60 protein-coding genes, 1 tRNA gene and 5 pseudogenes (1 of these 66 running past the window's edge) are annotated in these 56984 nt (G+C 48.5%); 19 read left to right on the top strand and 47 right to left on the bottom strand.

Going from position 1 to position 56984, the window contains the following annotated elements; translation table 11 throughout:
* From AC5JO6_RS18780 to moeB, 3 genes and pseudogenes are all read left to right on the top strand, one after another.
* Positions 1–323, top strand: a pseudogene (locus AC5JO6_RS18780) (hypothetical protein); the annotation flags it as partial.
* Between the two features lie 77 nt (positions 324–400).
* A complete protein-coding gene (locus AC5JO6_RS18785) occupies positions 401–871 on the top strand; it encodes a M67 family metallopeptidase (protein ID WP_496082591.1) in 471 nt (156 codons plus the stop codon).
* 143 nt (positions 872–1014) lie between these two features.
* Entirely contained in the window at positions 1015–2190 is a 1176-nt protein-coding gene (moeB, locus tag AC5JO6_RS18790; protein ID WP_496082592.1) for a molybdopterin-synthase adenylyltransferase MoeB, read from the top strand.
* A gap of 190 nt (positions 2191–2380) precedes the next feature.
* Here moeB and AC5JO6_RS18795 read toward each other — a convergent pair whose 3' ends face one another.
* The 4 genes from AC5JO6_RS18795 to AC5JO6_RS18810 all read right to left on the bottom strand — a co-directional run bounded on the left by AC5JO6_RS18795 (position 2381) and on the right by AC5JO6_RS18810 (position 6817).
* Positions 2381–2833 (bottom strand): Spy/CpxP family protein refolding chaperone, encoded by a 453-nt coding sequence (locus tag AC5JO6_RS18795; RefSeq protein ID WP_496082593.1) that lies wholly within the window; start codon positions 2831–2833, stop codon positions 2381–2383.
* A gap of 106 nt (positions 2834–2939) precedes the next feature.
* Positions 2940–4469 carry a SagB/ThcOx family dehydrogenase gene (locus tag AC5JO6_RS18800; RefSeq protein ID WP_496082594.1) on the bottom strand — a complete coding sequence of 510 codons (1530 nt, stop codon included), beginning with the start codon at positions 4467–4469 and terminating at the stop codon, positions 2940–2942.
* Positions 4470–4537: 68 nt separating this feature from the next.
* Entirely contained in the window at positions 4538–5326 is a 789-nt protein-coding gene (locus AC5JO6_RS18805; RefSeq protein WP_496082595.1) for a GDSL-type esterase/lipase family protein, read from the bottom strand.
* 144 nt (positions 5327–5470) lie between these two features.
* The gene (locus AC5JO6_RS18810) at positions 5471–6817 is read right to left on the bottom strand and encodes an ammonium transporter (protein WP_496082807.1); all 1347 of its coding nucleotides are present in this window, start codon (positions 6815–6817) and stop codon (positions 5471–5473) included.
* Between the two features lie 528 nt (positions 6818–7345).
* On the opposite strand from AC5JO6_RS18810, the gene AC5JO6_RS18815 reads away from it, so the two are divergent.
* From AC5JO6_RS18815 to AC5JO6_RS18835, 5 genes are all read left to right on the top strand, one after another.
* Positions 7346–7513 carry a hypothetical protein gene (locus AC5JO6_RS18815; RefSeq protein WP_496082596.1) on the top strand — a complete coding sequence of 56 codons (168 nt, stop codon included), beginning with the start codon at positions 7346–7348 and terminating at the stop codon, positions 7511–7513.
* A 59-nt stretch (positions 7514–7572) separates the two neighbouring features.
* A complete protein-coding gene (gshA, locus tag AC5JO6_RS18820) occupies positions 7573–8724 on the top strand; it encodes a glutamate--cysteine ligase (RefSeq protein WP_496082597.1) in 1152 nt (383 codons plus the stop codon).
* A gap of 349 nt (positions 8725–9073) precedes the next feature.
* A complete protein-coding gene (locus AC5JO6_RS18825) occupies positions 9074–9532 on the top strand; it encodes a tRNA (cytidine(34)-2'-O)-methyltransferase (RefSeq protein WP_496082598.1) in 459 nt (152 codons plus the stop codon).
* Between the two features lie 974 nt (positions 9533–10506).
* The gene (locus tag AC5JO6_RS18830; protein WP_496082599.1) at positions 10507–12498 is read left to right on the top strand and encodes a peptidoglycan DD-metalloendopeptidase family protein; all 1992 of its coding nucleotides are present in this window, start codon (positions 10507–10509) and stop codon (positions 12496–12498) included.
* 302 nt (positions 12499–12800) lie between these two features.
* A tRNA-Met gene (locus AC5JO6_RS18835) sits at positions 12801–12874 on the top strand.
* Between the two features lie 409 nt (positions 12875–13283).
* Here AC5JO6_RS18835 and AC5JO6_RS18840 read toward each other — a convergent pair.
* From AC5JO6_RS18840 to AC5JO6_RS18855, 4 genes are all read right to left on the bottom strand, one after another.
* Complete coding sequence (locus AC5JO6_RS18840; RefSeq protein ID WP_496082600.1) at positions 13284–13946, bottom strand: hypothetical protein; 663 nt, start codon at positions 13944–13946, stop codon at positions 13284–13286.
* A 453-nt stretch (positions 13947–14399) separates the two neighbouring features.
* Positions 14400–14621, bottom strand: coding sequence for a hypothetical protein (locus AC5JO6_RS18845; RefSeq protein ID WP_496082601.1), 222 nt, complete (start codon positions 14619–14621; stop codon positions 14400–14402).
* Between the two features lie 42 nt (positions 14622–14663).
* Positions 14664–14942 (bottom strand): hypothetical protein, encoded by a 279-nt coding sequence (locus AC5JO6_RS18850; protein WP_496082602.1) that lies wholly within the window; start codon positions 14940–14942, stop codon positions 14664–14666.
* Positions 14926–15477, bottom strand: a complete 552-nt coding sequence (locus AC5JO6_RS18855) for an ISAs1 family transposase (RefSeq protein ID WP_496082603.1) — start codon at positions 15475–15477, stop codon at positions 14926–14928. The genes AC5JO6_RS18850 and AC5JO6_RS18855 overlap by 17 nt, the downstream gene beginning before the upstream one ends.
* 164 nt (positions 15478–15641) lie before the next feature.
* On the opposite strand from AC5JO6_RS18855, the gene AC5JO6_RS18860 reads away from it, so the two are divergent.
* Both AC5JO6_RS18860 and AC5JO6_RS18865 read left to right on the top strand, forming a co-directional pair.
* On the top strand, positions 15642–16088 hold the full coding sequence (locus AC5JO6_RS18860) for a hypothetical protein (RefSeq protein ID WP_496082604.1): 447 nt from the start codon (positions 15642–15644) through the stop codon (positions 16086–16088).
* Positions 16089–16112: 24 nt separating this feature from the next.
* Complete coding sequence (locus AC5JO6_RS18865; RefSeq protein WP_496082605.1) at positions 16113–16610, top strand: hypothetical protein; 498 nt, start codon at positions 16113–16115, stop codon at positions 16608–16610.
* Positions 16611–16648: 38 nt separating this feature from the next.
* Here the strand turns inward: AC5JO6_RS18865 and AC5JO6_RS18870 are convergent, their stop codons facing one another.
* Complete coding sequence (locus AC5JO6_RS18870; protein WP_496082808.1) at positions 16649–17170, bottom strand: GNAT family N-acetyltransferase; 522 nt, start codon at positions 17168–17170, stop codon at positions 16649–16651.
* Between the two features lie 247 nt (positions 17171–17417).
* Between AC5JO6_RS18870 and AC5JO6_RS18875 the strand changes: the two genes are divergently transcribed.
* The 4 genes and pseudogenes from AC5JO6_RS18875 (at position 17418) to AC5JO6_RS18890 (ending at position 18756) form a co-directional block, all read left to right on the top strand.
* Complete coding sequence (locus AC5JO6_RS18875) at positions 17418–18059, top strand: glutathione S-transferase family protein (protein ID WP_496082809.1); 642 nt, start codon at positions 17418–17420, stop codon at positions 18057–18059.
* An 84-nt stretch (positions 18060–18143) separates the two neighbouring features.
* Positions 18144–18236: pseudogene (locus AC5JO6_RS18880) on the top strand (CGNR zinc finger domain-containing protein); the annotation flags it as partial.
* 81 nt (positions 18237–18317) lie between these two features.
* Positions 18318–18536: pseudogene (locus AC5JO6_RS18885) on the top strand (GFA family protein); the annotation flags it as partial.
* Positions 18478–18756 carry a hypothetical protein gene (locus AC5JO6_RS18890; protein ID WP_496082606.1) on the top strand — a complete coding sequence of 93 codons (279 nt, stop codon included), beginning with the start codon at positions 18478–18480 and terminating at the stop codon, positions 18754–18756. The pseudogene AC5JO6_RS18885 and the gene AC5JO6_RS18890, both read left to right, overlap by 59 nt.
* On the opposite strand, the gene AC5JO6_RS18895 is transcribed toward AC5JO6_RS18890, so the two are convergent.
* Positions 18742–18894, bottom strand: a complete 153-nt coding sequence (locus AC5JO6_RS18895; RefSeq protein ID WP_496082607.1) for a hypothetical protein — start codon at positions 18892–18894, stop codon at positions 18742–18744. The genes AC5JO6_RS18890 and AC5JO6_RS18895 overlap by 15 nt on opposite strands.
* 6 nt (positions 18895–18900) lie before the next feature.
* Entirely contained in the window at positions 18901–19827 is a 927-nt protein-coding gene (locus tag AC5JO6_RS18900) for an AraC family transcriptional regulator (RefSeq protein ID WP_496082608.1), read from the bottom strand.
* A gap of 109 nt (positions 19828–19936) precedes the next feature.
* Here AC5JO6_RS18900 and AC5JO6_RS18905 point away from each other — a divergent pair, with 109 nt between their 5' ends.
* Positions 19937–20833 (top strand): NmrA family NAD(P)-binding protein, encoded by an 897-nt coding sequence (locus tag AC5JO6_RS18905; RefSeq protein WP_496082609.1) that lies wholly within the window; start codon positions 19937–19939, stop codon positions 20831–20833.
* A gap of 5 nt (positions 20834–20838) precedes the next feature.
* Complete coding sequence (locus AC5JO6_RS18910; RefSeq protein WP_496082610.1) at positions 20839–21090, top strand: hypothetical protein; 252 nt, start codon at positions 20839–20841, stop codon at positions 21088–21090.
* Positions 21091–21449: 359 nt separating this feature from the next.
* On the opposite strand, the gene AC5JO6_RS18915 is transcribed toward AC5JO6_RS18910, so the two are convergent.
* The 32 genes and pseudogenes from AC5JO6_RS18915 to AC5JO6_RS19070 all read right to left on the bottom strand — a co-directional run bounded on the left by AC5JO6_RS18915 (position 21450) and on the right by AC5JO6_RS19070 (position 52369).
* Positions 21450–22019 (bottom strand): ThiF family adenylyltransferase, encoded by a 570-nt coding sequence (locus AC5JO6_RS18915; protein ID WP_496082611.1) that lies wholly within the window; start codon positions 22017–22019, stop codon positions 21450–21452.
* A complete protein-coding gene (locus AC5JO6_RS18920; RefSeq protein ID WP_496082612.1) occupies positions 22016–22426 on the bottom strand; it encodes a four helix bundle protein in 411 nt (136 codons plus the stop codon). The genes AC5JO6_RS18915 and AC5JO6_RS18920 overlap by 4 nt, the downstream gene beginning before the upstream one ends.
* A 532-nt stretch (positions 22427–22958) precedes the next feature.
* Positions 22959–23828: an NmrA family NAD(P)-binding protein gene (locus AC5JO6_RS18925; RefSeq protein WP_496082613.1), complete on the bottom strand. Its 870-nt coding sequence runs from the start codon at positions 23826–23828 to the stop codon at positions 22959–22961.
* A 167-nt stretch (positions 23829–23995) separates the two neighbouring features.
* Positions 23996–24424 (bottom strand): VOC family protein, encoded by a 429-nt coding sequence (locus tag AC5JO6_RS18930; protein ID WP_496082614.1) that lies wholly within the window; start codon positions 24422–24424, stop codon positions 23996–23998.
* Positions 24425–24618: 194 nt separating this feature from the next.
* A complete protein-coding gene (locus AC5JO6_RS18935; protein ID WP_496082615.1) occupies positions 24619–25005 on the bottom strand; it encodes a nuclear transport factor 2 family protein in 387 nt (128 codons plus the stop codon).
* 62 nt (positions 25006–25067) lie between these two features.
* On the bottom strand, positions 25068–26027 hold the full coding sequence (locus AC5JO6_RS18940) for an NAD(P)/FAD-dependent oxidoreductase (RefSeq protein WP_496082616.1): 960 nt from the start codon (positions 26025–26027) through the stop codon (positions 25068–25070).
* 96 nt (positions 26028–26123) lie between these two features.
* The gene (locus tag AC5JO6_RS18945) at positions 26124–26522 is read right to left on the bottom strand and encodes a RidA family protein (protein ID WP_496082617.1); all 399 of its coding nucleotides are present in this window, start codon (positions 26520–26522) and stop codon (positions 26124–26126) included.
* A gap of 37 nt (positions 26523–26559) precedes the next feature.
* A complete protein-coding gene (locus AC5JO6_RS18950; RefSeq protein WP_496082618.1) occupies positions 26560–26949 on the bottom strand; it encodes a cupin domain-containing protein in 390 nt (129 codons plus the stop codon).
* Between the two features lie 499 nt (positions 26950–27448).
* Entirely contained in the window at positions 27449–28222 is a 774-nt protein-coding gene (locus AC5JO6_RS18955; RefSeq protein WP_496082619.1) for a glucose 1-dehydrogenase, read from the bottom strand.
* Positions 28223–28227: 5 nt separating this feature from the next.
* The gene (locus tag AC5JO6_RS18960; protein WP_496082620.1) at positions 28228–28821 is read right to left on the bottom strand and encodes a nuclear transport factor 2 family protein; all 594 of its coding nucleotides are present in this window, start codon (positions 28819–28821) and stop codon (positions 28228–28230) included.
* Between the two features lie 92 nt (positions 28822–28913).
* Positions 28914–29066 (bottom strand): annotated as a pseudogene (locus tag AC5JO6_RS18965) (GMC oxidoreductase); the annotation flags it as partial.
* Between the two features lie 21 nt (positions 29067–29087).
* On the bottom strand, positions 29088–29579 hold the full coding sequence (locus AC5JO6_RS18970) for an SRPBCC domain-containing protein (protein WP_496082621.1): 492 nt from the start codon (positions 29577–29579) through the stop codon (positions 29088–29090).
* Positions 29580–29626: 47 nt separating this feature from the next.
* Complete coding sequence (locus tag AC5JO6_RS18975; RefSeq protein ID WP_496082622.1) at positions 29627–30535, bottom strand: dioxygenase family protein; 909 nt, start codon at positions 30533–30535, stop codon at positions 29627–29629.
* Between the two features lie 41 nt (positions 30536–30576).
* A complete protein-coding gene (locus AC5JO6_RS18980) occupies positions 30577–30768 on the bottom strand; it encodes a hypothetical protein (RefSeq protein WP_496082623.1) in 192 nt (63 codons plus the stop codon).
* Positions 30769–30821: 53 nt separating this feature from the next.
* A complete protein-coding gene (locus tag AC5JO6_RS18985; protein WP_496082624.1) occupies positions 30822–31706 on the bottom strand; it encodes an NmrA family NAD(P)-binding protein in 885 nt (294 codons plus the stop codon).
* A gap of 49 nt (positions 31707–31755) precedes the next feature.
* Positions 31756–32175, bottom strand: coding sequence for a nuclear transport factor 2 family protein (locus tag AC5JO6_RS18990; RefSeq protein ID WP_496082625.1), 420 nt, complete (start codon positions 32173–32175; stop codon positions 31756–31758).
* A gap of 65 nt (positions 32176–32240) precedes the next feature.
* Positions 32241–33635 carry a cytochrome P450 gene (locus AC5JO6_RS18995; protein ID WP_496082626.1) on the bottom strand — a complete coding sequence of 465 codons (1395 nt, stop codon included), beginning with the start codon at positions 33633–33635 and terminating at the stop codon, positions 32241–32243.
* Positions 33636–33664: 29 nt separating this feature from the next.
* Positions 33665–35275: a GAF domain-containing protein gene (locus AC5JO6_RS19000; protein WP_496082627.1), complete on the bottom strand. Its 1611-nt coding sequence runs from the start codon at positions 35273–35275 to the stop codon at positions 33665–33667.
* 119 nt (positions 35276–35394) lie between these two features.
* Complete coding sequence (locus tag AC5JO6_RS19005; RefSeq protein ID WP_496082628.1) at positions 35395–35805, bottom strand: hypothetical protein; 411 nt, start codon at positions 35803–35805, stop codon at positions 35395–35397.
* Between the two features lie 62 nt (positions 35806–35867).
* Positions 35868–36311 carry a cupin domain-containing protein gene (locus tag AC5JO6_RS19010; RefSeq protein ID WP_496082629.1) on the bottom strand — a complete coding sequence of 148 codons (444 nt, stop codon included), beginning with the start codon at positions 36309–36311 and terminating at the stop codon, positions 35868–35870.
* Positions 36312–36408: 97 nt separating this feature from the next.
* A complete protein-coding gene (locus AC5JO6_RS19015; protein WP_496082630.1) occupies positions 36409–37614 on the bottom strand; it encodes a ScyD/ScyE family protein in 1206 nt (401 codons plus the stop codon).
* Between the two features lie 69 nt (positions 37615–37683).
* Positions 37684–38496, bottom strand: coding sequence for an MBL fold metallo-hydrolase (locus AC5JO6_RS19020; protein ID WP_496082631.1), 813 nt, complete (start codon positions 38494–38496; stop codon positions 37684–37686).
* Positions 38497–38671: 175 nt separating this feature from the next.
* Positions 38672–39079: a nuclear transport factor 2 family protein gene (locus tag AC5JO6_RS19025; RefSeq protein WP_496082632.1), complete on the bottom strand. Its 408-nt coding sequence runs from the start codon at positions 39077–39079 to the stop codon at positions 38672–38674.
* 247 nt (positions 39080–39326) lie between these two features.
* On the bottom strand, positions 39327–40415 hold the full coding sequence (locus AC5JO6_RS19030; RefSeq protein WP_496082633.1) for a DUF8738 domain-containing protein: 1089 nt from the start codon (positions 40413–40415) through the stop codon (positions 39327–39329).
* Between the two features lie 134 nt (positions 40416–40549).
* Complete coding sequence (locus AC5JO6_RS19035; RefSeq protein WP_496082634.1) at positions 40550–41566, bottom strand: PstS family phosphate ABC transporter substrate-binding protein; 1017 nt, start codon at positions 41564–41566, stop codon at positions 40550–40552.
* Between the two features lie 78 nt (positions 41567–41644).
* Positions 41645–43099 carry an FAD-binding oxidoreductase gene (locus AC5JO6_RS19040; RefSeq protein WP_496082635.1) on the bottom strand — a complete coding sequence of 485 codons (1455 nt, stop codon included), beginning with the start codon at positions 43097–43099 and terminating at the stop codon, positions 41645–41647.
* 30 nt (positions 43100–43129) lie between these two features.
* Positions 43130–43495, bottom strand: a complete 366-nt coding sequence (locus tag AC5JO6_RS19045) for an AraC family transcriptional regulator (RefSeq protein WP_496082636.1) — start codon at positions 43493–43495, stop codon at positions 43130–43132.
* A gap of 93 nt (positions 43496–43588) precedes the next feature.
* The gene (locus tag AC5JO6_RS19050; RefSeq protein WP_496082637.1) at positions 43589–44149 is read right to left on the bottom strand and encodes a DsbA family protein; all 561 of its coding nucleotides are present in this window, start codon (positions 44147–44149) and stop codon (positions 43589–43591) included.
* 227 nt (positions 44150–44376) lie between these two features.
* Positions 44377–45006 (bottom strand): response regulator, encoded by a 630-nt coding sequence (locus AC5JO6_RS19055; RefSeq protein WP_496082638.1) that lies wholly within the window; start codon positions 45004–45006, stop codon positions 44377–44379.
* Positions 45003–51719: a PAS domain S-box protein gene (locus AC5JO6_RS19060; RefSeq protein WP_496082639.1), complete on the bottom strand. Its 6717-nt coding sequence runs from the start codon at positions 51717–51719 to the stop codon at positions 45003–45005. Before AC5JO6_RS19060 ends, AC5JO6_RS19055 begins: the two co-directional genes overlap by 4 nt.
* A 169-nt stretch (positions 51720–51888) precedes the next feature.
* Complete coding sequence (locus AC5JO6_RS19065; RefSeq protein WP_496082820.1) at positions 51889–52149, bottom strand: hypothetical protein; 261 nt, start codon at positions 52147–52149, stop codon at positions 51889–51891.
* Positions 52103–52369, bottom strand: a complete 267-nt coding sequence (locus AC5JO6_RS19070; RefSeq protein WP_496082640.1) for a helix-turn-helix domain-containing protein — start codon at positions 52367–52369, stop codon at positions 52103–52105. The genes AC5JO6_RS19065 and AC5JO6_RS19070 overlap by 47 nt, the downstream gene beginning before the upstream one ends.
* 490 nt (positions 52370–52859) lie before the next feature.
* Here AC5JO6_RS19070 and AC5JO6_RS19075 point away from each other — a divergent pair, with 490 nt between their 5' ends.
* On the top strand, positions 52860–53303 hold the full coding sequence (locus AC5JO6_RS19075) for a hypothetical protein (RefSeq protein WP_496082641.1): 444 nt from the start codon (positions 52860–52862) through the stop codon (positions 53301–53303).
* On the top strand, positions 53303–53521 hold the full coding sequence (locus tag AC5JO6_RS19080; protein ID WP_496082642.1) for a hypothetical protein: 219 nt from the start codon (positions 53303–53305) through the stop codon (positions 53519–53521). Before AC5JO6_RS19075 ends, AC5JO6_RS19080 begins: the two co-directional genes overlap by 1 nt.
* A gap of 852 nt (positions 53522–54373) precedes the next feature.
* Here AC5JO6_RS19080 and AC5JO6_RS19085 read toward each other — a convergent pair.
* The 4 genes and pseudogenes from AC5JO6_RS19085 to AC5JO6_RS19100 all read right to left on the bottom strand — a co-directional run bounded on the left by AC5JO6_RS19085 (position 54374) and on the right by AC5JO6_RS19100 (position 56429).
* Positions 54374–54730: a VOC family protein gene (locus tag AC5JO6_RS19085; RefSeq protein WP_496082643.1), complete on the bottom strand. Its 357-nt coding sequence runs from the start codon at positions 54728–54730 to the stop codon at positions 54374–54376.
* Between the two features lie 19 nt (positions 54731–54749).
* Positions 54750–55102: pseudogene (locus tag AC5JO6_RS19090) on the bottom strand (alpha/beta hydrolase); the annotation flags it as partial.
* Positions 55103–55136: 34 nt separating this feature from the next.
* The gene (locus tag AC5JO6_RS19095) at positions 55137–55457 is read right to left on the bottom strand and encodes a DUF2834 domain-containing protein (RefSeq protein ID WP_496082644.1); all 321 of its coding nucleotides are present in this window, start codon (positions 55455–55457) and stop codon (positions 55137–55139) included.
* Positions 55458–55547: 90 nt separating this feature from the next.
* On the bottom strand, positions 55548–56429 hold the full coding sequence (locus AC5JO6_RS19100; RefSeq protein WP_496082645.1) for an alpha/beta fold hydrolase: 882 nt from the start codon (positions 56427–56429) through the stop codon (positions 55548–55550).
* 98 nt (positions 56430–56527) lie between these two features.
* Between AC5JO6_RS19100 and AC5JO6_RS19105 the strand changes: the two genes are divergently transcribed.
* Positions 56528–56984: the 5' portion of a helix-turn-helix domain-containing protein gene (locus AC5JO6_RS19105; protein ID WP_496082646.1), read on the top strand. 383 nt of this gene lie beyond the right edge of the window; only the first 457 of its 840 coding nucleotides appear in the window; its start codon is at positions 56528–56530; the stop codon falls past the right edge of the window.

Genomic DNA, 56984 nt, shown 5'->3' on the forward strand with positions numbered 1-56984 from the left:
TGCGATCGTTCTTGTTTGAAATGCGATCGTTGCTACTTCAAGTGCGATCGTTCTTATTTGAAATGCGATCGTTCTTGTTTGAAATGCGATCGTTGAGGCTTAAAGTGCGATCGTTTCAAAGCTTGATTAACCAAGATTCGGTTTGGGGTTTGATGACCAACGGTACAGATTATCGGTTTGTGCATTTGCGGCAAGGGGCATTGCCTACTGATCAATTGATGCCGACGCTTCATTTGATGGAGCGCGATCGTGCCCTGCAACGGCTGCAAGCGCTCAAGGCAATCTGTCAGCTTCAGCGTCAGCCAAAGCCAACCGTTGCTTAAGCATTTCAGTCAACTCATCGATCTAGCCGTTTCCTGTCCTAGAATAAGAAGTCTGTCGCAAACTATCTGATCTCTCCGTGTCTCTGACGCTTCCCGCCGATCGCTTGCAGGCAATTCATGCCCACGCCGAACGCACCTATCCCGAAGAGTGCTGTGGTTTGCTGCTGGGCACGATCGCCGCGGACAAACGAGTCGTGCATGACGTTTACGAAGTGCTTAATGCATGGGATACCGACGCTGCACATCAACTGAACGACAATGCCGCTTTCACCAAAACTCGTCGCTACTGGATTGCGCCTGAAGACATGCTGGCAGGAATGCGCGAGGCACGTCGCCGCAATCTAGAGATTATTGGTATCTATCATTCTCATCCCGACTACCCGGCGGTGCCATCGGAGTGCGATCGCGCGATCGCCTGGTCACAGTACTCCTACCTGATTGTCTCCGTTGAGCAAGGCATCGCCAAAGATGTCCGTAGCTGGACACTCAACGAGCAACATTTGTTTGAATCCGAAGCCATCCAAATTGCTGAAACAGCTCGAATGTGAAGCCAATCAGCGATCCAGTTCAATCTTTTTAGCCTTTAGCCTACTGCTTCGCAGAAGCAAGCTACATCCTTTAGCCTTTCTTCCCACGTTCAATCCTCTTTTAGCCTTCATCCTTCATCCTTCATCCTTTAGCCCTTCTCCCCATGCTCAATCCCAACCTCAACGACATTCAACTCGAAAAAGCCGAGTACGAACGCTACTCGCGCCACCTCATCCTCCCCGAAGTCGGGTTAGACGGTCAGAAACGTCTCAAAGCTGCCAGCGTCCTTTGCATCGGCACAGGCGGACTCGGTTCTCCACTGTTGCTGTATCTTGCTGCTGCTGGCATCGGACGCATCGGCATCGTTGATTTCGATGTCGTCGATTTCTCCAATCTGCAACGCCAGGTCATTCACGGCACCTCCTGGGTCGGCAAACCCAAAATTGAGTCTGCCAAAGCCAGCATTCTGGAAATCAATCCGTACTGTCAGGTAGACCTCCACGAAACGCGCCTCACCTCTGAGAACGCGCTGGAACTTTTCAAGCCTTACGACATCATCGTCGATGGCACCGACAACTTCCCCACGCGCTATCTCGTCAACGATGCCTGCGTGTTGCTCGACAAGCCCAACGTTTACGGCTCCATCTTCCGGTTTGAGGGACAGGCAACCGTCTTCAACTATGAAGGTGGTCCCAACTACCGCGATCTGTATCCCGAACCACCCCCACCTGGACTCGTTCCTTCTTGTGCAGAAGGCGGTGTGCTGGGCATTCTGCCAGGGATCATCGGTGTGATTCAGGCAACAGAAACGGTCAAAATCATTCTCGGTCAGGGCACAACGCTGAGCGGTCGCCTGCTACTCTACAATGCTCTAGAGATGAGCTTCCGAGAACTCAAACTGCGTCCCAATCCGGTGCGTCCCGTCATTGAGAAACTGGTTGATTACGAAGAATTCTGTGGGATTCCCCAAGCAAAAGCCGCTGAAGCGAAGGAGCAAGCTGGTATGCAAGAAATGACTGTGCAGGAACTCAAAGCATTGCTGGATAGCGATGCCGATGACTACGTGCTGCTGGATGTTCGCAATCCTCACGAGTACGAGATTGCGAAAATTCCCGGTGCCGTGCTGATTCCGCTGCCTGACATTGAAAACGGCGCTGGTGTCGGTCAGGTGAAGGAGCTACTGAACGGGCACAAGTTAGTCGTGCATTGCAAAATGGGCGGTCGATCGGCAAAGGCGATCGGCATCTTGAAAGAACAGGCAGGCATCGACGGCATCAACGTCACAGGTGGTATCACAGCCTGGAGCCGAGAAGTTGATCCGTCAGTACCGGAATATTAGGGATTAGGGTGTGGGGTGTAGGCGGAAAAACGCTGTTACCCTCAATACCCTTCCCGTAGCGTGTGCAAAGCACCTAGACCACACACCTGTTCTAAAACTGCAACGAACAAAAAGAGAAGGAGGGCAGAAGACTGTCTGCCTCCTTGCCCTCCTTCTCTTGGATAACGTCTTTTTGAGTCAGTACCTGAGCTTATTGAGCGGGTTGCTGACGGTTTTGCTGACGCTGTTGCCGACTTTGCTCTAGTTGCTGGCGCTGTTCAGCCGTCAACACAGCATCCATCTTTTGCTTGGCATCCTGACGAATCGTTTTGATTTGGGCTTTTTGGTCGGCTGTGAGGTTAAGCGATGCCCACATGCCGCGTACTTTTTGTCCCCGTTGTCCTGACTGTCTTTGCTGTTTGGCAGCGTCTAATTGCGCTTTTTGCTCTGGAGTGAGGATGGACTCAATCTGGCTGCGAGTTGATTCACGAATTTGCTTGAGTTGTGCTTTTTGGTCGTCAGTCAGGTTCAGGTTAACGCCACGTTTTTGATATTGTCCAGCAGGAGGTGTTGGCGTTTGTGCTGCGACAGGCAACATGGGCGCGGCGTAGGAGAGTGCGATCGCCAGAGCACCGGGTAGTAAAAGGAAGCGTTTGATGTTCATAGAGTCGTTGTGTGTCTTGAAGTGGTCTCAAAGGAAGAGAACTGAAGCATCAGTTATGTAGCTTTAGACCACTTACACTTTCGGAAGGTTCAACGCGAACTGAACATCAGGCAGAACGCCCCAGGGTTGTGATATAGAGAACGGCTTCATCGATCGGAATGCCAAGCACTTCATTGACCTGATCGTCAAAAAAGCCAGCGATGCCGCTCACACCCAGCCCAAGCTGAATGGCTGCCAGGTTAAGGCGTTGTCCTAAATGTCCAGCATCGGTGTGAAGGTAGCGATACACGCGATCGCCATACGCCGCGATCGCTGCCTTGAGATCGGCTGTGTGAAAGAGGACGGCTCCAGCATCACGACCCAAATCTTGACCGAGGCAGAGAAAGTGCAGTTCCTGACGAAAGTTTTTGAAGCGAATTTGGCGGAGTTCCTGCGTTTTCGGCGCGTAGTAGTAGCAGCCTTCCTCTAGCCCAGTCACTGAGGAGACAGCGATAAACGTTTCTACCAGGCTTAGATCGAAATAGTCGGGCGAACCATCCAGGCTTTGATCGATGTAGTGCTGGGGTTGGTAGGTAAAGTCAAGCAGAGCCGTTAGTTCTTCAAAGGTCAGGGCGGCACCGCTATAGGCACGGGTGGAACGTCGCTGGAGCATCGTCGCTTCTAGTTTTTCCAGTTGGTTTCCCCAATCGATCGGCTGAGTGAGTGTGGAAACTTTGAGACAAAAAGGAAAGTTATATTTATCCACACGCTGCGCCTGAGTGGCTGCGGGCTTCCAGTTCACCTTTACAGTGGTATCGAGAGGAAGTTGGGTCGCTTGATGCAGGTAGCTAAGAATCTGTCCGTCTGGAATCGGCGGATAGTCACGTTGGGTTGCTGCAGGGAGAGCAGTGCGCACCAGGGAAAGGTTTTGCTTTACTTCCAGCAAATCGGCGAGGGGCATCATTGCGATCGCCCCTTCTTGCTCTGCATCCAGGTAGAGCAGTTGCTGCATGGCTTCATCCATAAAGCCACCCAATAAATGCGGGCGATAGTCAGTGAGTGCACACGCCAGCTCGATGTTACCCAGCAAATGCCCTGTATCAAGACAGATCCGGCGGTAGGCACGATCGTGATAACGCCACGCCGATCGCTGAAAAACGGCTGTTGTCACCAGAGCAATCTGTGTATTTTCCAACACAGGATGCCAGTAGCAGGCAGTTTGTAGCTTTGTCCAGACATCGCTCTCCCAAAAATGCCTCAAGGAATGGGTGTACGCCTGATAGTTATAGAGTCCGGCTGGCAACAAAGGTGTGCCACGTGAGATCAGGTAAAGTTCAGCCGGGTAAAGCCCACCAGCAGAAGGGGCAGAGCGTAAGTAGTGCGGAGGATCGGCGGTGGGCACCCGTCCGGTTAACCCATAGCTACAGAGAAACAACCGCGATAGGCGCTGCCACCAGAGTCCAGCCGGGTCATCGAATGCCGTTGGATCATCGGTTAGATAGGGCTTCAAATCAATCGAACCGCCAATCTTGTACTCTTTGAAGGGCAGTGGCTGCTGGCTCCAGTTGAGCGGTTGCTGTTTCGCGTTGATGGTCTTGGGGTTGTATTTTGTCCGCTCGTGATAGTGCTGGGCGATCGATGCGGTAATGTCCGACATAACGGTTGCGGAAGAATGCGGCTCAGCCTCAATCTTGACATTCTCTCAGGCAAAAGCGCTACATCCACTCAGCGCGATCGCCGCTTTGCCGTTTGCTGTTGAGCATAGGTTTGAAGCCGCGATCGCCAAACCTGGTAGCCCTTCACACTCAGATGCAGTCCATCGGTACTAAGCTCGGCAGACAGGTCACCGTTTGAATCGGTGAAATACGGGTACAACTCTAGATAGTCAACGTCCGCCTCTGCCGCGATTGCAGCCAAAGCCTGATTCAGTTTTTGAATGTCATTATTTGATACTAAAGCCAGGGGAGACTCCCACGGCACTGCTGAGTAGCCGCCTTGGGAAGCGCTAATGACGGGCGATCGCAATAAGCGACTACCCGCATGGGGCAGAATCGACTGCACCACAATCTGAGCTTGAGGATGTGCGGCTTTTAGATGAAGCACAATTTCACGATAGTTTGCCAGGAGCGTCTCACCGTTGCTGCCCCGAATCAAATCATTAATGCCAATCATCACAAACACCGTATCAGGCTGCGTTTGATCAAAGAGCTTGAGCCGTCGCAACAGCCCGATCGAAGTTTCACCTGAAATGCCCTGGTTGAGCCAAACGTTTTCTGTGGGTAACAGTTCTGGCGGAAACCATAGGCTGAGAGAATCTCCTGCCAAAATCGTGAGCTGTTTTGGATGAGACTCGGCAGCGACTTTTGCCTCTTGCCCAAGTAGAGAAACCCACTGTTCATACGTCAACTGGCGACGCTGACCGACTTTAGAGACAGAAGCCGCCTTAGCAGGGACAGCCTGAACAGTGGATGCATTCACCTGCGAAAAAGCGGTCAGGCTATCCCGATGCAGCATCAGAGCAACTGCAAGAAGCAAGCCGCTGATGCCGCACGACAGAATAACCCAACCGTGAAGAAAACCAAAACGCCTAAACACTGGCTCAGATCTAAGGTTATTTGAGTCAGATTGTAATGGCAATTTCGGGTCTTTTAAGCACCTTTAGTCCGCTTGTTTCGCAAAAGTGACTTCACCAGCAAACTCTTCGCCGTAAGCGCCTTCGCCGTGCTCGTAAATATCCAGCCCTTCGTCTTCCACTTCAGGCTTGACTCGCAACTCCATGAAGAGTCCCAGCACTTTGAGAATAATAAAGGTTCCTACGGCTGCGATCACGGCTGCAATCAAGACGGCAACAATCTGCGTGACTAGCTGACCAGGATTGCCGTAGAAAAGACCGTTGTTACCAGCCGCGTTGACTGTTTTAGTGGCAAAAAGTCCAGTCAATAGTGCCCCGACTGTGCCCCCAACGCCATGCACAGGAAAGGTGTCTAACGAGTCATCAAACTGTAACTTTGCCTTCAGGTTGACCGCAAAGAAGCAGGCAAGACCCGTCAAGGCACCAATAACGATCGCAGACAAGGGTGTGACAAAACCCGCAGCAGGCGTAACGCCAACCAGACCAGCCACAAAGCCGCTACCAATTCCAACCGCCGTTGGCTTGCCCTTTAAAAACCACTCCGCTACAAGCCATGCTAGACCGGCTGCCGATGCGGAAACGGTCGTTGCGACAAAGGCTACTGTTGCCAAGCCGCCTGCACCCAGAGCGCTGCCACCATTGAACCCAAACCAGCCAAACCACAGGATGCCAACACCCAGCAGTACAAACGGCACATTGTGAGGAATCACGGGCTTCGCCATCCAGTCTTTACGAGGACCGAGTACCCAGGCAGCGACCAACGCCGACACGCCAGAGCTAATGTGAACAACCGTTCCACCAGCAAAATCTAAAGCACCCATCGCACCCAAAAGACCGCGTCCCCAGACCATGTGTGCTAGCGGTGAGTAAATGAACGTAGACCACAGGACGATAAACCAGAAAAACGCTTTGAACGAGATGCGCTCCACGATCGCCCCCGACACCAGCGCGACCGTAATGATGGCAAACATCATCTGGTAAACCATGAAAACCTGGTGCGGAATCGTTGCTGCATAACCAATCGGGTCAGGTGCATCAAAGGCAACGCCATTTAAGCCCAACCAACCCAGCCCACCAACGAACTGTTGAATCCCTTGGGCAAAGGTTTGTCCTTCGGCAAGGGTGACATCGAACGCCAAGCTGTAGCCCCAGAGAATCCAGGTCACGCCCACGATCGCCATCGCGACAAAGCTCATCATCATGGTGTTGAGGACATTGCGCGATCGCACCAGTCCACCGTAGAAAAACGCCAGCCCTGGAGTCATGAACAGCACCAGCGCTGCGGATGTCAGCACCCAGGCTGTATCACCCGTGTCAATTTTGGGTGGCTCAGCGGCAGCCGTTGCAGCATCCTGAGCAATCGCAGGGTCAATCAGCGCTCCCGTCAGCAGGTTAAACACTGTGATTGCCACTAAAGGTAGACCAAACGCTAGAACCAGTCTGCGTAGAGTCTTCTTGCTTTGCTCGCTTGGTTCGCCGACAGCTAGACTGGCAAAGCCCTGCCAGATCGAGGATAGCGATCGAGTAAAAGAACCAGAAAGACTCCGACGCTTATTCTTCGACCTCTTATGAAGCGTTAGTTTAGACATTTTTACCAAAAAATCCTTGCGAGAACGTCAATAGGAACAGTAGGCGACTCAACGGGGCAGGCTAAGTCAGAAGGTCACCCAGCAAAAGGGTTAAGCTTGGCTGGAATGATTCGATTCACTGGAGGCTAGTTACCTCTCATGAACTTTTTCCATGCCGCTGTTTGCATTGGGCAAAGCAATTGAATCGCAGATTACCCCATTTGAGGGATGAACTCTTAGGAGTGATTGCACCAATTCTAGGAAGGTGAATTCTGTATAGCAGGTAACATATTGGCTTTGAACAGGTGTTCAAGCGCTAGGTGTGAGGAACCAATGAAGACTGAAGCTTGGACTAGAGCGGGATCGCAAGGGAATCAAGAAAAACTCAGGCGGTTGAAACATTTTCGATCGGATAAGCGGTTTTTCTTGCTCAACTTAAACCTCTGCCCCAACTACGGCATCAAGCACAAGCACTCACCCGTAGCACCCAGCTTTCAGTAGATGCATTGTTGACCTTTTCCCCGATACTGAAGAAAGACTGCTCAACTGGGAGAGAAGATATGCTGCTGTCCAAAGGGTTTGAAGTTGAGATCTACACCAGCACTCCTGAAGGGGACATTGTCGGACTCTCTGACAAAATCGTGGCGGCATTGGATGGTTTTGTGCGTGAGCCAGATAGCCGTAATGTAGAGTACACAACGCCCCCCTGCTATCGCTACGAGCGGCTGTTGTGCGATCTAGTGCGTCCTCGCCTACGTCTACGAGACTATTTACAACGCTTAGGAAATTACACACTGATTCCAGGCAGCACGCTTTCGTTGGGTAAGACCGATCGCTTTTGGCGCTCCGATCCAGGCAATCCTTACCACAGCTACATTGAGCAAACCTATGGCACCAGCGTTGTGACTGCCAGCATTCACATCAACGTTGGCATTAGTGACCCAGAGTTGCTGATGCGAGCCTGTCGCTTGATTCGGGTCGAAGCACCGCTTTATCTGGCGTTAAGTGCCTCTTCCCCCTTTCTAGGTGGTGAAGTGACGGGGTATCACTCGACCCGCTGGGGCATGTTTCCAAAAACCCCTGCTCACGTACCGCTGTTTGAAAGTCATGCTCATTTCATTCAATGGACGGAGCAGCAGTTAGCAGCAGGTACCATGCAAAACGTACGTCACCTCTGGTCGGCTGTTAGACCCAACGGCGATCGCCGCCCTTACAACCTCAACCGACTGGAACTGAGAATTTGCGATCTGGTGATCGATCCGATCGCGTTGCTCGCCATCACAGCGCTGCTAGAAGCTCGACTGATGCAACTGATCAACGACCCGACGCTCGATCCGCTGCAAAGCAGTCGCCTGCCAGCCGCAACGCGATCGCACGATCTGGCTACCCTTGCCGATGCCAACGAAAGCGCCGTCGCTCGTCAAAGCCTGGATGCTGAACTACGCCACTGGAAAGATGGGAGCACGATCGTGGCAAGAGAATGGATCGAACAGCTCTACCACGACGCTTGGACGATCGCGAAAGAGCAGGGCTTTAGCTGCTTTCTCTTACCGTTGAAAAAAATTCTTCGCGAGGGCAATGAAGCACAGCGCTGGCTTCATCTATACGAGCAAGGCTTGGGAGTACAGCCCATCATGCAACAAGCAATTCAAGCGGCAGCCACCTACGAGTTCACCCTGCAAGATGACCTCTGTCAGCCCCTTGTTGCTTAGGAGCAGCGAAGCGATGAGCCATGAGCTTGCGGCGATTGATGGCGAGGGCAAGCTTCTCTGTGGTGCCCCAGCTTAAAGTCATAAGTTTATTTTTTAGCTCTGTTCATTTTTTAATGAGCACTTACTCTTAAGAGCGTATACATTTGTTCGCCTCATCATCTACCAGTGAGGAAGACTACCTTAGAGGGATGACTCTTCTCAACAAATCTTTCGTCCGGACGATGTCTCAGCGCGAGCAGAATCTTGAACTGGTTTGCTTCATGCTAGAAGGATTAGGAAAACCTATCGATCGTGCGGCTGTTCTACTGGACTCTAACGCCGCTTAAAGCTTTAAAAATTGCCGAGATACATGCTCAAAGTTGTTCTAGTTCATCCACAAATCCCACCAAACACAGGCAATATCGCTCGTACGTGTGCCGCAACTAATACCGAACTGCACCTGGTTGGACCGCTTGGTTTCGAGCTTAGCGATCGTTACCTCAAACGTGCCGGTCTCGATTATTGGCCACATGTCAACTTGCGCTATCACGCATCGCTCGACATCTTTCAAGCGAGCCAGCAGTTGCAAGGCGGTCGCTGCATCGGCTTTAGCACTTCTGGACGCTGTAGCTATAGTAGATTTGCCTTTCAGCCTCTAGATTGGCTTCTCTTTGGTAGTGAAACGTTAGGTCTACCCGCTGACGTTCTTGCCGCCTGTGATGATACAGTTCACATTCCCATGGCAAGTCAGCATGTCCGGAGCCTCAACCTTTCAGTTAGTGCTGCTGTCGGCTTGTTTGAGGCACAGCGACAATTAGGGTATCTGTAAACGCTCACCCAGTAGTCGAAGGCATAGCGATCGCGCAACTTTTGAGTCCGCCTCGGCAGCACGATCACTAGCATGAGAGCGCCAGCAAACCCGCTCTTATACCTCATCGAACGGATTCAATCTCCATTGCTTGCCCAAGTCAAGGCAGCAGGCACACCGATCAACACCCTACCAAGGAATAAGCAACACTAAAGGCGTATATGAGCATTTAGTAATAGATTGAATCTCGATCGTTTGGCATCACACAAGCAAGAATGATGCAGGACGTTCACGGCATACGTACGGTGGTTTAGATAGCTTACTCCTGTACATTCACGCAATAAGAAATTTCTATCACTAAATAGGCATTTTCGTGGGCATCCTATACAGTCATTTTAGTTTGGTTGAGCACTAACAAATGCCATAGCTACAGCGCTTCTTGCAAGCTGCAGACACTACAGTTGTACTGATAGCTGATGAGAGCAGCAATAGCTAATTGTGATGAAGTACACAACTTTACGGTTGTTGGTTGGCTCAACTTCGACTTAATATGTCTACGAAACGATCGCGCTACGATCACCCAACCTCATTGCTTGAATAGCACTCTGATTCTCCACGCAAGCCTGTTTCATCACTGGCTCAAACGTGGAGCCTAGCCTGTACTAAGTCAGGTAATAAGTCAGGTAAGCATGATTTAATTCGGAAGCTATTTATTCTTTCTAAGGTTTACGTATCAGCCCTTGAAAGGCTAACAGGAGCGGCTTTACAAAACATGATCGATCGATCGCAGAGAGCAATCAAAGGTTTTTTCAACACTGATTGCAGATTTTTGGGTTGTGTTAACTTGTCTAAATTGAGAAAGCAGGGTAATCTTGCCTAAGTGTTTGCCGCCAGTGATCCAGATCGCTCTATTGTGTGATTTTTATCATTGACAGATGGCAGACTGATATGACTCAAGGACAGTTAAACGCTGGACATTTTAGGAGGTCGTTTTTTTGGAACGAACATTTCCGCAGAAGGTTAAGCCTGTTCCTTCCTGTGAAGCTGAAGAAGGTGTGATGGAGAGTCCAATCAGGCAGACTCCACTAGAGGTTAACCATCTGGTTCGTACTTCTGCCGCTATGATCGGCTTGGCAATCTCAGTAGGCGTACCGGGTCTGCTGTTGCCCAATCAGTCCGACGAAGCGATCGCAGCGGAACCAGTTGGTGAGGCAACCGCAAATGTGGTGCTTTCGGAATTTAGCGTTGCGGCTGTGTCCCGCGACACCGAGCTAACCGAGCAAACGCAAGGTTCTTCCTCCTTAGAGGTTCTTGAACACGTTGTGCAAGAAGGGCAGACACTCTGGCAGCTCGCCCAGCTTTACAGAGTTGACGCTAAGACAGTCGCTTTGGATAACGGCATTTCTACAGCCGCAGTGTTACACGTTGGTCAGGTGTTAAAAATTCCGACCGACAGCCAAGTTACGGCAACAGTGAAGGCGACAGCTTCCTCAACTAGCAATAGTCCTGAATACTATGGTTTGGTTGAAGGTGCAGGAGTTTCAAGCAGCAATCAGAAAGCTGTTTCGCAAGCTCAGTATGGTGATGCGCTAAATGCCCTGAAGCAAAAGCAAGAGTACCTCCGGCTGAGCCTTGCACAGCTTAAAGCTTCTCATCAAGGCAATACTTCCACCACTGCCGTACAAGTTGTACCTGAATCTACAACTAGCAGTAGTGTGACTGAAGCTGAAATGTCCTACCGGGTTGTGCGGGGAGATACATTAGAAGCGATCGCCAGAATTCACAATGTTTCTTTACGGCAGCTGACGATAGCAAACAGGCTGAGTAACCCGAATGTCTTGAGTGTCAATCAAGTGTTGGTGATTCCTCAAGCCAGTGCTGAACCATCGCTAGCAACCTCTGTCGAAGTGCCTGTAATGATTGCCTCAGCCGATCCTGGTCGAGTTAGTTTGCCAGCAGCCGCAGTCAAGTCTCGTAGCATTGCTGTTTTACCAAGCCAGCTAAGCCAAGAACCTGCTGATCAGGCACTGCCAACTGTTTCTCTGACTAAATCGTCGGTTGCTCCAATTGCGATCGGTGGTAGCACTGAAGTTGCGACTGCGTCTTTCGTAGGCAATCAGCCAGCTCAGACAGAGCAGATAAGTTCGAGTGCACGCTACAGTTACATCGAGAACCTTCGGCTTGAGATTGTTAAACTTCGGGAGAAGTATCAGGATCAAGCCAGCCAAGTTCAGCCAATGACGACACCCACTGCTAAGGTTGCCGCTATGCCGCTCAATGTAGCAGCACCAGTAAATAGTGCGCTATCTTCAGACACGGTTAGAAAAGAGCTTGAGCCAACCCGTTACACAAAAGCGTTACAGGCTCAAATCCGGCATCTACAGGCTAGCCGTCAGCAAGATAAACGGGCTGAAATGCAGTCAGCAGCAGCAGATTTGGCACCTGCACCAGCCCAAGTAAAACCGCAACTGGTCGCAACGGCATCGATCGGCTCTCAGAACTACGAGCCGCTAATCCCGTCCTCTGTAGGGAAAATGGTTTCTCCAGATCTGCCGCCGCTAGGCTCAGTTGATGCCTATTTACCAGGCAATGCGGGTAAGTTTAACGGCTATATCTGGCCCGCTAAAGGTGTTCTCACCTCAGGCTTTGGATGGCGCTGGGGACGGATGCATAAAGGTATCGACATTGCTGCTCCAGTGGGCACACCCGTATTTGCTGCTGCGACTGGCGTTGTCATTACCGCAGGCTGGAATTCTGGTGGTTATGGAAACATGGTCGAAATTCGGCATCCAGACGGTAGTGTGACGCTGTACGCCCACAATAGCCGGATCGTCGTTCGTGAAGGTCAAGAGGTTGTTCAGGGTCAGCAAATCGCTGATATGGGTAGCACCGGCTACAGCACTGGTCCTCACTCTCACTTTGAAGTGCATCTTCCTGGACAGGGAGCCGTCAACCCCATGGCTCATTTATCCGCAGGGCAGGCTTAGAGACCTTTAGCGATTAGGGCTTGTTGTTTCAGGGAGCGTTTTTAGCTCCCTTTTTTGTCTATTAGCTACAAAAAACACAGTCCAACATTATGACGTCGCCAGAATTGGCAGCTAGTTGAAAGCATATCTTCAGTGCTTTAGCATCCCCCCGATTACTTTGAAACATCGCCATCTAGCTTTGACATGCCACTCATAGTCCAGACCTTTATTACGTGAAGTTTCGCGTCAATGATTTACGTCAGGAGAAAGCAGATGTAGCTCTCAATCGTTTGATCGTGCTATCGTGTTAAAGCTATTTATAAGGCTCAGTAGCTCAGTTGGTTAGAGCAGGGGACTCATAAGCCCAAGGTCGCAGGTTCAAATCCCGCCTGAGCCATGTTTTCAGAAATTGAAACTCCAAAATGAAGCTCGATTCTGGAGTTTGCCTTTTTTCCCAAGGAATCGGGGTGCGACCCAAGGTCTCGGTCTGTGAGTCCTTAGTAGCTGCTTTTCTGGTCACGGGTGTAGAGATCGATTTGGATCTGGACCCGAAACCATTTCGATCTCTACATCGATCCTTAAATTTTGAACCCTATTCATAGCAGAGATTTCAGCAGGGTGTTTTTAGGCAGTTTTAGCCTGAAGAATGGTTCTAACTCTTGTGTAGCAGGAGACTTATAAGATTAGATCGATTTGGATCTGGATCCGAAACCATTTCGACCAAGGGTACAGTTTGAGAGTTCACTTAGAGATTGATGTACTTAGACTCGAATCTTTTCCTCAAAGAAGTAGAAAAACCAGAAGTTTTACAACAGCGATCGCAGCTTATCCAATAGGGTAGGTAATTTTTGCTTCAAGGCTTGGATTTGCTTTAGTTTCTTCCCCAGTAGGATTGCCCTGCGATATATCTCAACCTCTTTCTGACGAACGTAGCGCCGCTTATCTTTCCGCTTTGGATTGTCGCCTGCTTCATTAGGGTAGTAATTCCATCTCACCTTACCGTCCTTACGGTAAGAATGTAGTTCTCCAAACAAAACTTTGTCATTACTCGCTTCAACGTTTCTTTGCCAGCGTTCTGCCTGTATTAGAGCCTTTTGCAACTGAAGTATAAGTTCCTTTATCAGAACAGTTCCTTGCTCATCAAAGTTAGGCTGGGAGTCTCCCGATTCTAGGACTTGGTAAGAAGCTTCGAGACTTGAAGTTAGGGAAGTAATTTCTGAAGAAGATACCACTTCAGATGCCTGTTTTTCTCGTTGAGAAGCAGTCTCCACAAATTGTTTGTACTGCTTTACAGCTTGGACAACATATTCTGCAAACTGCTTCGCTTGAGGCAGTTGAACGGCATACCAAGGAAGACCGCTCCATGCTAGGAAAAGATCCAGTTCATGTTCATCTAGTCCGTCGGCTGTAATACCATCAAGAAACGCCTTAAATTCCTCCAACCTCCTTTGCCGACTTATTTCGGGCATGAACTGAACCTGGCTAGGTTGAATTAAACGAACTAACCGAACCTGCGGTAAGGAATTAGGCTGCTGCATCAATCTCTAAGCAATAACTTCTTCAAGTAAATTTGTGATAGCTATTTATGGAAGCTGTAAACTCTCAGCTCACCCATTATGAGCAAGAAACTACTGCTGTAGTCTATTGCTACCGTGCAATTAAATCATCTACAACTCATGCAATTGCCATTGACTTGTGGCATAGAGGTGTAAAACTGGCTGCCATAGAGCCAATTCACTGCTTGGGGTTGAACCAAATGCAAATCAATCTTTGGCTTCATCAAGCTCTCTCAAAACTAAGTCGTACCTATCGGCTCAATTTGAGGAAAGCGATTTACAGTTTTACTCTTGATCCCAGAGAGTGCCCCCTTCAACCTTGCTCACTCCCATCTTCCACCTCCTCCTTTTGGGAGCAGGGCTGATCTATTGAAAAAAGGAAAAAAGCGTCGGGATGTCATGGGCGAGCCGACGTAAGCCCTGGGTGATGGAGTCAAAGCCATGCTGCCGAAAGAGATTGAGCGCCATCGTGCGGACAAGGGCGAAATTCACTGGGGCATTGCCATCACACAAAGGCGCGAGATCCTCTTTCAAGACCACATCTTTGACCCAATGGAGGCGATTTTCAATGTGCCAATGTTGCCGCATGTGTTGAGCAAAGCCTGCGGCATCCAGCGTGAGCGAACTGATCTAGAACATCGTTTCGCTGAAGGGTTGGTTCGCTCTGGTGCCCACCCGTTCCATGCGAATGATTCGTTGCACACCGACCCACTGCGGCGCAAGGGTGCCAACACAGTCTAAGACCCTGACCGTGCGTTGCGTTTGTCGGTCACGCGTCTGTGCCATTTGCCTGTCGACACTGAGGGCTGGGACCTGCTCAAACTGAGCTTGCAACTGCTCAAAGAGCTTTGGTTGATTGCCTTTGACGGTAATCAGATAGTCATTGCCACTGTCAATAATTTGCGCCACTGTTTTTTTGGGTGTGCAAGGCATCGAGACTAAAGCACACACCCTTGAGTTGCAGCGTTTCGAGCAACACTTCAACCGTCTTAATCTCACTGGTCTGCTGGTGGCGCATCGTCTCTAAGCCCACCACGACTCCTTGAGCGACACTGAACGCCGACACCACACTGACAAAATCTTGATATGACTGGTCATAGTCGCGCACACTCGCTTTGATGCTTTTACCATCGGTTGCCAGTTGCTCGCCGGGTGTCGGCACAAACTGCTCGTACGCCCAAGCGTTAAACGCTTGCGTGAACGACTCAAAATTGACCCGCACCATGATGCGACGCAGGGTCGATAAGCTCGGCAGGCGGTGCTGCGGCAAGGACAATAGCGACAACAACTCCGTTTGATGGCGAGCCACAAAGTCGGCGAGAGGGCGGTAACCCGTGCAACCACTCATAGTGCCCATCACTACAAGCAGCAATACTACCCACAACGGGTACTCAGGTTGCGTCCGGAGATCCCGAATCGTTTGCAGGTGCTCAAGGAGGCTCATGCGACCACTGATGCTGAGAAACAACCTTTCTATTCTCTATTTTCTCCTGCTGATAGATCAGCCCTGCCTCCCTGGTAGAACCAGCAGAACAGGTCACTCCAAACTCACCTCCCACTTCAAAGAGTAACCAGGTAGGGCAGCGCAAAACAGTTGCAGACTACTTCTTGGCAATCCCAGCGGAGTATCTTCAATTGAGCCAAGCAGGTCCTAATGGCACACGCGATCGTCAGCAACTCCTGGAACAGTCGAAACAAGGACAGCAAAATAGCCTCTACGATCCTCAAAATGGTTATTTACGAATCGTTCAAGGGGGCGATACCTGTTCAACTCTGACCGTTGCTATTTTCTCGCGTCCCGCTGCCAGTCCCCTGGTTGCTTTAAGTTACGCCTGTGCCGGGGCTGATCAACTCAATATGCTTGACCCAGACCAGAACTGGCGGTCTGTGACAAGTACTGTTCTACCAACCAATCTCACCCCTGACCCAAACCTGGATCAACTTGAGATTGAACTACCCCGCTTTGGTCAAACGATCGAGATTCGTCGTGAACAGAATAAGCAAATCCGGGTGGAACGCTACCGCTTTAATGATCAGCGATTTATTACAGAGTAAATGGTCTAAGCTTTAGGGAGTTTTATGGAAATACCACCCGTTGGAGTTTGGTTGCTGACAGCAGCGACGGCAATCGACGATGAGGTTGATCTGGAGGGTTTGCCAGCGGCAGACCAGATCGATGAATGGCTGTATAGCACAGCTTATGACTTAATCGATGAGGCAGAACCAGTCTCAGGATTGAAGCTCACTATCCATGCTGATGGCACCTTTACCGAGGAAAAAACAGGGTTACTGAACCTGCCCTGGTACGATCGCGAGGGTGTTCTGGATGAAGCCGTTACCCCGTTTAGCGGTATTCTCAAAACAGAAGAAAATTTGATGTATCTGCACTTAGAGGAGCCAATCTCCTGGGCAACTCCAGAAGATACGATTCGAGAGGTTCGAGTGCGATACGACGATGGCGACACTATCATTTGTGACAGGATTGAGATCATTAGTAATCAGCTAGTACGAACGATGTCGGTTGTCACGGATGAGTTATATCTCAACAAGGTGCTTTTGATCTATCAGAAAACTTGACCTTATTTGATGGTTGTACAAAACCTGAATCAGAATTGTCATCGCGATCGCTCCTTCACCATCAGTAGTGCAGGACCATCGGGCGTGATGACCGCACCAATCTCGACAAAGCCAACTTGTCGATAGCAGCGAATCGCCCGATCGTTCTCTGGTGCAGGGTCAGTCTGTATCTTTGTTATGGTGGAGTCTTGAAACAGCCAATCCATAAAGGCTTGAATCATCGCCTTGCCCAATCCTTGACCCAACTGCTCTGCATTGGCTAGAAACTGGTCAATTCCTCGCGCCCCCGGATCGGTTTCCTGCTTCCACCAGCCATCCCCCGATCCCATGACAACATAGGACTGAATAAAGCCGATCGGTTCGTTTTCCAGTAAAGCGATATAGCCGCGTGTGGTTGATTCCTTCTTCGTCAGCGGTAAATAGTCCTGCTCTACCTGTTCGGGTGTTCCAGGATCGCCCCACCATTCTGAGACATGGGGACGGTGCAGCCACTCGTGCAGCGTTGCAAGATCAGATACAACTAAGGGTCTGAAAGAAATTGCGATCGGGGGTTGTGGCATCATCGCCTTTTACATCCAGTGATTAGTTGAGTGGCTTTGCTAGAGTGCCTGATAACGATCGTCATTTCCCAGGTTGCGAGGATTTAGAGAAGTTGTCAAAGTCCCCCAGAATTGGCGAATTTAAGGGGACTGGCAGTGTTGTGGTGAAAATCCTGGGGGTTGTCGATTTTGTGTTGCGCCATTCGACTAACGAAAGTAATCACATAATTTATAAGAGAGCAGCAAAATGCGTAACTGGAGTTCTCCAATGATCCCAACCATCACTGCCTTTGAACAGTCGCCCGATCGCGGGCAGGGATTGGCGCGTGACATGCCCGTGCGCTGGGCACTGGAGGAAGTGGGACAACCTTATCACGTTCGTCTTGTTTCATTCGGCGCGATGAAGGAAGCGACTCATCGTGCGCTTCAACCTTTTGGGCAAATACCAACCTATGAAGAAGGCGATCTCATCTTGTTCGAGTCGGGGGCGATCGTGTTTCATATCGCGGAGCACCATGCGGGACTGCTGCCGAATGATGCGATCAATCGGGCACGCGCGATTACCTGGATATTTGCTGCGCTCTCCACAGTCGAGCCTGTGATCGTTCAACGCGAAATCTCTATGTATTTGGAGCGCGACAAGGTCTGGCACGAGGAGCGCCTGTTGATCGTCGAGGATCGCATCCGCAACCGCCTGGATGACCTCTCCGCTCGGCTTGGCGATCGCGAGTGGCTCAATGGAGTGTTCAGTGCTGGCGATCTGCTAATGGTGCAGGTGCTACGCAGGTTAGGCGGATCGGGTATTCTGGACGGCTATCCAAACCTCACAACCTATGTCGCTCGCGGCGAAGCACGACCAGCCTTTAAACGTGCTTTCGAGGCTCAGTTGGCAGTTTTCACTGGCAAGTAGTCATTACTTTGCGTCTAAAAACCACTCATAACCTAGCTGAAATCCTTACTCGTGACTCGATTGCAGACGAGTGATTGGCGAAACAGCCGCGATCGCAGTCGATGCTGGTGTGATATGGAAGATTGCGGCAATCGTGCCAAAGCGAATCGACACTATGACCGCAAACGTAAAACATAGCAGTTATCGCTACTGCCCTACTCTGATGCTTGTGCCACTGCTATAAAGAATCCATAACAAGAACTATCCTGAGTATCTGCGATGGCAAAACCCAAAATTTATGAAGGGGGCTGTTTATGTGGAAACATTCGCTTCGTGGCAACGGGTCCTGCGCTCAAACCCCATACTTGCTCCTGTCGGCAATGCCAGCGGCATTCGGGGTCGCTGACGCAAATGTGGGTTGAGTTTTCGCAAGATCAGGTTGAATGGACGGGAACAGGAGGCAAGCCCGCTACATGGCGATCGTCCGAATGGTCAAGTTAAAAGGCTCAGAAATGGCATTCGCCAACATCGGGACACATCGAGTCATGACCTGTGTTGGCATCATCCTGATCTCTGGGGACTTTTACCAGAAAAGACCGATCCGCTTCCTGTGGTTCCAGAGTGGTCAAAATTCCTTGAAGGGTGCATCCAGTATCGTCGCTCTTTGGATGAACAGGCGGCTAATTTGCCGCGCACGGACGAATCATACAATCAGTAGAGTGTTACTTTGATCTGACGCATTTAGCTTAGCAGCGACCTGCTGTGTTTGAATCAGGAACGTGTCCAAAAGAGGTTTGCCAAGCTGCATGAGCGATCGCACAGCTTCCTCCTCTGCTGTTTCTGGCGTGTCAGTCAATGATCATCACACCACAGATCGCTTGCGATACTGATTGGGTGGCTCCCCCATCTGACGCTTAAAGGCTTTGCTAAATGCCGTCTCAGATTCATATCCGACTCGTTCAGCAACCTCTCCCACCGTCAAATTGTGCGATCGCAACAACTCAACCGCCCGTACCATCCGCCAACGAGTGACATATTGCAGCGGTGCTTCTCCCATTAACCACTTGAAGCGGGCGGCAAATCCAGAACGGGACAGATTCACTCGTTTTGCCAGATTTTCGACCGTCCAGTTGGCTTCAGGTTGATGGTGGATCAGTGCCAGAGCAATGCTGATCTGTGGGTCAATCAATCCGCGTAACCAACTGCTATCATCCGGCTTTAAGCTACTGAGATAAGCTCGTATCGCCTGAATAAACACAATATTCGACAGATACGTAATCATCATTTCTGCCCCCGGACGGTTTGATGCCGTTTCGCAGGCGATGAATTGCAGTGTGGAATCTAGCCACTCTACTGCTCGTCCTGCTTCTCCTTTAATCAGCAAGAGTGGCGGCAGGGCAGCGAGTAAGGGATTGATCTCACGATTTTCAAAACTGGCTTTACCGCACAAAACCGTTGTTCCAGTTCCACCGCCACCGTAGTTGAGCGTCAATTGTCCCTGACAGGGGCGATGAGATAGTAGTTCTCCCAGGGTGACGACGGGGCGATCGGGGCGATCGCGCAACGCATGGGCAACGCCTGTTGGTAGTACCACCAGATCACCCTCCACCAGCGGAATCTGTTCGTCTACCCCTGCCACTTCCAGCCAGCAGTGACCGCGCATCACCACATGAAAGGAAGCATCTGCCATTGCCTCCATCTGCACCCCCCAGGGGGCAGAGAATTCGGAGCGACAATGAACGGTGCTGTGTAGTTTGACAGATTTAAGAATTTCGGTCAGAGCATCCATCTGCTTGAAAAGATTTGGACGATTGGATAGGAATACTGGCTTTTCTATTATTCTAAGTCTAGCTCAACCCATTTATAACAGAGGAAAGTTGAGTTTTTGGAGTTTTTGTATGACGATCGCTATTACTGGAGCGACTGGAAATACGGGTGGACGGATTGCCCAGCAGTTAGTTGAAGCTGGGGTAAACGTCACAGTGTTGGTCAGAAATCCTGAAAAACTACATCCTGTTATTCGTCAGAAGGCTATCGTCCGCCAGGGTTCACTGGAGGATACCCAGTTTGTCACGGATGCAACCCAAGGTGCAGATGCTCTGTACTGGGTTGTACCGTATAACTTTGGTGCTGCAAATTTTCGAGCCTATCAGCAGCATGTCGGCAATGTTGCAGCGGCGGCGATCGCAGCGAATCAAATTCCCTATGTGGTTAATCTTTCCAGTAACGGTGCTCATTTACCGCAGGGGATGGGTCCCATTTCTGGGTTGTATGAGGTTGAGCAACGGTTAAACGTTGTTGCACAAAACATTATCCACTTGCGACCGGGCTTTTTTATGGAAAACTATCTGATGCAACTGGAACCCATTCGCACGGCAAATAGCGTGTTTTTGCCGATTGCAGGCGATCGCCGTCTTGCCATGATTGCGACTCAGGATATTGCAACCGTGGCAGCAGAATTGCTACTGCAACACAATTGGAGTGGACAGTCTGTACTGGGATTGCATGGTCCAACCGATTTGAGCTTTGACGAAGCAGCAGCGATTTTGAGTCAGGAGTTGGGACAATCGATCGTCCATGTGCCGATTACCTCTGAGCAGTTTCGCGACAGTTTGCTGCAAATGGGGGCAAGTGAGAGTGTTGCAGCAGATTATGTCGAGATGTGGCAGGGTTTGAGCAATCCGGCATACACGCCTGCTGAACCGCGCACATCCCAAACGGCAACACCTACAACACTTGATCAATTTGTGCGGAAACAACTATTGCCCCAGTTGAACCAACTTACTCCGGCATAGGCAGATTGAAATTGAGTCGGAGCGATCGCGTTCCCGCACATCATCATTCCAGTGCGATCGCTCCCTTTACAGGCGTTAATTCGCCGCCAGATGAGAAAAAGCGATTGAGTGAACTCAAACGATGGATGCCAGAAACTTTACCCTGCCGTTGTGGGCGATCGCTACTGGAATCTACTGCTGGACTAAAGATGGGGGCTTTGCCTGGTCTAGTTTATAATGGGCGCAGTTGGAGTTACAGGATGAATCATGCAATCTGAACACAAGGAACCCAATCTTCAAACCTGGCGGAGTAAAGCAACTCAATTTTTATTGGGTTCACTCCTGGGATCTTTCTTAGTTCTGGTTCCTCTCTCCTATTTCATATATTTCACACCGGAAGCGGTTCATCTCATTCATTACATTGGTTCGGCTACCTTCATACTGCTGTGTGGGGCACTCTCCGCCGTGTTCGGTGATCGATTTCTGAAACTACTGTCTGCACTGTTTGAATCAATGCCTGGTAGTTGAAAAGATTGTAGTTGTGCTCCAGCTACTTAACGGGTACTGGAGTATTTGTGTCAATAGTAGTGGATTGATTAGACGCGATTACCCCGTAGGGGGAACTGCTTCGTAACGCTCACAGTGGTAGTTGCTCAACAGCATCCTTCGTTTCGACGAGGACTAACTCAACATTTGGATGATTGTTTATTGCGTCTACCAACCAGTCGAACACAGTTGATCCCTGTCTTCTCAGGGCTGCTCGTAGTGCCCAGGCGGTTTTAATCAGTGCAGTCGGAGGGCAATCCCGCAACTGTTTCAGCAATTGGCGAACAGTCTCGTCATAACCCAACGCTGCTCTCGCACAGTCTATTAGCTCACTGTCTTTGAGTAGTTGAGCCGCATTCGTCGCAGTCAGTGCTTTGATTTCCGCTTCTACCTTTGTTCCGATCGCCCGATACAAGTTATTCGCCAAAATTTTGGCTTTGAATGCACCGACATTTGAACGGTAGTAGGGCTGTGTGGAAAGATTGCGTTTTTCAATGCGATCGCGATCGATCACCTTGAGCTTACCAAAACCAGCACGGGCTAAGTTCTCAGCCAGATTTGCACCCAAAGCTCCTGCGCCACAAATGGTCACAGGGAATTCCTTGAGTTTGGTCACCACTGTATCCGTCCGGTAAAGCTGTTCATGAAAAAAGGTAGTCATAGTGCTGAGTGCTGAGATTTGAGTGCTGAGTTGCTGATTTTGCGTCTTTCGACTGAGGCTCGAAGTCCTCCGATGATTCGAGCGACTTCTTCTGCTTGAGTCAGTAATTGTGTGAACTCTGCTTGATTGAGATAATTTGCATCAAAAGCAACATACAGTTGTGAACGCAATTCTGCGCAAGATGCCTTTGCAATCGAGAGGAATTGATGAAACTCACCTTGGCGATTTCGCTCAAATCCCTCCGCAATATTGGACATAATGGAAACAGCAGCCCGTTGAATTTGCCCTGAAAGTCCGTAGTCTTTCGCAAAAGCTCCTTGTCGAGTTACTTGATAAATTTCCTTTGTCAGCAATCTAGCTTTTTGCCAAGCCACCAAATCTTCAAACCTGTCAATTCCACTACCCACTGTGATCTCCAAACTGTCGTATAACCCCAACTTCTTCAGTATTCCCTCTAAAATACTCAGCACTCAGCACCCAGCACTCAGTACTCTCGTCTTTCCATCACACCAACCAACGATTGCAGATCAAAATCGCGATCGCGTCCACTCAAGCAAATTCCAGTTCTAGTGCAGGTTGATCTGGCATAAGAGGTACGTGAAAGAGATGAGACAGCGCTAACTACAATACTCCAGACAGTTCTTAGAAAAAATGCTGAAACCCGGATTATATTAGCGATTAGCTTCGACAGAAATGCTGAAACCTGCATTATGCTGCATGCAGTGGTTTGACAGCAAGATTATCACTCGCTAGACACTCTGTTTTGCAAAAATACATCTTGACTTTTGCAGATTATTTACGCCGCGCTGCTGGTTTCATTTCTTCTAAGATTGCTTTATTGTTCTCTGACATTTGAATCTCTCCTTTGTTCAAGTGGATGTTTTAAAAGAGCGGTCTCTCTACATTGATCTGTGTCGTCGGTGTTACCACTCCATCTGCTTACTCCGCTCGGTATTGTTCTACTAACGTTGCCAAATAATCTTGTAGCGAGGTCGCTCCCCGGATGGGGACATCCGGATCGGGGAACTGCCCGTCTATTGTGGCGGCTGTCATGTTTGCGAACGACACTGCTGCCTTCTCCGAAAATCCCATGCGCTTAAACGCTTCAAGCCACTGTGATCTTGGAATCTCCGCTGCCCTCATGGGCTTGTTTAATACTGCGGCGAATGCGATCGCCACATCCTCGGAAGAATAGCGCTCAGTCCCTTCCACATGGTGAAGTTCCGTCGATTTTGCGGGTTCTGTCATGAAGCGAGCGGCTATCTGCCCGATGTCCGCAGGAGCCACCATCGGCAGCTTAAAATCAACGGGGAAGAATGTTTGTATGACACCGTTCGCGCACGCCGACTGCACCTGAATATCCCAGTTGCTCATGTAGTATGCGCCCCGGAGTATGGTTACTGGAACTGGGAGCGCGGTGAGGGATTGCTCCATCTCATAAAGGACTCCTAAATCGCCAATATCGTCGCCCGACTGAGCACCATAGGTCGATTCCGCCACGATCTTTTCAAGGTTTACACCATTAAGCGATTGGAGAATAGAATTTAGGCTCTGCCGCTCTTGAACGTCGATGTCGGTTGATGGATCGGCGGGAGGATTGAGGACAAATAGGCGTTTACCTTGCTGGATGACGCGACGAAGGAACTTCGTCGCATTTACATTAGCCGTTGCGAAATTGGCACCTTGTCGCTGAAGATCATGAGCTTTTGATGGAGTATGACCTACGACCGTGACTGCCTCGCCGCGCTCCAACAGAGCGCTGGCTAAGGATGAACCAATATGACCAGTACCACCAAGTATAATGTGCATGGAATAGTCTCCTTACCCTATGATCAGACCTCCAAAATCCCCGCACCTGTCACAAAAGCTGCTCGATCACTTGCCAAAACTTACCAAAGCAAGCTTCATTTAATCCCCTGCTGCGACATCGCTTTTTGCATTAATTCCACTGACCGTCTAGTTTGTTTGCGGATCAACTAGAACGTAATGCATACAGAAGGTGCGCTACGATTCGCTTTGCCATGATAAACCGCTTCGATATTGTTGCTATCAGGATCTAGAACAAAAGCGGCGTAGTAGTCCGGGTGATACCTGCGCTCTCTAGGTGCGCCGTTTTCCCTACCGCCGTGAGCCAAAGCGGCTTTGTAGAACGCATCCACCATGGCTCGGTCATGAGCCTGGAACGCTAAGTGATGATATCCGGTGAGTACCCCTTGAGCAGCTTCACTATCAGGTGTCGAGACGAACAACTCGTCTGCCCAAAAGAATCCATCTCCAGTGCCGCCTATTGGGATATTGAGGACATCGAAGATCGCTGTGTAGAAGGTCTGGCTGGCGAAAAGGTCTCGCACGACTAACTGGATGTGGTCGATCAAACGACCGCGATGTAATTCCTGCGTTTCCATGTCTTGCTCCTGTTGAGGGTAGCATGAATTTTAGCTTGCCTCTTTCAAGCTAGTGATACAGACGATCGCCTTCCACTATCTTTTGAAGGAGATTTCGTAACAACATATTACACAAGTCATTCTTGTGAACTTATTTCTGCAAAAGTAAACCGTAGGATTGCATGAGAGCGAACCTATGTCTAACTCAGTTCTCCCTAATTCTGAAGCGCTTTGTCTGGAGCGATCGCGCCATCCAACATGACCGTATCGACATGGTGATTCAGCTTGATGATCCGTCCATCCTTCAGAAACCAGATATGAGAAAACGGAACATCAACTGGTTTTCCGGTTACTTGAGAGCGACCTTGATAATGACCCAAAGCAATCACCATATCACCTGTGTCTAAAAGTTGATCAGGCATATCTTTCCAATTATCAAACTGTGCAGCTAATCTAGTCACCCATTTTTGCACGGCTTGTCGTCCATGATGGTGAATACCCAGGGAAAAGCTATCGGCAACATTCCAATCCACATCAGGATCGACAAGTTCTGAATTAAGCGTTTTGTAAAATTCTCGAACGATTTCCAGGTTCGTTTTCACAGTTAGTTCCTCCAGCATTGTTTAGGTGATTTGCTGTATCAGCCAGCAAAACTGTACTGGAGTTAGCTTTTTGCAGTTGGGCTAAGCAAGTTCTCTTCAATCAAACTACGATTGACGAAGCTGGCAGCGAGCATCCCACTGGCAGCCGCCCAAGAAATCTGCGAAAGAGGACTGGACGCATCGCCTACTGCATAAACTCCAGTAACAGAAGTTTGTTTGAAATCATTCACTTCTACGATGTCCTTGTTGTCTAATTTACAACCTAATTTTGCAGCGAGATGGCTGGACTGATGCGACTGAGGGTGTAACAGTAACCCACGACGAGACAGTACTTCATTGTTTGCAAACACAATTCCAGTGAGTTTGCCGTCTTGATGGTCGAGTCGAGCAATCTTCTCTTCGCGGATCTCAATTCCCCAATTGAACAACTGCTGCCGTTGCTCATCACTTAATTCCGCAGCACCATCTGAGCAGAGAACCAAATCGCGACTCCAACCTGTGAGCATGAATGCCTGTTCAAATGCCACTTCTCCTTTGCCATAAATCGCTAACGGTTGATCTCGTACTTCCCACCCGTGACAGTAGGGACAATGGAAAACGCTATTCCCCCAGAGTTCCACGAAACCTTCGATCGACGGCAGCGTGTCTTTCATTCCCGTTGCCAGGAGCAGTTTTCGACCGACAAACTGGTTACCGTCGTTGAGGATGACTTGAAAGCGTTCGCGAAGCGTGCCCGAAGGGTAATCGCCCAATTTTTCAGCATCAACCGCCTCGCCCTGCCGAATTTCAACATCGTAAGGTTGCAATTGCTCCCGTCCAATCTGTAACAGTTCTGCGGGTGCAATTCCGTCTCTGGAAAAGTAGTTGTGAGAAGCGTGAGCGACTTGATTACGTGGTTTACCAGAATCGCAGACTAATACCCGTTTACAGGCTCGTCCAAGCAGCAAGGCAGCACTCAAGCCCGCTACACCACCCCCGACGATGATTGCATCAAAAACGTTGGTTTGTAAGTCAGTATTCATAGTTTGGGTTGGTAGAGTTGATTGATGAATAGGGTGTGGGGTGTAAGCTGTAGGGTGTAGGGACTCGCACCACACAGCCGCCCTGAAGGAGCTGTGTTACTTCAGGGCGGCTGTTGCCTCAACCTCAACTAATGTTTCTGGAGAGGCAAGTGAGGCAACCCCGATGCCAGTAACAGCGGGACGCGATTCTGCTAGAAATTGCGCGAGAATGGGCGCGATCGCCTCCATACGTTCTCCAAGTTCACCTCGAACATAGATGCGAAGGTGAAGCAAGTTCTCTACGGAGCTTCCTGCTGCATCCAGGACGATGGTTAGGTTAGTCAGTGCGCTCCTGAGCTGCCCTTCAACGGTATGGGACGAGACTTGATAGTTCATGTCCCAGTCCACTTGACCAGAAATGTAAACAGTCCCCGATGCGGTATCGACAACAGCATGAGAAAGTCCGTGTGGTCTGCCATCATACAGTTGTGGCGGGTTGATTAGTTGTTTTCTCATGGTGTTTATTGTGTAGAAAAGGGCATTGTAATCGAATTCACACGATAAATTCGATGCCATACTTGGGTGCTGCTGCCAAAACTCGGTTGATCGCTTCAGGAGTAGCTGGGCGCGATGGAGATTCTGGATCGTCTACTGGAACGCCAACTTCAGCAAAGTATTTTTCAATTCCCGCAGGTATACACCAAACCAACATCTTGGCACGTTGGTTCGTGATGTTCTTGAAGTGATGCAGATGACCCTTCGGCGAATACAAGAAAGTTCCAGGGGTAGCAATTACAGTTCGATCGCCGAGATGAAACTCCAGTTCGCCCTCTTGGATATAGAACGCCTCATCTTCTCGATGGTGAATGTGGGGCGGCGGTCCAATTTCAGGATCAACTCGTAACTCGAAGAGCGTGTATTGTCCGTTGGTGTCTTCGCTCACTGCCTTGAAGGTCAGAATATCTCCGACAACGGAAAGGGACTACCCTTGAGATGGCTCAATCAATAGTTCACGAGAGGTAGTCATTGCATTTCTCCTAGTAGTTCAACAGTTATCAGTATTGAGTTCTTGCTGTTTGATGTCTCCAAAGTGTAGTGAGTTGAAGTACCTGACCTGATTGCCTGACAAAAGTCCTGAAAGGCTTACGGCTTCGCTGCTTACCCGCCCGTGATTAAAATCCGGGCTAATAGCCTGAAACCCGTTGAAACGGGTTGAAAGTCCCTTGCAGTCCTCTTTAGAGGACTTTCCCCCGTTAGCCCGCACTTTCAGTGCAGGGCGGGTCAGGCGATTGCAGAAAGATTTGTCAGGCAACCAGGTACCTGACTGCTATCAGATTCTTACAATGATTTGTCAGATGCTTGTGATGAACGTTCGCAGCTAGTCGCGCCCTGCGACAATAATCTTTTCGGCTAGACCGATAGGATTAGAAAATCACCTTAAATTAGCCCGCCATGAGTCCACCATCGATCGCGAAAGGTTGACCTGTAATGTAGCTGGCAGCATCCGAACATAAGAACACAACCGTTGCAGCAATTTCTTCAGGTTGACCCATTCGCCCCATTGGGACACTGGACGATGCCATCGACTCAAACTGCTCTGAGGTTATACCCATCTCTTGGAGGCTCTGAGGAGACACGATGTCTGTGCCGCGAAAATAGCCAGGATTGACAGCATTAATCCGAATCCCTTGCTTGGCATAATCGAGTGCAGCAGAACGAGTCAGACCCATCACCGCGTGTTTGCTTGCAGTATAACGACCAGAGCCAGGTCTGCCAATCAATCCCGCGACTGAAGAGGTGTTGATGATCACCCCTGCTCCTTGAGTCAGCATCTGTTGAATTTCATATTTCATACACAAGAACACACCCCTCAAGCTAATCGCCATCATGGTGTCAAAGTCTTCAGCAGACTGCTCATGGAGTGGTTTGGGAGGTTTACCAAACCCAGCGTTATTGAAGGCAAAATCTAACCTGCCGTAACTGGCGACTGTTTTCTCGATCAGTGCCTTTATATCCGTTTCACTCGATACATCCGATCGCACAAACAAACACTCTGCTCCCGTCTCTCGAATCAGAGCCGCAGTTTCTTCACCTTTTGCTTCCTGTCTGCCGGAGAACACTACTGTTGCACCCGCCGCACCGAACCCGATCGCAGTTGCTCGACCAATTCCCGCAGTTCCTCCCGTTATTAAGGCAACCTTATTTTCTAGCATCATGATCTTTACCTACTATGACTAGCACGATCGATTAGTGTATTTGAGGGCAAGTTCCGATCCATCAACTTACGCGCACTATCAACGCCCACAATGGGCAGTTTTTCAGCATCAAGCAAGCCGATTTGCACCAAAATACTCGCCTGATCCCAGTAGAGGTGTTCATGGGCTATCTTGCCATCACGAAACCGAATAATCGCGACCACTGGCACTTCAACCCGTTTCCCGGTCGGAGCAACACTGGGCAGCATCCAGTCCATCTGGATCGTATGAGTGAACTTCGCCACCATTTCATCGATGAGTTGATCCGTCCCGATCGTGCGCGAAATCGGAACTAGCTCGAAGTCTGGCGGAACCTGGGGAATGAAATATTTGGAATAAAACTCACCCACTGCTGCTTTCCCGACTCCCCCAGTCATCACTGGAATATCATTCACGTAAGCGTCTTCAACCATCGTGGCGAGCGCATCTTCAGTGCTGTGAGTACCAAACTCGTGCCCGATATGCTCTTCCCAAACCGCTTGTAAGGCTGCCTGAGCGGGTGTCAGGTTGGGGGTTGCCTGTACATTTTCTTGTTTGTCTACTGTTTGCTCTGTGACCATGTTGAATACTCCTAAGTTCTATCTAAACTGTATTGATTCCAATGCTTGATTTCTTTCAAATTCTTACGATGCCTTGTCAAATTCTTATCGGGTTAGCGAAACTGCTGTGGAACATGACGCGCACCTTTGATTAAATCCGCTGCCTTTTCGCCAATCACGATCGTGGGTGCATTTGTATTTCCGGTTGTAATGGTTGGCATAATCGAAGCATCAACGACTCGCAATCCTTCAACGCCCTGTACCCGTGGTAGCGAGAAGCAGTTTGGTCAACGCACAAAATTAGTCGTTGTTGAGGAACGAACCGCCAAAGCTTCCAGCCATTTCTGATTCGAGTTATGTATGAGGTTAGGCGCAAACAACTTGATTAGACGTGGAACAATTCCACGCAGAGTTTCTTCACTCAAAACGCGACAGCCGTTGGGGGTTGGCGTGATGAGCCAACTGTGATAGGCGTGCAGTCCCGTTGCTCTCCCATCCCAGGCAATCCGTTGATCTGGCACGAATTCTTTCACGGTAGATGCGCTCGTCACTCCGCCAGTTTTCCAAGTGAAAGTCACGTCCTGAGACAGTTTGCGGGAACCGTCCTGGATGCGAACATTCAATATAGCGGGCTGCCAGGTCTGCCAATCAGCAGCGGTAATGAGATGATCCCAAACCTCCGCAGGTGAGGCTGAAATTTCTATTGTGTTGACAACGTGAACTGGGCAGCGGCTCGGATCGTACTCTGCTGGAAAACGAATCGACTCTGTGTTCATCATGTCTCCTCCGGTTTTATGCCTGAATTCTTGGTATGGTCGCGTCTGCTTCATGTCACTTCAAAGAGTGGATTAACGGGTTGAACTTCCCTAGCGGTTACGATCGGTTTCAGCACGAAATCAAATTGAGCAGAGTAGAATGGCTTGTTTTGATTTTGCGCCTCAAGTTCGGGAAGTGATTTGTGCTTTTGCAGTTTGATAATGGTCGATCGCACCGTGAAGGTAGTGTCTGAATCAAGAAGAGGATCACTGTCTATGAAAATTTGAGTCGTCAGCGGCGTGTAGCCAGTCGCACTCAGCTTGAAGTGGATGTGAGCCGCCCGCCAGGTGTGTCGTCCCAACAGGCGCAACACCTCACCGCAGGGTCCATCGTTTGGTATGTTGTATCCACTGGGCACAACCGTTTCAAAGCTGTAGTTGCCGTTCTCGTCCGTATGGAGTTGCCCGCGAAAGTTTCCAGCAGGTTGAGACGGATCGATGATGTCGTACAATCCCTTTGAGTTGGGTTGCCAAACTTCGATCAATGCGTTGGCGATCGCGTGTCCATCCACATCTAACACGCGACCTGAAAGGAATAATGGCTCACCTTCTGCATCAATACCAATGCGATCGCCTAACTTGCGCTGAGGCGAATTGGGCACGTAGAGCGGTCCTTCCAAATTAGCTTCTGTTACATCGCCATTGGAGTCTTTCAGCAATTCCACCAGCATCGAAATGCCGAGCAAATCAGTGAGCATTTGAATCTCCCCATCTGGGATAACTTGCGTGTGGTGGCTACCTCGATTGAGAAAATCACGCCCCTGCTGCAATTCTGGCTCGGTTAAGTTGACTTCTCGAACAAAAGCATGGAGATGCTTCACCAAGCTTGTATAAATTTCGTACAGGCGCGGATGAGTTTTGCCACCGTCACCGTGATCGATTACAGCTTGCGTGATGGTGTCGATCGTAATAGTTTGCATGATTGAATTCCTTTTTCCAGTTGATGTGAATTGCAAATTAGTCACAAGAAGCGTGAACTACTGGCATCTCTCAAGCAATCCTGCCTCCACTGGAAGCCTTCAGCGTAGCCTTTGCGGTAATGCAGAAAAATGCTGAACAATCCATGCTGCAAGGCGGAGAGATGCTTCAGGGAACCCTGTTTCCAGCCGATGCAGTAGAGATTGTATAAAAATCCCATTCGTTGAACATACATGGCACAACTCCAATTGCTGATTTTAGACGTGTGTTGTTATTGAGCGCTCCAGATTAAGCCAGAATGTGTTTGAGGAGTTTATGGGTTACAAACTGCTCAAATGTTGTTGGTGTAATTACTTCAGGTGTTCGTGCAGTCGCATAGATACCATCTGGATCACCAAGGGCACGAAACAGATTCCCTAGCTCTTGTTGGACATCCAATGTCGCCCCATCCAAAGCAAGCTGCTGTTGAATCGATTCAACTGTGATTTGGATATAGTCAATTGAACGATGCAGGACTCGCGACAGAATGGCAGTGACTTCAGAGAGTGTTAGATTTTCTGGTCCCATGAGATTCCGAGTCCATTGTCCTGCCCAGCGATCGTCCAATAAATATCTGGCGGCTTCATCTCCAATATCATCGGTACTAATCCAGGGAATATCATGGTCATCCGCGTAGGGAAAATAGACGGTGTTGTCCTGCTGGATGACCTTGATTTCTCCTAGAAAATTCTCCATGAAATAACCAGGACGTAGATGCAGCACATTCGAGCCAGTTTGGTTGAAAATTGTTTCAACAGTTCCGGCAAACGTTACAGTGCCGAGATCTGTACCTGAGCCTGCACCCACACTAGAAATGTTAATCACTCGCTGAATGCGGTTTTCCTGCACAGCTCTAGCTGCAATCATCGCAGTCTGACGATACCAGTCGCGTAAGCTAGGGGCATCTAGTTTCGGTGGAGTCAGCCAGAACAAAGCATCTGCATTCTGTGTTGCCTCAATCAACCCTTGCGGATCATCACTGCTGACAGGTTGGACTGTAGCACCTTGAGCTGCTAAATCAGCTAACTTCTCTGGCTGTCGGGTTAGAAGAATCGTTTCGGCTCCAGACTGCACAACTTTCTCTGCGGTACGTCGTCCAATATTGCCAGAGGCAGCAGCGATCACAATCTTCATACTGTTTCGTTTCCTTGCGCTACATTTTAGCGAGAGCCTAGAGCCAATCTTAGGTGTTTGCCCATCGCTCACTCACAATCCTTGGGTTCCAATATTCTCGGTAATGAACGATAAGACCATTCCTTGTTTCCAGTCGCATCACATACTCTTGTTGATAGGGAATACCTGTGGCGGCGATGACCGCTTCCCCCTGAACCTCAGCCCATAGAATATTTGAGTCTGTTGTTGGATAGACCCGAATATTGGTAAACCTCAAGTCTTGCAACTTCGCTACTGCATTTTTGAGGTAGTTGTATATCACTTCTTTACCTTCTAATCGTTTGGGTGTATCGAAAGCGTATGGATATTCAACGACTGCATCTTCGGTATACAGGTTCATCAAGGCTTGAACATCTTTAACGATCAGCGATAAAAAAGAGGTAAAGACCTGAGTAACTGTCTGTTTTGCTTGATCTGATACGGGTTGCATAAAATTCTCCTTGTTGTATCTCATTTGAGTTTAGTGAGTTTTATTGCTTCACTTCTTTCAGATTCTTACAACGCTTCATCAGATTCTGATGAGATTAACGAACTTACTTGGGTATTATTTCCCGTCAAAACCATCTGTACCCCCCTAGATGGAGTAAACGTTACCCCGCGACGCTGGGGATATTCAGGAGATTGATCGATCAGTGCGAATCGATAATGGGAAAGCAGAGTTGCAACGACTAATTTCATCTCAAATTGGGCTAATGCTTCCCCAATGCAACGGCGCGCACCACCGCCAAAGGGCAAGAATTCGTAAGCAGAAAACTGCCGTTCTAAAAAGCGCTCTGGCTTAAACAATTTAGGGTCTGGATACAGATCGGGGCGATGATGAGTCAGATAAACACAACCATACACTCTCGTTCCAGGTTCAAGTTGATACCCCATCAGCTCTACAGGCTCTTTAACCTCCCTGGGAAAGGTGAGCGTCGCAACAGGGAAAAGACGCAGAGATTCATTACAAACAGCAGTGAGATAAGGCAATTGCGCTACAGTGACTGGATCTGGAGCCTTACCGAGCTGATTCAGTTCTTCATATAGCTTTTCGTTCACTTGAGGATGGCGATGAATCCAGTACAGTGCCCAGGCGATCGCCGTTGCAGTGGTTTCATAACCCGCTAATAGAAGGGTCAGTAACTCATCATGCAATTCCACATCACTCATGGGTTGATCCATTTCATCACGGGCTGACATCAACAAACTCAAAATGTCTGAACCCATCTGATGCTGATGATGACGAGCAGAAATTTCAGCATAAATGATTTCCCCAATCTGTCGTTTCAGATGCTGCAAGTACCCCCAGGGACTGCGGGTTCCCCAATCCTTTTGCAAGGATGGAAAGAACAGTAAACCACCAATCAAAGGAGATTGCAGTGAATCTGTGAACCGAACAATCAGTGACTTGAGACGATGGAATCGTTCCTCTTGATCAATGCCAAAAACGACCTTGAGGATCACGGCTAAAGAGATTTCCTGCGCCAACTGACGAGCAGAAAACTGCGTATTGATTGATCGCGAACTCATCGCTTTGTCAACCAATTCACAAATCAAGTCTCCATAGCTTCGCATTCGTTCTCCGTGAAAGGTCGGCATCAACAACCGCCGTTCCCGACGATGACGGACACCTTCGAGCGCAAAAAGGGAGTGATCTCCAGTCAGTGGTTGAAGCAGTGAATTTGGCGGCGTAATCAATTGCCTGGTGTCATTCGAGAAAATGAACTGGAGCACCTGGGGATTGCTGACGAATACCACAACCGGGTGGTTGCCAATCACAGGGGCATTAAAAATTTCTCCGCACTGTTGGGCAGCCGCCTCCATGTAGGCGATCGCATCTCGTGTGTACAGGATTTTTTGCAGCCAGCGAGGTGCTTGTGAACCAGCAGGAACGTTAGTTTTTGGAATCATAGGTCTAAGTCGGCTGGTGAAAATTATTGTTAATGAGACAAAAGTGACTGTGAGTTCAAGCGATCAATCTTTTGCTCCAGTACTGTAATCTTTTGCTCTAGCTTTTGATAGTTTTCTGTATTGATCTGAGCAATGTAAATGGCTGTTCCGGCTTGACTGGCAAATCGTTTGAACATCCAAAGCTCATTTAAAGAATACTCTCGCCCCTTCTGCATTGGTCCTAATGCCAGCACTCCCATGAATTTTGGCTCTTTGGTTTGTCGCAGTATGAGCGGAACCAGCAGCGGAAAGACGTGATTATCGGGTTGCTTGACCACCATACCTTGACGCACTTGATTGAATGCTGGTGCATCACAGGCAAACGACTCAATCATTTCTGGTTCTACATCGCCCACACTAATAAAGTGTGATGGTTGGTTTTCGTTACATAGAAAGATGACTCCATAGCTGATGTCAAACAATTCCAAAATTCGACTGATCAAGATTTCCTCTAATTCTGACGAACTGACTGTGGCGCGTGCTTCCGGTAAAATCTCCACAAAATCTCGACTAAGATTCACCTTGTTGGGATAGAAGTAGGTATTGACAAAGGTTTCCAGATATTTACGGGTTGCACCAAACGCTAAGCCTACGACTAAGACGGCAAAACCCGTTGCAATCGGAGTTGCACTGGAACCTAGAAACTCAGCAAACAATCCTTCCAACAGTTTGGCAAGGGTTGCCCAAATTGCCGCCAGAACAGTTGTCAATAGCCCATAAATCACAGTTTGATTAATGATGAAATCAATTTCCCACAAGCCAAAGTGCAGAATTGAAAATCCGATCGACAGCGGTATCAGCAATTGCGACACGATAAAGAACGGGTGATGCAATAGTAAAATCAACCAATCCGGACCAGGTTGTAGCGATGGAAAGAAATACCAGGCAATGTGGGTAACAAAGTCACCGAGAACGGCAATGGTTAAACCAAAGACAACCCATTTTGTTTGTTGCCGCTGGGTAGGTTCAGTCAAACGAAAATAGCGATAGAGTTGAGCAACAACGGCTGTAGATAGCCAGCCAGCCAGAACTACAAACGGGAATGGATGAGGCAACTGATAAGGATCTAACTGGTAGAAAAAGGGACAGAGCAGTGACCATGCTACCAGAGCGATCGCACCGATTCGAGTCCAGCCCAGGGCAAACCGACCATCGGGAAAGACGTAGAAAAAGATGATGAATGATGCCAGACCGACTGACCGTAGCAGCTTCAGGGGTAGATCTAGCGCACCTTGCTGCGCCACTAATGCATGCAGTGGTGGGGGAACGCTGACTCCAAATAGCATCAATGCGATCGCCGCCAAAATCGTCATCCAGGTGGCAGAACCACGCAGGGCAATCATTCCACCCGTCACGGCAAATGCCAGCGCTAATAGGCTTTCCAGCAGCAGAAAGTATAGGATGTAGAAGTTGTCCGAAAGACCTGCTTTGACCAGGTAAGGATGATAATAGGTATCTGCCATGTACTGGAGTTGCTCAAAGCGGATCGTGATCGTTGCTATCCCGGAAATTAAACTAATCCCCAGAATAAAGAAGGCAACCCACCGCATGGGCAGGCGAATCATTAAGTAGTTATGTGGTTGGGTTTCAGGACTATTCATCTCTTCTTCCTTTCTCTACCTGAAGTTGCAGCGGACTGAAGGAACTCTGGTTGTCTTGGATGAGAAACGGCAGAGGGGATGCAATTTTTGACGAGATTGTTGGTACAATAGCAGACAGATTAAACATCGATCGCCGAGTATTCCGAGAGAATTTGCTGGTACTTTGCACTCACTTTCGGCAAATCGTAGGTGGGAGCAATGGTCTCCACTCTCAGCGCCTTAAGTTGCCCCATACATTCACTGGTTGTAGTCAATCGCTCAGCCGTTTGTAGTCTTGAAGTCACCGTCACACCTGCGGAGCATATCGCTGCAAGCATATAGACTGGCTTCCAGTTCTTAGCATTGCCGATCGTTCCTGCCATCCCTGCCAGGAGCGTGGACAACCCAGCGAGAATAATGTTTGCATTTGTGTACCGAGCGTTTTTGCGTTTGAGTCTTTTCTTTTGTGCTTGTGCTTTTTCAAAGCTGCTAGAAATCTGCGATCGCATGACATCAAATTGTGTCTCTGTAACAGATGAGTGTGTATCCATTGGTCTTTCCCCAAGAACAGATTCAGAAGTGTAGTTGTTTGTTTTGTACCAATTGAGTTTGCTTATGCAGCAACATTGGGTAAAGCTCCAGGCGGTCCCAAAATCTCGTCGCCGATCTCGTTGGAAATACGTTCAGCGAGAGCCATATCGGGTACTCCATTCGCATCCTGTGTTCCTACCGCTGCAATCAGTCGCGCAAAGCTACTCGGAGAAGTGACCATTAATCCACGAGCAGGTTTTTCACCCACTACACCCACAACGTGAACTGTCCCAGCAGGAATCAGAAAACTTTCACCTGCGTTCAGCACAACCTTGTTTTCATCCGCCCAAACTGTGAATTCTCCTTCAGTCACGTAGAGTTGTTCAGAATAGCGGGTGTGGCGATGGAGAGGCGTTTGGGTATTCGGGGGAAAGTAGCCTTCGATCAGATCGTATTTGCCTTCAGTTGCCGTGTGATCTGCAAGGATCGTGAGGCGAGAGCCAAATAGCCAGAAAGAATTGGACATGAAAATACTCCGATTGATCAATGAGTTGTGTCATTACTGGTTAATCACGCCAGCGATAAGTCTACAAGCATCAGAGAAGTTGCTTTAGAAGCATTCCTCAGATGCTTAACCACTCTGTTTGGTAATCCACAGTAGACGGCATCACTGGGTCATAGACATGGAACGGGTCACCATTTGCGGCGATCGTGGTCTTGTCATGTGCTACATGTCCGTAGAAGAGCGGTTTGGAACTGAGGCAGGTATCCGGCTCTAAATCTAGCCGCAGCACTTCTCCCTGTCCAGCCACAAAGCCTTTGTTGGAAATGTAAATGTCCCTGTCAGCACCAATTTCCAAGCCCGTGGGATTAATTAACTCATCCGCTACGATCGCCGTGCGAGTTTGACCATCAGGAGACACATAGATCAATGCTCCTGCATCACCTTCATTCAAAAGTCCATTTGCATCATATTCCAGCACATACAGACCGCCAGCAGCGTCAAAGGCGATATCTGTAATATTCGTAAAACCGTCTGCATAGACTTCTGGTTGACCTACTTCATTGATGCGATACACCTGTGCCGCTCCTGCTTGAAACGGAAACCCAGTCAATTCACTCACGTAGAGCGCACCATCCGGTCCAACGGCAACTGAGGTAGGAACAGACTGCTGTAGTACTGCTTCACCCGTGAGCCGATTCGTTGCATCACGAACTGGAAAGACGGCTTCTAGAATCGGTTTACCGCTGAAGGCACGCTGACTGAGCAAATCATTTGCACCTGCATCAACCACATAGGCTGTATTATCGTTAATCAGCAGATCATAGAGGTTGGTATCGACATTTTGCCCGTCGGGATTGTTCGCTTGCTCATATGCGCCAAAATCGCTCAACCTTGTCCAGGAACCACCGTTTTCAAAACTATCGATCGCAATCAACTGGCTAAAATCAGGCATTTTTAATATGCCATCTCGATTAGATGGATTGCTGGCGAGACCCACAATCACATAGGCGTTTCCATCCGCATCAAATTCAATGTCACTAACACCTGCTGCATCTGAGCCATCGGCTAATGCCAGTGAGGGTAATCCAGTAACGACTCGTTCTGCTACCCCGTCTTGAATGCGAGTAATTGCCCCCGTTGCCCCATAGAACACTGATGCGCCCGGTACACTGGGAGACGGAATACTAGCCCCGATTCCGCCCCGTCCGGCTTCAGCAACATAGAGCGCCCCATCCGATCCAAAGCTGAGTTTGCGGGGACTATCTAAACCTGATGCCAAGACCTCAACGTTCGATACTTGCAGTGTTCTTACGAGTTCAGACATTTCTTTCTCCTTTGAATTGATTTAGGAATTGATTTGGAGTTTTGGCGCGTTAATTAGGTGTCATTCTTATTAATCACGCCAGCGATAATCTACTGGTATCCAGGTATAACCTTGACCCTCTGCCCGGATGTGCCCTACTCCTGGAAAAGGTAGATGTGCTGCTGCAACTAAGCGACGTGATTGTTCTGCACGGGCAAATTGGTTTACTCGTTGCACTGATGCAGCATTAGAATCGACATCGTAGATCACGGTGATTCTGGGATTCGGAAATTGAATCGAGCCAAAGTGAAGAATATCGCCCCAAAATTCAATGCTCTCGCCCTTACTTTCAACAACATAGAAATTGTGTCCCGGTGTGTGCCCAGGCGTAGGACGCGCTGTGATTCCGGGTAAGATAGCGGTTTCTCCAGACAACAATTTCAGCTTGCCTGCATCCCGGTAAGGTTTGATGGTTTTGGCGGCTTCGTCGAAAAATCTGCGCTCAAGGTGCGATCGTTCTGCATTCGCAGGATTGAGCCATAAATCGACATCAGGCTTACCCGCATAAACTGTGGCGGTCGGAAACATGAGTCGCCCATTTTCGACCAAACCACCACTGTGATCCGTATGAACGTGAGTAATGAGAATCAAGTCAATGTCATCGGGTGCATAGCCTGCTGTCTTCAACGAGCCTTGCAGTTTGCCGCCTAGCCCTGGACCAAACAGTTGTCCTGCCCCAGTATCCACCAACACCTGTTTCTCTCCGGTATCGACCAGAAATGCATTAATGGAGGCTTCAACAGGATTTGCAAGAAAGCTGCGATCGAGGAGTTGCTTGATCTCTGCCGAGTTTGTGTTCGTTAGAATCTTGTGGAGATCTTGCGGTACTGTACCATCGCTCAATGCTGTAATCGTGAATTCGCCTAACCTAAACGAGTAGACACCGGAGACTTGAGCTTTTGTCGTTTTATCTGTAGCAATCCCTGAAGAAGTACACGAGGTTGCAACAATCAATACTGTGGTTATAGCAGCCAAAATTGCTTTGAAGAACATGTGAATGTATTTTGGAATTTGTAGTTCATTGAAACAGACTCTTCACTGCTGCATCTATGCCGCCGCCCGTTGCTTGCACGGGTTCGATATACAAACGTGCCCACTTAATTTGATCTGCTTCTATGCCTAAAATGGATACCCCACGCATATCAAGCGGTACACCATTGTGACGGGTACCAAAATAACGCCATTCGCTCCAGGCAGTATCACCCACAACTGCCGAGCGGAGCACCTCTGTGCAAAAGTCCGGGACATCCTGGAAGATGACAGACCAATTCTTAAGCACCTGCTCAGATCCCTGGAAGGCTCGATCGGGATGGAGGGGTTGCTCACCCTGAAAGTCGGGTGTAAAACAGGTTGAAAGCGCTTCCAGATCATGAGCGTTTAGTGCTTGTTGCAGTCGCTCCGTAACAATGCTTTGACTAGATTTCATGATGACTCCTTTATTTAGTGCAAGAGATTTGATCAAATGAAACGTACTCGGTCTTGGTGTCCATAGCGATCACAAAAAGATATCAATCCTGATACAGGTTGCATGGAACTCTCCTTATTGCATCTAAGTTGATGTTAGTGAGTTCAATGCTTTACTTCTTTCAGATTCTTACGACAATAGATGGACCGTTGTGATGAGCAAGCTTGTTCTTTAAGACAGTTCAACAGCAAAAGAATGATAAAAGTATTTACTTCGACTTCAATTTCTCCCAAGCTCGAATGACCTGCTGGAGCGCTCTAGGAAGATTTTTCTTCTCTAAATCAATGTACTGAACCGTCGCTCCAGTTGTTTGCAGCGTTGTGGTTGGATAGTCGGCAGATGCTGTACTTGTGAGGTATCTCAAACCGTTCAAATTTTGAAATCGCTGTCTTTCGAGCAACTGTTGGAACTGTTTGACCTCTGCCTGAGAAAGACGCTTCACCACAATTGGACGCGATCGAATATTGGGAGCGATGATGAACTGAGTGATTGCACCATCACTCGTCAACGTCATCTGAGTTTCTTTGCCAGACAAATCGCCACTGACGACTGACCGGAACACAATTTCGGACTCGATCGGCGGTTTGTTCTGCTCTGGAACAAACGAAGGGATTAATCCACCTCGACTCCTGCTTGCAGTGGGATTTTGCACAATGCGATTTCCATCTCGATCGAGGTGATACACCCAACTGCCATTTCTGCCCGTCACGATCGTCTGCCAGCCAGAAATAGCAATTTGGGTGCAAGCAGTTCCTGGGGTGAAGATCCCCAAACATCCATCCCAAACGGCTGGTCTAACTGCTGCAATTTTTAGTTCCGTTGCTGGAATCCTCACATCCTCAGAAACCTTGTTCAGGAGTCGCTGGTCTACTTCTTTTGGCAAAGTTGTCTCATCCGATTCAGGTTCTAATCGGATTGAGGTTCCAGTTACATTTGTACGATAAAACCAGCTTTGTTGCTGATTCGTCACTTCAACACGCCAACCCGGAACGACTACTTGAAGACAGGATTCGGCTGAACCACCCAACCCAAAACAGCTATCTCTCCAGGTTTGCCGAGTGAAGCGAGCGATCGTCAAGCTTTGAATTGGAACATTGGGACGCTGCGAGAGATCCCGCCGCACGGCTTGTCTCACCGATGCTGGTAAGCGCGGTGTTCTGTTGATCTCCGTTGGAGCAGATGGGGTTGGAATGGATTGTGCGACCGCAGATTCTACAGCAACTCCACTTGTTAGTAACAGCAACCCTACCAATCCTGCTGTTTGAGAGCCGTTGAACATCCATTTAAGTTGTGCCATTGTAATCACCATAACTTGTGTCCTTATGTGCAAGACAAAAAATCAACGTAAACTGTTCTAACAGGAATTCTGATAAAGCTTCGATGACAGCGATCGTTTACAGATTGTTCATGCAAGTTTTCTCCAAATTCTGGTTAGAAAACAGCTTCTTTAGCTAACAACTGAGTGATTGTGATGCCTGGTTGCAGTTTTCCAGCAAACACAGTGCCAACTTTGCCTTCATGGAAGTGATTTAACGCCAGTTGATATCCCTGAGAAGGCAAGGGAATATAACCTGTTTGCTTCACATGGCGATCGGCATTCTTGAGATACGCCTCCACAAATGCCTTAACCTGGGGCTTCTTCTGGGCAGAATTGAGATTGACATAGATGAACAAGGGGCGAGAAAGCGGCTGATACTTGGCAGACTGTACCGTTTTAACAGAAGGCAGAACTGCGCCCTGACCGCTATTGATCGCAAGTGGTTTGAGTTGCTTGGCATCGGCTTGATAATAACCAAACCCAAAGTAAGCGATCGCATTTGGATCACGGATGACATTCTGAGCTAAATCATTCGCCTCTTTACTAGCGCTGTAGTCTTTGCGACTAGCACCACCTGAGCCGTTCACGATTTGAGTAAAGTAATCAAATGTGCCGGAGTTTTGACCAGGAGCATAAAGGGCAATGGGGCGATCGGGGTAGGAACTGCGAATCTGCCGCCAATTGGTAATTTTTTCTTCAGCATCAGGTTCCCACAGCTTTCTGAGTTCTGCGCTCGTCATATCTTTTGCCCAGGTATTTTGAGGATTGACGACAACGGTGATCGCATCGAAAGCAATGGGAATCTCCAAATAAGCAACCTTTGTTTGTTTGCAAGCATCCATCTCTTGAATGAGAATTGGACGAGAAGCATTGTTAATGTCAGTCTCACCTGAACAGAACTTCTTGAATCCGCCGCCAGTTCCAGAAGTATTGATGCTGACCTCTGTTTGTTTTGAATGGCTAGCTTTGAACTCATCCGCAGCTAATTGAGTAATCGGTGCAACCGTGCTAGAGCCATCAACTCTGATCGGATCGGTTTTCTGAGTCACCATTTGAGAATTCGCGGCACAGCTTGTGACCAAAGCTGAAGCGACCAGCGTTGAGGCTGGTTTAAGTAACGTTGCTTTCATTGTTGTAAATTCCTTGAATGAATTGATCAGATGCGTCTCAATCTAGCGATCGCATTGCTTATCCACATTGGATCACGATCAACTCGTTGAGACAGCAGTGGGTTTGATATTCTGGTTGAGATGGAACAGATTGGTCGGGTCATACTGGTTCTTAAGTGCGACCAGCCTTGCATAGGTATCAGGCGGGTAAGCCTCACGAATCCGTTGTTCTCCCTCATTCGCCAGAAAGCTCGCATAGACTCCGTTGGCGTAGGGAGAGAGCGCCTGAAAGACATGCTGGGTGCGGGCAGCGAGACTATTGGCATCAACCGATAGCGGCGCGAAATGCGTGACCAACACCACGCCCTGTTTATCGCGGTGAGCAAAGGCAGTCGCATCGGGTGCAACTCGGCTCATCGCGCCACCGAGAACCCGCAGTGACACCACTGTTTCAGGCGACAGAATGGATTGAGTTGCTTGCACCAATGTCTGCAACATTTCATCTGAGAACGTCTCGAAGAACTGCGATCGCCCATGATGCTGCAATCCAGGTACTTCACCGACTGCGGTGAGCGCAAAGATATCTGAATAGGGCATTGGCGCAATCAGGTCAGCGATCGGAGTCGCCAACTGACGCAGGGGAGCCACTACCCGCTCACCCTCGCTAAGGTCGCCTGTGTAGCAAACTAGAATGCCGACGATCGGGGTTCCCTGTTTGTCGGGTGGGATAAAGGGAGCAGGGGGAGCAAGCGCAAGCATCGCCTCGGTCGAGAGTTGATCTGGGGCTGCCGCTGCTACACGGGCATACTCTTTCAGGATGCGCTCCGCCTCCGTTGCTTCGTAAAAGACAGCACCGCCCAGAATCGTCCCGCCGGGGTGTAGGTTGACCTCAAAGGCAGTCGCAACACCAAAGTTGCCCCCACCCCCGCGCAGTCCCCAAAATAGTTCCGGATTTTCCTCAGCACTGGCTCGCCGAAGTTGTCCATCTGCCGTCACCAGTTCCACCGATCGCAGATTGTCGATCGTCAGACCGTAGGCACGTACCATCCAACCAATGCCGCCGCCGAGGAGCAAACCCCCAACGCCCACGCTGGCAACATCGCCCGCAGTCATTGCCAGTCCAAAAGGCTGGAGGGCGTTCGCGACCTCACCCCAGGTAAGTCCGGGTTCTAAACGAGCCGTGCGACGGCTTGGGTCTACTGTAATCGTTTTCATGCTGGAGAGGTCGATAACTAAACCACCGTCATTCGTGCCATGTCCCGGTATACTATGTCCTCCACTCCGCACCGAGAGCGTCATCCTATGCTCACGAGCAAAATTGACCGCAGTTTTGACATCTTCGACATCCATACAGCACCCGATCGCAGCTGGATAGTGATTAAATGCACCGTTCCAAACTTTTCGTTCAGCCTCATAAGCGGGATCTCCTGGCAGGATCAGTTCACCGCGCAGGGTCAAGAACAGTTTCTCAACGGGTGGCTTCTCTGGTGAAGCTACTGTTTGAGATTGTTGATTTTGATCGGACTGAGCAGTCTCTTGATAGTGTTGTGACATGAGTTGTTTCCTTGATTTTTCGAGACGAGGTTAACGAGCTTGTTTCGGTGTCATACCAGTGAACCGCTTAAACTGCTGCGTTAAATGGCTTTGACTGGAGAAGCCAACTTGTAGAGCAATATCTGCGATCGCCCAATTTGTTTTTGACAGCATCACTTCTGCCCGTTTCACTCGCTGTTGAATTACATACTGATGTGGAGAAGTTCCGGTAGCATGTTTGAACAAACTGGCAAAATAAGTCGGGCTAATATGGACAACTAAGGCAATTTGTTCCAGGGACAGATCTCGTTCGCGTAGCGTCGGCTCTGCCGAATCGAGGTGAGTGTGAATATAATCGAGTGCTTGCTGCAACTGCGTGTGAGTTAAGCTTCGTTGTTTCAATGTAATGGTTGACATGGTTGAAATCTCAGCAAGGGTAGACAACAAAACAGGCAAAAGTTAGCCATCCTGTTAGATAGCTTGCTCGTCGTAAAAAAAGAAGTAAAAAACTTAGTGGCTTATAGCGACAATCGCTTCCATCAACTGCGCCTTGTTCCAGCGTTCGGTATAGCGAACTCCATTGATAAACAGTGCTGGAGCAGATGTTACGCCACTGTTTAATCCACTTTTGATATCTTCATTGATGCGATCGACGTGCCTTTGCTTAGATAGGTCTTGCAGCAATGAGGAGATATCGAGTTCTAACCGATCGGCATACTCCACCAGACAACCGTTATCTAGCGCGTGTTGATGGGTGAATAGCATCTTGTGCATCTGCCAAAATTGACCTTGCACTGCTGCGGCTTCTGCCACTTCTGCTGCCTTTCGTGCTTGGGGATAGATTGAATTCTCGATAAAATGACGGAACACGACACATAGCCAATTTTCCTGATGAAATACAGAATCGAAATGGTGTTGAATTGCCTGAATCAAACGATACACTTCCCCACACTGAGGAGATTGATAATTCCCATATTCCACAAGGACGACTGGAGCACTGAGTAATCCCTGGTAGTGGTCGCGTTCTGAGGGGGGAACAAAGAGTTGATTGGCATTGCTATCTTGATTCATCGGACTATTTAGCAAAAAGGATTTCTCATGGCATCAAGGGATCGCCATGACTCAGATTTGTGACTTCTTCTGACTGAAAGGATTGAACCTCACCCTGTTATTGGTATGAATTCATCCTACGAAGTTAGTGCCGCATTGTCGCCAACTCAGAGTTGAGCGTTTGCTGGGATGAAACGGCAATTGCGACCTATCTCTACCGCGAGTCAGCCACCGAACTTAAGTTCAGTTCATAACTCGGTGAGTCCTCGCTTCAACGCTTTAACAACGGCTTGAGTGCGATCACTCACGCCCAATTTGCTCAGAATTCGGTTGATGTGGAATTTGACCGTACTTTCAGTAATATGCAAAGCTGCCCCAATATCCTGATTACCCAAACCGTCTGCCATCAGATGAACGATCTCTTGCTCTCGCTGGGTCAACTCTGGATTCTTCATGCGCTGTACCAGTTTGGCAGCAACTTCAGGCGGAATATATTGTTGCCCGCTGTGAACGATATGAATGGCATTCAGGAGTTCATCTGGTTCAGCATCCTTGAGCAAATAACCTTTGGCTCCGGCGTGTAATCCCCGATAAATATCTTCGTCACCATCGTAGGTCGTTAGCATAATAATGCGGGCATGGGCAAATTCAGCACAGATTGCCACAGTCGCATCAACACCACTCATTTGCGGCATCCGTAAATCCATCAGGGTAACATCGGGCTGGTGTTGTCGATATTGCTCGATCGCGTCCTGCCCGTTACCTGCCTGACCCACCACCGTCATGTCTGGCTCATTTTCAATCATCGCAGCCAGTCCCTGGCGGACAATGGAGTGATCATCAACAATCAAAACGCGGATTGCTACAGACTGGCTCATACGGTTGCCTCCCGCTGCACAGATACGCTTACTTCTGTTCCCTGCCCTGGCTGGCTGTCAATTGAGAGTTGTGCTCCAATATGTTCCGCTCGTTCGCTCATTCCTAGTAAGCCAAATCCCTGGCTTAGAGTTGTGCGGTTGACTTCAAAGCCTTGTCCATTGTCTCTAACTCGCAAGTAGCATTGGGTCGGTTTATAGACTAACTCAATCCGGATCTCGTTCGCCTGGGCATATTTAACCGCGTTCGTAAATGCCTCCTGTCCAATTCTCAGCAGGTTATTCTCAGTGTCAGGAGGTAACGCATAGGGCGCACCACTAATCTCACAAATCAAGCGGGTTTCAGTTGAAGATTGCAGACTGGATACAAATTGCTTCAGTGCCGTCCATAGGTTGCCATCTTCTAGTAACTGGGGACGCAGTGCCGCAACCGATCGTCGAGCTTCTGTTAGCCCGCTCCGAGCCAGATCGCGCACGGTCTGAATATGCGATTGTATGGCGTCTGGGTTCGTTTTTGCTAATCGAGAAATGGCTCCCATGTGAACCAGGACACCTGTAAAGGCTTGTGCAAGAGTGTCGTGAATTTCGCGCGCCATGCGGTTGCGCTCCTCTAAAATTGAGGCGGCTTCTGCTTGCTTAAGAGCCGTAATATCTCGTGACAGCCAAATGACTCGCTCGTGCCGAATCGGGGCAATACGTGCCGAAAACCAGGTTTCTCGTCCATCTATCTGTAGGCTATATTCCACTGTGAGTACTTGTTGGGTTCTCAGCGCTTGCTGAATGTAATGCATGAATGCATCGGCTTGTTCTGCTTCAAAGATCTGATGCAGTGTTTTACCAACCTTCTCCTCAACTGGGCTATACAACTGCCTCGGATTCCCTTCGATTGTTTCGATCACTCGTCCTTCAGCCGTGACAACACACAGCGGATCGGGAATGGCTGAAAAGAGCGCCCGTAGTTCTGCTTCAGAGGCTTGCAACGCTACTTCTGCCTGCTTGCGATCGCTAATGTCCGAAATCACGCCTTCCATACATTCATCGGCAACATTCGGACGAGCAGAGTAAAGTGCCCAAAACAATGTGCCATCTCGTTTTCGCAACTGCACTTCAAAGTTTTGTAGTGTACCATCACGGTTAAGTAATTCGATCGCTCGCTGGCGATCACTGGAATTGACATAACAGTCAACACCATGTAGAAGCCCAATCACCTGATCGGGCGAATCGAAGCCAAATAGATTCGCAAAGCGTTGATTCGCATCGAGAATCAATCCATCCGAGAGGCGAGCGCGGAAGATGCCGACCTGTGAGTTCTCAAAGATGTTGCGAAACTTGGCTTCACTACGCTGTAGGGCTGCCTCCGCCTGTTTGCGCTGGGTGATGTCAGTGCCAACGGATAAAATTTCTACTAACTGCCCCTGTTCATCCAAGATGGCTTGATTTGACCAGGCAACCCAAACTCGTCTACCGTCTCGGCACAGGTTTTCTTTCTCGGTTTGCAGGTAAGATGCAGGATTGTGAAATAATTCGTGGATGAATTGTTCGACACTGCGTTCAGAAGTTTCACTTTCTGGACGGATCGTTTCTAACAGGGTACGCCCTAAAATCTGATGTTCCTCGTAGCCAAAAAATCTCAGCCCGTAATCATTCAAGAATCGAATTCGTCCTTGCGTATCAAAGCGAATAATAATCGAATTTGCTGTCTGTACTAAGTTGCGATAGTTTGCTTCACTTTTTCGTAAAGCTGCTTCTGCCTGCTTGCGTTCGCTAACATCTCGCTGTACTCCAAACTGACCGATGAGCCTGCCCTGGCTGTCATACAGACAGATGTAATACCCCTCAACCCACATTGCAGTCCCATCTAATCTGCGCTCATCCGTTTCGATATGGAGCTTTCCGGCATCAAAGAGATGTCGCCATATCTCTTTTCTATAAGCTAGATCATGAGCAAATGCTTCTTTTGGGGTGATGCCAACAAATTGCTCTCGACTTGCCCGATACTGAGCCAGCATCGCATCGTTGATTTTTGTAATCCGCAGGTGTTCAAAGATGTAATCCAAAACCTGATCTTTATCAACGCTGCTATCCCATTGCACAGGTTGATCCAGCATCATAATGAAAAAACCGTCAAGGGATTGGGCGAAAAACAGATTCAGAAGTTGCTCGCTTTCAAGCAAGGCATCCTCTGTGCGTTTGCGATCGCTAATCTCCTGTTGCAGGGCTTGGGTTCGCTCTTCTACTCTCCTTTCCAGTGTTTCGGCATGGTTTTCTAACTGCTGATACAACCGAGCATTTTCCAGTGAAATTGCTGCCTGAGCAATCAACAGTTTGAGGACTTGCAAGCGATCGCTGGTAAACGCTCCGGTACTAAGATTGTTCTCCAGATAAAAGATGCCGATCATCTGACGTTGCTTGAGAATTGGCATACAGAGGAGCGATCGCGTCTGCTGGTTTTGAATATACGGATCAGTTAAATAAGACGGCTCACTGACTGCATCATCGAACACCAGCGTTTCTTGAGTGCGTTCTACCAGGTGAATGACGGAGATAGGAATCGTTGCACAGTCAGCAACAGCAATCTTGTCCAGGTCGCACTGGTTACTGCCGCCGCATTGAGCCACCACAGTGAGCCGATCGTCTTCTAGAAGCATCAAAGCGCCTGTTTCGGCTCCGGCATTTTCGATTACCACCTGCATCAACGTGGCAATTAATCGGTCGAGATAGATTATTTCTGAGAGCGCTTGAGCCGCTTTCATCACCGCCGCCAAATCGATCGCCTCAGTCGGATGACAGATCGTTTCATCAGTCACGATCGGATTCGATTGCTGAACCAGATTGGAATTGAGGAGTTGTGGATAGCGTTTTTCTAAATCTTCAACCTTAGCGGCTGCGCCCCAGCGATCGTAGCAATAATGCGCCTCTCTCATGTAGGTTTGGGCAATTTTTGACCGACCTCGCGCCAGATAATGGTTAGCCGCTAATTCATAGGCTAATGCTTCTTCTTGAAGATAGTCATTCTCTTTGGCACCTTGAATAGCTCGTTCATAAAACTCCTCAGCCTCAAGAAATTGCCCCAAGACTCGCGCTTTCTCTGCTTCGACTAGATGAAATTTGTGCAGATAATTCATTGGGGCATGAGCTGCCCATTTTTGCAGCTTTTCTTGGTTGGTGCTAACACAACTTAGCCAAGCTACTTTTTCAGAACTTGAAGCCTCAACCCATAGGCTCAAAAGCACCAGAGAATCGTAGAAATAGAATAAAGTTACAACCGTTGTTGCTGTTATCTTTTCTAAATACTGCCTGGCTAAAATAGCAGTTTGTGTAGCTTGATGATATTCTCCGAATAGATAGCACAGTATAACTTTGAATAAATAAAAGTAGTGAATTTCATTTCCGTCTTTAACTGCAATAGCGTGCGCTAACGCTTGCTCTTCATCATACACACTACCCATTAACAGGCTGGGATTCTCAGACCTACCTAACAGATTCAGGATTGTCTGCCACAACATTGCAATCCAATTAGAGGGGTTTTCCCGTCTGATTTGTCTGATTGCTTTGCTGTAGGTTGCCGTTTTTTGTTCCAGTTGGGTGAGTGACTCACCGACAAAAAACGAGTGACAACATACATGATATGCAGCATAGCCAGCGAATTCAAAGTCTCCAGTTTCCACTCCGGTTTGATAAGCCTCAACCAGCATTGGTATTGTTTTTCTAAAATGCACCTTCCACTGCAGGATATGGGCACTCAATACCATTAACGCTTTAGCATTCCCTTTTTTGGTATTCAATTGTTCTACCAAGTTGAGTGCCAATTGACCAAATTTATAACAGAGTTCAATATTTTGAACAACTCTACATAGAACCAGTCCGTAGGTAGCATAACTCAGCGGTGACCAGGTAGCATTGCCGTAGTTGATTGATAAACTGACCATTTTGCACGTAATTAGTATCATCAGTGCTGGTGATACCATCAATGCAGCAGTCCTGATATTCGTCAGGATGTACATCGCTGCCAGTGGTTCTGGTGCGGTCATCTTTGGTAGGTTAATTAAGTCTTCGATTTCTCGTCCAGCTAATAGCGCAGCCGTTGACTCTAATTCTCTTTGAATATCTATCTGACTGGGAGTTGCGATCAAGCTCACTCCTAGAAGATCCAACACTTCTAATCCAGTTTTGATTGCTTCTTGCAGGTTGCCCTGTGACAAATATCCTTGAATTTTGCTGTCGTAAGCCTGCACTTTGTTAACCACTGTCTTCGCATGGTTAAGTACTGCTTCTACGAATTGTTCCATCTCATCAAAGCGACCGTGAAGATACGCCGCTTCCGCTGCTTCTGAGTACAGCGCTAAAGTTAGGTCATACTCACTCTGCCAATCTGGATTGAGGAGTTTAAGCCCTGTCTTGAAATACTGAAGCGCTGCTTCATAAGCCGTTGCTGCCTTGGCTTTCTGACCTGCCATTAAATTCAATCTGGCAAGTTCCGTTCGTTCGGGTTGAGCGGTGACAAGCTCAATTCCCTGGTTGAGATGATCTACGATTTCAAACAGCCGCTCTGACAATTGCTCTGGCGACATTTTTCCCAGTAGATTGCGCCCGATCTGCAAACGAACTACTTCTTTCTGCGACTCATCAATTAAGGCATAAGCCGCTTGTTGGACGCGATCGTGCAAAAACTTATAATCTTGAATCAGCAAATTCTCATCTAGCTCAGAGATCGGTAAGATTAACCCTGTTTGAATCGCGATCGCTAGCTCTAAAAAAAGTTGACGAACGGGTTTTTCACAAATCATTGAGAGCGTATCCAGGTCAAACTCATTGCCAACACAAGCTGCTAACTGTAGTATTTGCTGAACTGATTCTGGTAGTTTGCTTAACTTATTCGTCATCAGCACAACGACATTATCGGTAATATCCATTGTCTGAATTTGTTCGATGTTCCATTGCCAATTGCGGCGATTGATATCAAACGTCAAACAATTCTCTGTGTATAGGTTTTTCAGGAACTCGTTGACAAAGAATGGATTCCCCTCTGTTTTACACAACGCTAGCTCTGCTAGAGAGCGAACAGTATCCATGTTGTGATGCAGCGTTTCAGCAATCAACTGACTCAACGGCTCTAGCGTTAAGGGGGCTAGAACAATCTCCTGAATCACTGCTTCTTGTTTTCGTAGACTCTCCAATGTTAATGACAGCGGATGCGTTGAACTCAGTTCATTCTCGCGATAGGCTCCAATCAAAAATAGAGAGTGAGTTTGTTCGTCTAGCAGCATCAACTCAATTAACTTCAGCGTGGCAGAGTCGATCCACTGCAAATCATCCAAAAACAGCACCAGCGGATGTTCCTTGGAGCAGAACACCCGGATGAACTGCTGAAAAACTCGATTAAAGCGGTTTTGTGCTTCTGTTGCTCCAACTTCCGCTACAGCAGGCTGCTTACCGATGATTAATTCCACCTCCGGGATTACATCAATGATCAGTTGTCCATTACTTCCCACTGCCGCAAGCAGGCGCGATCGCCACTGCTGCACCTGCTCATCAGGCTCACCCAGCAACTGCTGAACTAACTCTCTCAGAGCATCCACGATCGCGCTGTAGGGAATATTGCGTCCAAATTGGTCAAACTTACCAGAAATAAAATAGCCCTGCTTTGCTGTGATCGGTTTGTAGAGTTCCCGCACCAATACTGATTTACCAACGCCTGCATAGCCAGAGACTAGCATCATCTCCACATTGAATTGAGCATTCTCCCTTTCAGCGAGTCGATCAAATGTCTCTAGTAATGCCTCAATCTCCGTTTCTCGTCCATACAGTTTTTGAGGAATGTGGAACTGCTCGGAAATATCTTGCAGACCCAGTTGAATGTTAACAATTTCATCACCTTGAACAAATTGTTGAGCGCAATGCTCTAAATCTGCCTTGATACCCCAAGCGCTCTGATAGCGATCCTCTGCATTTTTTGCCATTAGTTTCAGAATCAGGTCTGAAACAGGTTTGGGAATCGCTGGATTTAACTTATGTGGCGGTACGGGTTGCTTTGCAATATGGCAGTGAACTAGCTCCAGAATGTCTGTCGTTGGGAATGGTAACTGTTCAGTCAGCAATTCGTAGAACGTTATGCCAAGCGAATAAAAATCGGTGCGGTAATCGAGCAAACGGTTCATTCGCCCTGTTTGCTCTGGAGAAAGATAGGCGAGAGTCCCTTCTAACTGATGCGGACTCCTGAAAACGGGGTTCGTGCGGTTAAATCGAGTGGCAATCCCAAAGTCGATGATTTTGACAATACCAGTCTCTAGATTAAGGACAATATTACTAGGGTTAATATCTCTATGAATGAGATTAGCAGCATGGATTTTGCCGAGAGTATCAGTAAGCTTAATTGCTAGTTGAAGGAAATTAGATAGAGGCATTGGGCAGAATGCTTCTGGACACTGCTGCATCCATCTCTCGATCGATTCTCCGCCAAAATCTTCTAAGAGAATTGCGAGTGTGCGTTGATAGTCTTGTTGACTATATGCCTTCACAACCCCTTCTAAATCGAGCGATCGCGTAATCTCATACTCCTGTCGATACCGGGTTAATTCTTGAGGAGAAGGATAGTCTTGCTTCAGCAGTTTGACGACGATGGGGCAATTATCTTGCGCTCTGATTCCCCGATACACCAGAGAGGCTGCACTCTCGTAGATTGGGCTTTGGATCGTCACTCCAGGCAGGGCAACCATTAAACTCTCCCCTCATAGCGTCATCAGCCATTCGGCAAACTATATCAATCCAACGAGATTCTGAAAAGCAAGAGTAGCATTTGCCCTTGTACAAGCAATCATCACACAGGAGTAGTTTCAGGGTGTGAAGTGTTGGAGTTGCTGGAATACACTAGTGCTGTGTCACAGCTCACGCACGCTCATACTCGTAATCGACTCGTTTGGGGTGTTTGGCTGTTGCCGCAATGGGGGTGCGAACCTCCCCTTGCAACTGCACAGGCTGTTCGTCCATGCAAATTACCAGAAAGTTTGGATTGTAAGGTTGAGCATAAATATCCAGCACCTCCTCCATGTGTGCAACGAACTCTCCATCATCAGCCGAGGGAATCGTCCGATACTGAATCTTACGATTGATCATCCCATTTTTTAAGTGTGCGTCGGACTGTCTCATGGCTGATGCTAGCGGTGATGCCCAAGTCAGCAACTTTGCGTGATAATAGCCGCAATGACCAGTTCGCGTACCCTTTTGGGGGTGGCCCCAACCGCAAAGCAATGATCCGAGATTCCTGTTCTCCATCAAGCAGTTCTTCAGGTGGAGACCTCAGGCGAGGGGCACCATTGAGTGTTTCCTCAAAGGACTTCTCAACCAATCGTTGCCGAATATTCTCCACTGTTCTCGTGTGACAACCGAAGGCTTCGGCAATCGCTCATCTATCCAGTTCGCTCCTTTGCCATCTGCTTTGAGCAGGATCTGAGCAAGTCTGACCTTCTGGTTACTGACCTTGAGTTTTTTAATCACTTCTCGTAGCTCACACCGTTCGTCTTCACTTGATCGGATAATGTATTTCCTTTTACATAAAGCACCCCCGCGCTCGATACACCTTTTGATCGGGACTTATCTGACCCTCCTAGTTCTAGTGTACTCTTGCTCGAGCGTCCACTGAACCGGATCAATCTCAACTTCACTTGTCAACGCTAGTTCAACAATTCTTATCACTCATTGCTCAGCACGGCGGCGTGAGAGCCGATCAAGCTTGGCAGGTCTTGTGCCAAACAGGAGCTTTTGCAAGCGTTGACAAAACGCTATTTATCCAACTGCTGCGTTGTTTAGGAACCCATGATCTGATCCAGTAAAGCCAGGATGGATTGCTTTTACTGGGCTTGAAGGGTGAGCAGTTGGTAAATCACTACAGCTTTTACACTGCTTTCCAAACCCCTGAAGAGTACCGAATTGTCACCAAAGGGCGAACATTGGGAACATTACCTGCCGACTATCCATTAACAAAAGGAATGTTCTTGATTTTTGCTGGGCACCGCTGGTGTGTTTTGTCGGTAGATCAGCAGCATAAAGTAGTCGATGTAGCCAAAGCAGCCGCAGGGAGAGTTCCCAAATTCAGTGGAAACGGCGACTTGATCCACGACCATATCAGGCAAGAGATGTATCGGCTCTATACCTCAGATGACGTTCCCTTTTTCCTGGATGCAACCGCCCACGATTTGCTGAGCGAAGCCAGGGCTAACTTTGCCCGATATAGTCTTGACAAGACTCCTGTTCTGGCGATGGTCGGCAAACGCTTCTGTTTTGCTGGATGGGAGATGTGGTGATGAACACGCTTCTGGTGCAACTACAGGCACGAGGTTTGGTCATTGGTCGGGATGCGATCGCCCTGACTGTTGAGGGACTTAGCCCAGAAGAGGTGATGGAGCATTTACAAGAGATTGCCGCTGCACCTCCGGTTAATGCGGTTGACCTAGCTAGCACCGTGCAAAACACAGTCATCGAAAAGCACGATCGTTTTTTGAGCGCCGAACTCCTTGCTTAGAACTACGCCTCCAGCCACTTGAATGTTCAAGATGCATGGAATACTATCCATCAGGCTCTTTCGAGGAGAGCGATACAGATGGATACACTTGGATACAGTTAGAAGAGACACATAAAGATACAGATGGATACAGAATAAATTTTATTTATAAAAGTATTTTTCTGCAATTGCTTTTAGGTATGCTCTTCAGACGATCCGAAACCATTTCGATCCTAAATTTTTCTTGTCGTGAGAAATTTCCTGATACAGCAAGACAAATGCTCGAAAACGCTGTCTGCTCTAAATTGCATGTAAGCTTTCCTACTACAGGGTCTTTGCCGAAGATGGATACACTGAGGATATAGAATCGATGGAACTGTCTAGGCGGTAATTGCTTAAAATTTCCTGCTGGCAAAGCTTACAGGAAACTTGACCGATTATTAGATCGAAATGGTTTGAGAGGTCAATCCAAATCGATCTCTACATGCGGGATTGAGAAAACTAGATCGAAATGGTTTGATATGCCAAACCATTTCGATCCTGGAGTGATTCAAAAATCTATTTCATTAACAAATGAACTAATCTGCTGACTGAAGAGGTTAGATCCTCATAGGGTAGGATTAATTCAATGTGACAGTAGAAAATGTAGGATGCCAGCAGCTTTGTTGTCCTAGCTATATCGTGCCTGTCACATTAGTTGAAGCTCTGGCAAGTCGAAGACTCCCCCGTGTGCCAAGCGTGGAAATGGTGTCCCTCTGGGTCATCCTGTTGCTCGTGGTGTTGAGTGCCTCAGTAGTTGCACTGGCTACCAATCCTTAGAAGAGGTTGTCCAACGGCATGATCAAGCTCTGGTCGATCGTTTATAGCTACCGTTCAAACGCTTATCTTCGAATAGCACCGTGCGACGCGCTCATGGGCGTAGACTTCGCCAATTGGCAAAAAGCCTTTATGGAGTGGACGATCGTACTCTGTTTGAACGTTTTCAACTGCAAAGGCTGTTGCAGGAATGCCCTGTTCAAAAATTTCGACTTGATAGGTCCTGGCAACTGGGTTCTGGTTTGGCTCCAGCAGTAGTTCAGTTCCGTCTGGTTCCTCTGGAGAAACGACAGTTAACCACCGATAGTCCCCGGTTAAGAGATCTACCTTCTTCACAAAACCCAGGATCTCCGTGTAAAACTTCACAGCTTTTTCCTGGTCATCGACAAAAACACTATTGAGTCTAATCTTCATCTTTCTATCTCCCAAGGTGTCCCTCTCCACTCCCTGCCTGTAGTTGCAGATTTCGGGGAGATTGGGGAGTTACATTCGCCCCCGTTGGAGAAACCGCAACGGTTGCCGCAAAGCGATTGCGCTCACGAATGCCAGCATTCATCACAATGCCGCTACCCATCGAGTGCCCAGCAATGCCAGACGACTTGGGTCAACCTGGGGCTGTTCCAGGAGAACTTGCGCCACATCCAGATTTTGTTGTAGCTCATACCGCTGTAAGCGAGTCCCATTTGCACCATGCCCGTCAAAATCCCAGAGTATGACTGCATAACCCGCATGAGCCAGGACGTGCCCATAGCCCAGCATCAACTGTTTAGAACCCGCAAACCCATACCCCCAGACGTGTAATTTAGGACTCCAGTAAGGCTTATAGATGACGCTCAAGAAGTTGCTCTCGACGGTATAGAAAGAACGGTAGAGAACAGCACAGCCCGACTCCAAACGTTAAACCGATATACAAAATGATCCAGCGACGAGAGGCATTCAATCGCTTAAGTTCACTCCAGGCAAAGCAAAAGAAGACGACGGCTGAGATTAGCAAATCTGTTGCCCATGTGCTTGCGATCGCATTGGCAAAGGTCTGTTGAAAAAATAGAGTAGGGGATAGTAACGCAGGTAGATCTTGCAAGAGCCAGAACCAGGGCGCAATTGTACCCACGATCGCAAACAGCAAATACAGTGATTTCATCGAGCCGAATGGAGCAGTTGTTGAGATTTGAGTTGATTTCAGCATGGTTTCTTGTTGTAAGTGAGTTGAATTTTGTAATGAGGACAAGGTTTATGCACCTTGAATAAAGGTCAACAGATCGCGATTGAGTTGTTCTTTGTGAGTAATGAACAAACCATGTGCGGCTCCTTCATACACTTTGAGTTGGCTACCGGGAATTGCATCTGCGGTTTTCTGCCCCGTGAGTGCAATCGGTGCACCCATATCGTGATCGCCATGAATGATCAGGGTCGGTACGGTGAAAGCAGACATATCGCCTCGAAAGTCCGTTTCAGACTGCACCTGCATCATTTGGATTGCTGCCCAGGGAGAAGCTTGGAGAGCCAAATTCACCAACCATTGGGTCATTTTTGGGGAAACGGAACTATTGGATAATCCATCACCAAAGAAACTGGATGCCATCGCCGTGAAATAGTGAGGGCGATCCTGTTGTAAGAGGGCGATCGTTTGCTCAAAACTACTGGGGTCGAACCCGTTAGGGTTATCGGCTGTCTTACACAAAAAAGGGGTGATCGTAGCAATGAGAACGGTTCGCGCGATTCGGCTAGTTCCATAACGCAACAGGTAACGAGCAATTTCGCCACCACCCATCGAGTGGGCAACCAGGGTGACATCCTGGAGGTCAAGCTGCTCAATCAGGGTTGCGAGATCGTCTGCTAAGGTATCAAAATCACAACCATCACCGGGTTGGCTGGAACGCGCACACCCACGTTTGTCACAGGCAATATAACGAAGTCCCTGGCTAGATAAGGCAGTCATTTGGTACTCCCACATCTCAGCCCCTAATACACATCCGTGGATCAAGACAACGGGTTTACCTGTGCTCCAATCCTTGAAGAATAAGGTAGTTCCGTCTCGCATTTCAATGAATGAGCGATCGAACAACTGGTTTGCAGAAAGTGTTATGGGACGCTGAACTGTTTTCAACATCATTCTTACCCTCGATCGGTATGCTTCTATGATGGGGAAAGGAGATAACTGAAGCAATTACCTCTCAGGTAATCAAAGCGATCGTTTTTGAACGTCTTACGATGCAGCAACGGACTTCTACCTCAGAGCAACAACTTGACTCCTTTGGACTGCTGCTCAAGCAATGGCGCAGTCAACGCGGTTATAGCCAGCTTGATTTAGCGGTAACCAGTCAAGTCTCTCAACGGCACATTAGCTTTCTTGAATCGGGGCGTGCTAAACCCAGTCGAGACATGGTGTTGCAACTGGCAACGGTTTTGGAAATTCCCCTCAGACAGCAAAACTTGATGTTGACGGCAGCCGGATTTGCTCCCATTCATACGCAGACTGATCTGTCGGCTCCTGAAATGGATTCGGTTCGCAAAGCACTCAATTTCATGCTGCAAAATCAAGAGCCATACCCAGCGTTTGTGATCGATCGCTACTGGAATCTGATTTTGACTAATAATGCAGCAACTCGCCTGCTAATTGCGTTTATTGATCCAGGCAAATTGCAAGTCCGCTTCAATATAGATGGCA

The sequence above is a fragment of the Tildeniella sp. genome, from assembly GCF_059505325.1.

Bases quoted from the DNA above. Each gene is read 5' to 3' on its own strand.
- AC5JO6_RS19005 (WP_496082628.1), bottom strand. From the start codon at position 35,805: ATGGATACACACTCATCTGTTACAGAGACACAATTTGATGTCATGCGA.
- AC5JO6_RS19065 (WP_496082820.1), bottom strand. From the start codon at position 52,149: ATGAGACAGTCCGACGCACACTTAAAAAATGGGATGATCAATCGTAAG.
- AC5JO6_RS18815 (WP_496082596.1), top strand. From the start codon at position 7,346: ATGAAGACTGAAGCTTGGACTAGAGCGGGATCGCAAGGGAATCAAGAA.
- moeB (WP_496082592.1), top strand. From the start codon at position 1,015: ATGCTCAATCCCAACCTCAACGACATTCAACTCGAAAAAGCCGAGTAC.
- AC5JO6_RS19100 (WP_496082645.1), bottom strand. From the start codon at position 56,429: ATGATGTTGAAAACAGTTCAGCGTCCCATAACACTTTCTGCAAACCAG.
- AC5JO6_RS18970 (WP_496082621.1), bottom strand. From the start codon at position 29,579: ATGATGAACACAGAGTCGATTCGTTTTCCAGCAGAGTACGATCCGAGC.
- AC5JO6_RS18925 (WP_496082613.1), bottom strand. From the start codon at position 23,828: ATGCACATTATACTTGGTGGTACTGGTCATATTGGTTCATCCTTAGCC.
- AC5JO6_RS18975 (WP_496082622.1), bottom strand. From the start codon at position 30,535: ATGCAAACTATTACGATCGACACCATCACGCAAGCTGTAATCGATCAC.
- AC5JO6_RS18940 (WP_496082616.1), bottom strand. From the start codon at position 26,027: ATGAATACTGACTTACAAACCAACGTTTTTGATGCAATCATCGTCGGG.
- AC5JO6_RS18795 (WP_496082593.1), bottom strand. From the start codon at position 2,833: ATGAACATCAAACGCTTCCTTTTACTACCCGGTGCTCTGGCGATCGCA.
- AC5JO6_RS18840 (WP_496082600.1), bottom strand. From the start codon at position 13,946: ATGCCCGAAATAAGTCGGCAAAGGAGGTTGGAGGAATTTAAGGCGTTT.
- AC5JO6_RS19040 (WP_496082635.1), bottom strand. From the start codon at position 43,099: ATGTCACAACACTATCAAGAGACTGCTCAGTCCGATCAAAATCAACAA.
- AC5JO6_RS18955 (WP_496082619.1), bottom strand. From the start codon at position 28,222: ATGATGCTAGAAAATAAGGTTGCCTTAATAACGGGAGGAACTGCGGGA.
- AC5JO6_RS18875 (WP_496082809.1), top strand. From the start codon at position 17,418: ATGATCCCAACCATCACTGCCTTTGAACAGTCGCCCGATCGCGGGCAG.
- AC5JO6_RS19080 (WP_496082642.1), top strand. From the start codon at position 53,303: ATGAACACGCTTCTGGTGCAACTACAGGCACGAGGTTTGGTCATTGGT.
- AC5JO6_RS19060 (WP_496082639.1), bottom strand. From the start codon at position 51,719: ATGGTTGCCCTGCCTGGAGTGACGATCCAAAGCCCAATCTACGAGAGT.
- AC5JO6_RS18990 (WP_496082625.1), bottom strand. From the start codon at position 32,175: ATGCAACCCGTATCAGATCAAGCAAAACAGACAGTTACTCAGGTCTTT.
- AC5JO6_RS19085 (WP_496082643.1), bottom strand. From the start codon at position 54,730: ATGAAGATTAGACTCAATAGTGTTTTTGTCGATGACCAGGAAAAAGCT.
- AC5JO6_RS18930 (WP_496082614.1), bottom strand. From the start codon at position 24,424: ATGGAAACGCAGGAATTACATCGCGGTCGTTTGATCGACCACATCCAG.
- AC5JO6_RS19045 (WP_496082636.1), bottom strand. From the start codon at position 43,495: ATGTCAACCATTACATTGAAACAACGAAGCTTAACTCACACGCAGTTG.
- AC5JO6_RS19055 (WP_496082638.1), bottom strand. From the start codon at position 45,006: ATGAGCCAGTCTGTAGCAATCCGCGTTTTGATTGTTGATGATCACTCC.
- AC5JO6_RS18995 (WP_496082626.1), bottom strand. From the start codon at position 33,635: ATGATTCCAAAAACTAACGTTCCTGCTGGTTCACAAGCACCTCGCTGG.
- AC5JO6_RS18845 (WP_496082601.1), bottom strand. From the start codon at position 14,621: ATGCGGCAACATTGGCACATTGAAAATCGCCTCCATTGGGTCAAAGAT.
- AC5JO6_RS18855 (WP_496082603.1), bottom strand. From the start codon at position 15,477: ATGAGCCTCCTTGAGCACCTGCAAACGATTCGGGATCTCCGGACGCAA.
- AC5JO6_RS18985 (WP_496082624.1), bottom strand. From the start codon at position 31,706: ATGAAGATTGTGATCGCTGCTGCCTCTGGCAATATTGGACGACGTACC.
- AC5JO6_RS18800 (WP_496082594.1), bottom strand. From the start codon at position 4,469: ATGTCGGACATTACCGCATCGATCGCCCAGCACTATCACGAGCGGACA.
- AC5JO6_RS18825 (WP_496082598.1), top strand. From the start codon at position 9,074: ATGCTCAAAGTTGTTCTAGTTCATCCACAAATCCCACCAAACACAGGC.
- AC5JO6_RS18960 (WP_496082620.1), bottom strand. From the start codon at position 28,821: ATGGTCACAGAGCAAACAGTAGACAAACAAGAAAATGTACAGGCAACC.
- AC5JO6_RS18865 (WP_496082605.1), top strand. From the start codon at position 16,113: ATGGAAATACCACCCGTTGGAGTTTGGTTGCTGACAGCAGCGACGGCA.
- AC5JO6_RS18915 (WP_496082611.1), bottom strand. From the start codon at position 22,019: ATGACTACCTTTTTTCATGAACAGCTTTACCGGACGGATACAGTGGTG.
- AC5JO6_RS18905 (WP_496082609.1), top strand. From the start codon at position 19,937: ATGACGATCGCTATTACTGGAGCGACTGGAAATACGGGTGGACGGATT.
- gshA (WP_496082597.1), top strand. From the start codon at position 7,573: ATGCTGCTGTCCAAAGGGTTTGAAGTTGAGATCTACACCAGCACTCCT.
- AC5JO6_RS19025 (WP_496082632.1), bottom strand. From the start codon at position 39,079: ATGAAATCTAGTCAAAGCATTGTTACGGAGCGACTGCAACAAGCACTA.
- AC5JO6_RS19095 (WP_496082644.1), bottom strand. From the start codon at position 55,457: ATGAAATCACTGTATTTGCTGTTTGCGATCGTGGGTACAATTGCGCCC.
- AC5JO6_RS18900 (WP_496082608.1), bottom strand. From the start codon at position 19,827: ATGGATGCTCTGACCGAAATTCTTAAATCTGTCAAACTACACAGCACC.
- AC5JO6_RS18805 (WP_496082595.1), bottom strand. From the start codon at position 5,326: ATGCTGCATCGGGATAGCCTGACCGCTTTTTCGCAGGTGAATGCATCC.
- AC5JO6_RS18945 (WP_496082617.1), bottom strand. From the start codon at position 26,522: ATGAGAAAACAACTAATCAACCCGCCACAACTGTATGATGGCAGACCA.
- AC5JO6_RS19000 (WP_496082627.1), bottom strand. From the start codon at position 35,275: ATGAATAGTCCTGAAACCCAACCACATAACTACTTAATGATTCGCCTG.
- AC5JO6_RS19010 (WP_496082629.1), bottom strand. From the start codon at position 36,311: ATGTCCAATTCTTTCTGGCTATTTGGCTCTCGCCTCACGATCCTTGCA.
- AC5JO6_RS19035 (WP_496082634.1), bottom strand. From the start codon at position 41,566: ATGAAAGCAACGTTACTTAAACCAGCCTCAACGCTGGTCGCTTCAGCT.
- AC5JO6_RS18870 (WP_496082808.1), bottom strand. From the start codon at position 17,170: ATGCCACAACCCCCGATCGCAATTTCTTTCAGACCCTTAGTTGTATCT.
- AC5JO6_RS19050 (WP_496082637.1), bottom strand. From the start codon at position 44,149: ATGAATCAAGATAGCAATGCCAATCAACTCTTTGTTCCCCCCTCAGAA.
- AC5JO6_RS19015 (WP_496082630.1), bottom strand. From the start codon at position 37,614: ATGTCTGAACTCGTAAGAACACTGCAAGTATCGAACGTTGAGGTCTTG.
- AC5JO6_RS19030 (WP_496082633.1), bottom strand. From the start codon at position 40,415: ATGGCACAACTTAAATGGATGTTCAACGGCTCTCAAACAGCAGGATTG.
- AC5JO6_RS18980 (WP_496082623.1), bottom strand. From the start codon at position 30,768: ATGTATGTTCAACGAATGGGATTTTTATACAATCTCTACTGCATCGGC.